The 53,719-nt window shown below is 72.2% G+C and carries 48 protein-coding genes; 39 read left to right on the plus strand and 9 right to left on the minus strand.

Going from position 1 to position 53,719, the window contains the following annotated elements:
• The first annotated feature begins 176 nt into the window (after positions 1-176).
• Together ACFQ6N_RS02670 and ACFQ6N_RS02675 are read left to right on the plus strand one after the other, a co-directional pair.
• Positions 177-404: an AbrB/MazE/SpoVT family DNA-binding domain-containing protein gene (locus ACFQ6N_RS02670; protein WP_380646381.1), complete on the plus strand. Its 228-nt coding sequence runs from the start codon at positions 177-179 to the stop codon at positions 402-404.
• Positions 394-852, plus strand: coding sequence for a type II toxin-antitoxin system VapC family toxin (locus tag ACFQ6N_RS02675; RefSeq protein ID WP_380646382.1), 459 nt, complete (start codon positions 394-396; stop codon positions 850-852). The genes ACFQ6N_RS02670 and ACFQ6N_RS02675 overlap by 11 nt, the downstream gene beginning before the upstream one ends.
• Positions 853-922: 70 nt before the next feature.
• Here ACFQ6N_RS02675 and ACFQ6N_RS02680 read toward each other — a convergent pair whose 3' ends face one another.
• The gene (locus ACFQ6N_RS02680) at positions 923-1,348 is read right to left on the minus strand and encodes a CBS domain-containing protein (protein ID WP_380646383.1); all 426 of its coding nucleotides are present in this window, start codon (positions 1,346-1,348) and stop codon (positions 923-925) included.
• A gap of 265 nt (positions 1,349-1,613) precedes the next feature.
• On the opposite strand from ACFQ6N_RS02680, the gene ACFQ6N_RS02685 reads away from it, so the two are divergent.
• Positions 1,614-2,063, plus strand: a complete 450-nt coding sequence (locus ACFQ6N_RS02685; protein WP_380646384.1) for a DUF5994 family protein — start codon at positions 1,614-1,616, stop codon at positions 2,061-2,063.
• 110 nt (positions 2,064-2,173) lie between these two features.
• Here ACFQ6N_RS02685 and ACFQ6N_RS02690 read toward each other — a convergent pair whose 3' ends face one another.
• Complete coding sequence (locus ACFQ6N_RS02690) at positions 2,174-2,560, minus strand: VOC family protein (RefSeq protein WP_380646387.1); 387 nt, start codon at positions 2,558-2,560, stop codon at positions 2,174-2,176.
• 165 nt (positions 2,561-2,725) lie between these two features.
• Here ACFQ6N_RS02690 and ACFQ6N_RS02695 point away from each other — a divergent pair, with 165 nt between their 5' ends.
• Positions 2,726-3,634, plus strand: coding sequence for a LysR family transcriptional regulator (locus ACFQ6N_RS02695; protein ID WP_380646621.1), 909 nt, complete (start codon positions 2,726-2,728; stop codon positions 3,632-3,634).
• Between the two features lie 45 nt (positions 3,635-3,679).
• On the opposite strand, the gene ACFQ6N_RS02700 is transcribed toward ACFQ6N_RS02695, so the two are convergent.
• The 3 genes from ACFQ6N_RS02700 to ACFQ6N_RS02710 all read right to left on the minus strand — a co-directional run bounded on the left by ACFQ6N_RS02700 (position 3,680) and on the right by ACFQ6N_RS02710 (position 7,578).
• The gene (locus ACFQ6N_RS02700; protein WP_380646388.1) at positions 3,680-4,594 is read right to left on the minus strand and encodes a hypothetical protein; all 915 of its coding nucleotides are present in this window, start codon (positions 4,592-4,594) and stop codon (positions 3,680-3,682) included.
• A 228-nt stretch (positions 4,595-4,822) separates the two neighbouring features.
• Positions 4,823-6,226 (minus strand): metallophosphoesterase, encoded by a 1,404-nt coding sequence (locus ACFQ6N_RS02705; RefSeq protein WP_380646389.1) that lies wholly within the window; start codon positions 6,224-6,226, stop codon positions 4,823-4,825.
• Between the two features lie 194 nt (positions 6,227-6,420).
• A complete protein-coding gene (locus tag ACFQ6N_RS02710) occupies positions 6,421-7,578 on the minus strand; it encodes a LacI family DNA-binding transcriptional regulator (RefSeq protein WP_380646390.1) in 1,158 nt (385 codons plus the stop codon).
• Positions 7,579-7,924: 346 nt separating this feature from the next.
• On the opposite strand from ACFQ6N_RS02710, the gene hisC reads away from it, so the two are divergent.
• The 5 genes from hisC to ACFQ6N_RS02735 all read left to right on the plus strand — a co-directional run bounded on the left by hisC (position 7,925) and on the right by ACFQ6N_RS02735 (position 13,541).
• Positions 7,925-9,004: a histidinol-phosphate transaminase gene (hisC, locus tag ACFQ6N_RS02715; protein ID WP_380646391.1), complete on the plus strand. Its 1,080-nt coding sequence runs from the start codon at positions 7,925-7,927 to the stop codon at positions 9,002-9,004.
• Positions 9,005-9,353: 349 nt separating this feature from the next.
• Complete coding sequence (locus ACFQ6N_RS02720) at positions 9,354-10,793, plus strand: efflux RND transporter periplasmic adaptor subunit (protein WP_380646392.1); 1,440 nt, start codon at positions 9,354-9,356, stop codon at positions 10,791-10,793.
• A gap of 2 nt (positions 10,794-10,795) precedes the next feature.
• A complete protein-coding gene (locus ACFQ6N_RS02725; RefSeq protein ID WP_380646393.1) occupies positions 10,796-11,614 on the plus strand; it encodes an ABC transporter ATP-binding protein in 819 nt (272 codons plus the stop codon).
• Positions 11,611-12,825, plus strand: coding sequence for an ABC transporter permease (locus ACFQ6N_RS02730; protein WP_380646394.1), 1,215 nt, complete (start codon positions 11,611-11,613; stop codon positions 12,823-12,825). Before ACFQ6N_RS02725 ends, ACFQ6N_RS02730 begins: the two co-directional genes overlap by 4 nt.
• A gap of 11 nt (positions 12,826-12,836) precedes the next feature.
• The gene (locus ACFQ6N_RS02735) at positions 12,837-13,541 is read left to right on the plus strand and encodes a hypothetical protein (RefSeq protein WP_380646396.1); all 705 of its coding nucleotides are present in this window, start codon (positions 12,837-12,839) and stop codon (positions 13,539-13,541) included.
• Between the two features lie 86 nt (positions 13,542-13,627).
• Here ACFQ6N_RS02735 and ACFQ6N_RS02740 read toward each other — a convergent pair whose 3' ends face one another.
• Entirely contained in the window at positions 13,628-13,879 is a 252-nt protein-coding gene (locus ACFQ6N_RS02740) for a hypothetical protein (RefSeq protein WP_380646397.1), read from the minus strand.
• A complete protein-coding gene (locus ACFQ6N_RS02745; RefSeq protein WP_380646398.1) occupies positions 13,876-14,238 on the minus strand; it encodes an ATP-binding protein in 363 nt (120 codons plus the stop codon). The genes ACFQ6N_RS02740 and ACFQ6N_RS02745 overlap by 4 nt, the downstream gene beginning before the upstream one ends.
• Before the next feature lie 229 nt (positions 14,239-14,467).
• Between ACFQ6N_RS02745 and ACFQ6N_RS02750 the strand changes: the two genes are divergently transcribed.
• The 29 genes from ACFQ6N_RS02750 to ACFQ6N_RS02890 all read left to right on the plus strand — a co-directional run bounded on the left by ACFQ6N_RS02750 (position 14,468) and on the right by ACFQ6N_RS02890 (position 51,897).
• Entirely contained in the window at positions 14,468-15,328 is an 861-nt protein-coding gene (locus ACFQ6N_RS02750; protein WP_380646399.1) for a helix-turn-helix domain-containing protein, read from the plus strand.
• Complete coding sequence (locus ACFQ6N_RS02755) at positions 15,321-15,521, plus strand: DUF397 domain-containing protein (RefSeq protein WP_380646400.1); 201 nt, start codon at positions 15,321-15,323, stop codon at positions 15,519-15,521. Before ACFQ6N_RS02750 ends, ACFQ6N_RS02755 begins: the two co-directional genes overlap by 8 nt.
• A 67-nt stretch (positions 15,522-15,588) precedes the next feature.
• Positions 15,589-16,545: an aldo/keto reductase gene (locus tag ACFQ6N_RS02760; protein ID WP_380646401.1), complete on the plus strand. Its 957-nt coding sequence runs from the start codon at positions 15,589-15,591 to the stop codon at positions 16,543-16,545.
• Positions 16,546-16,928: 383 nt separating this feature from the next.
• Positions 16,929-17,999, plus strand: a complete 1,071-nt coding sequence (locus ACFQ6N_RS02765) for a serine hydrolase domain-containing protein (RefSeq protein ID WP_380646402.1) — start codon at positions 16,929-16,931, stop codon at positions 17,997-17,999.
• Between the two features lie 415 nt (positions 18,000-18,414).
• Positions 18,415-18,942 carry a DUF6879 family protein gene (locus ACFQ6N_RS02770; protein ID WP_380646622.1) on the plus strand — a complete coding sequence of 176 codons (528 nt, stop codon included), beginning with the start codon at positions 18,415-18,417 and terminating at the stop codon, positions 18,940-18,942.
• Entirely contained in the window at positions 18,939-19,787 is an 849-nt protein-coding gene (locus ACFQ6N_RS02775) for a helix-turn-helix domain-containing protein (protein ID WP_380646403.1), read from the plus strand. The genes ACFQ6N_RS02770 and ACFQ6N_RS02775 overlap by 4 nt, the downstream gene beginning before the upstream one ends.
• Before the next feature lie 144 nt (positions 19,788-19,931).
• On the plus strand, positions 19,932-20,270 hold the full coding sequence (locus tag ACFQ6N_RS02780; RefSeq protein ID WP_380646404.1) for a hypothetical protein: 339 nt from the start codon (positions 19,932-19,934) through the stop codon (positions 20,268-20,270).
• A gap of 1 nt (position 20,271) precedes the next feature.
• Positions 20,272-21,246 carry an ATP-grasp ribosomal peptide maturase gene (gene tgmB, locus ACFQ6N_RS02785; protein WP_380646405.1) on the plus strand — a complete coding sequence of 325 codons (975 nt, stop codon included), beginning with the start codon at positions 20,272-20,274 and terminating at the stop codon, positions 21,244-21,246.
• Entirely contained in the window at positions 21,243-22,349 is a 1,107-nt protein-coding gene (locus ACFQ6N_RS02790; RefSeq protein WP_380646408.1) for a methyltransferase domain-containing protein, read from the plus strand. Before tgmB ends, ACFQ6N_RS02790 begins: the two co-directional genes overlap by 4 nt.
• A gap of 539 nt (positions 22,350-22,888) precedes the next feature.
• A complete protein-coding gene (locus ACFQ6N_RS02795) occupies positions 22,889-25,054 on the plus strand; it encodes a transglycosylase domain-containing protein (protein ID WP_380646409.1) in 2,166 nt (721 codons plus the stop codon).
• A 338-nt stretch (positions 25,055-25,392) separates the two neighbouring features.
• Positions 25,393-26,181, plus strand: coding sequence for a response regulator transcription factor (locus tag ACFQ6N_RS02800; protein ID WP_380646410.1), 789 nt, complete (start codon positions 25,393-25,395; stop codon positions 26,179-26,181).
• A 15-nt stretch (positions 26,182-26,196) separates the two neighbouring features.
• Entirely contained in the window at positions 26,197-27,708 is a 1,512-nt protein-coding gene (locus tag ACFQ6N_RS02805) for a sensor histidine kinase (protein WP_380646411.1), read from the plus strand.
• 203 nt (positions 27,709-27,911) lie between these two features.
• A complete protein-coding gene (locus tag ACFQ6N_RS02810; RefSeq protein ID WP_380646413.1) occupies positions 27,912-28,826 on the plus strand; it encodes an LAETG motif-containing sortase-dependent surface protein in 915 nt (304 codons plus the stop codon).
• 205 nt (positions 28,827-29,031) lie between these two features.
• Positions 29,032-29,610: a Uma2 family endonuclease gene (locus tag ACFQ6N_RS02815; protein ID WP_380646414.1), complete on the plus strand. Its 579-nt coding sequence runs from the start codon at positions 29,032-29,034 to the stop codon at positions 29,608-29,610.
• Positions 29,594-30,964, plus strand: coding sequence for an oxygenase MpaB family protein (locus ACFQ6N_RS02820; RefSeq protein WP_380646415.1), 1,371 nt, complete (start codon positions 29,594-29,596; stop codon positions 30,962-30,964). Before ACFQ6N_RS02815 ends, ACFQ6N_RS02820 begins: the two co-directional genes overlap by 17 nt.
• A gap of 449 nt (positions 30,965-31,413) precedes the next feature.
• The gene (locus ACFQ6N_RS02825) at positions 31,414-32,958 is read left to right on the plus strand and encodes a cytochrome ubiquinol oxidase subunit I (RefSeq protein ID WP_380646416.1); all 1,545 of its coding nucleotides are present in this window, start codon (positions 31,414-31,416) and stop codon (positions 32,956-32,958) included.
• A 34-nt stretch (positions 32,959-32,992) separates the two neighbouring features.
• Positions 32,993-34,018: a cytochrome d ubiquinol oxidase subunit II gene (gene cydB, locus ACFQ6N_RS02830; protein WP_380646418.1), complete on the plus strand. Its 1,026-nt coding sequence runs from the start codon at positions 32,993-32,995 to the stop codon at positions 34,016-34,018.
• A 4-nt stretch (positions 34,019-34,022) separates the two neighbouring features.
• Positions 34,023-37,538 (plus strand): thiol reductant ABC exporter subunit CydD, encoded by a 3,516-nt coding sequence (cydD, locus tag ACFQ6N_RS02835; RefSeq protein WP_380646419.1) that lies wholly within the window; start codon positions 34,023-34,025, stop codon positions 37,536-37,538.
• A 70-nt stretch (positions 37,539-37,608) separates the two neighbouring features.
• Positions 37,609-39,477, plus strand: coding sequence for a GAF domain-containing protein (locus ACFQ6N_RS02840; RefSeq protein ID WP_380646420.1), 1,869 nt, complete (start codon positions 37,609-37,611; stop codon positions 39,475-39,477).
• 166 nt (positions 39,478-39,643) lie between these two features.
• Complete coding sequence (locus ACFQ6N_RS02845) at positions 39,644-40,057, plus strand: hypothetical protein (RefSeq protein ID WP_380646422.1); 414 nt, start codon at positions 39,644-39,646, stop codon at positions 40,055-40,057.
• On the plus strand, positions 40,047-40,451 hold the full coding sequence (locus tag ACFQ6N_RS02850; RefSeq protein ID WP_380646423.1) for a hypothetical protein: 405 nt from the start codon (positions 40,047-40,049) through the stop codon (positions 40,449-40,451). The genes ACFQ6N_RS02845 and ACFQ6N_RS02850 overlap by 11 nt, the downstream gene beginning before the upstream one ends.
• A gap of 427 nt (positions 40,452-40,878) precedes the next feature.
• Positions 40,879-41,913 (plus strand): PstS family phosphate ABC transporter substrate-binding protein, encoded by a 1,035-nt coding sequence (locus tag ACFQ6N_RS02855; protein ID WP_380646424.1) that lies wholly within the window; start codon positions 40,879-40,881, stop codon positions 41,911-41,913.
• A 324-nt stretch (positions 41,914-42,237) separates the two neighbouring features.
• A complete protein-coding gene (locus tag ACFQ6N_RS02860; protein ID WP_380646425.1) occupies positions 42,238-42,834 on the plus strand; it encodes a hypothetical protein in 597 nt (198 codons plus the stop codon).
• Between the two features lie 236 nt (positions 42,835-43,070).
• Complete coding sequence (locus ACFQ6N_RS02865; RefSeq protein ID WP_380646427.1) at positions 43,071-45,710, plus strand: hypothetical protein; 2,640 nt, start codon at positions 43,071-43,073, stop codon at positions 45,708-45,710.
• 117 nt (positions 45,711-45,827) lie between these two features.
• Positions 45,828-46,859, plus strand: a complete 1,032-nt coding sequence (pstC, locus tag ACFQ6N_RS02870) for a phosphate ABC transporter permease subunit PstC (RefSeq protein ID WP_380646428.1) — start codon at positions 45,828-45,830, stop codon at positions 46,857-46,859.
• A 64-nt stretch (positions 46,860-46,923) separates the two neighbouring features.
• Positions 46,924-48,162, plus strand: coding sequence for a phosphate ABC transporter permease PstA (pstA, locus tag ACFQ6N_RS02875; protein WP_380646429.1), 1,239 nt, complete (start codon positions 46,924-46,926; stop codon positions 48,160-48,162).
• Between the two features lie 38 nt (positions 48,163-48,200).
• Positions 48,201-50,027 (plus strand): substrate-binding domain-containing protein, encoded by a 1,827-nt coding sequence (locus ACFQ6N_RS02880; protein ID WP_380646430.1) that lies wholly within the window; start codon positions 48,201-48,203, stop codon positions 50,025-50,027.
• The gene (locus tag ACFQ6N_RS02885) at positions 50,024-50,947 is read left to right on the plus strand and encodes a sortase (RefSeq protein WP_380646431.1); all 924 of its coding nucleotides are present in this window, start codon (positions 50,024-50,026) and stop codon (positions 50,945-50,947) included. Before ACFQ6N_RS02880 ends, ACFQ6N_RS02885 begins: the two co-directional genes overlap by 4 nt.
• Positions 50,948-50,970: 23 nt before the next feature.
• Entirely contained in the window at positions 50,971-51,897 is a 927-nt protein-coding gene (locus tag ACFQ6N_RS02890; RefSeq protein WP_380646432.1) for a phosphate ABC transporter ATP-binding protein, read from the plus strand.
• A 40-nt stretch (positions 51,898-51,937) separates the two neighbouring features.
• On the opposite strand, the gene ACFQ6N_RS02895 is transcribed toward ACFQ6N_RS02890, so the two are convergent.
• Positions 51,938-52,804, minus strand: a complete 867-nt coding sequence (locus ACFQ6N_RS02895; protein ID WP_380646433.1) for an HAD family hydrolase — start codon at positions 52,802-52,804, stop codon at positions 51,938-51,940.
• A 265-nt stretch (positions 52,805-53,069) separates the two neighbouring features.
• On the opposite strand from ACFQ6N_RS02895, the gene ACFQ6N_RS02900 reads away from it, so the two are divergent.
• Positions 53,070-53,258 (plus strand): hypothetical protein, encoded by a 189-nt coding sequence (locus tag ACFQ6N_RS02900; RefSeq protein WP_380646435.1) that lies wholly within the window; start codon positions 53,070-53,072, stop codon positions 53,256-53,258.
• Between the two features lie 162 nt (positions 53,259-53,420).
• On the opposite strand, the gene ACFQ6N_RS02905 is transcribed toward ACFQ6N_RS02900, so the two are convergent.
• Positions 53,421-53,719, minus strand: a 299-nt coding sequence (locus ACFQ6N_RS02905) for a hypothetical protein (protein WP_380646436.1), incomplete at its 5' end; no start/stop codon positions are given.

Consider the following 53,719-nt stretch of genomic DNA (forward strand, 5'->3'; position numbering starts at 1 on the left):
GGGCCCCTGCCCGCCGGGGGCGGGGGGGGGCCGGGCGGTCGGGCCGCGCCCCGGGCCCACCGCCGTTTTCCGCACCCGGCGGAGGGCCGGGTGGTGCTTCCTCGACCGCTTCCGGGGGCGAAGGGGCCGGTCTAGTATTACGTGGTAGAGGTATTACGTGGTACAGGAGGTGGGAGATGCGGCTCAACAGCAAGGGGCAGGTCACCATCCCCGCGGACCTTCGCGAGAAGTGCGGTCTGCGACCCGGGGACGAGGTGGACGTCGTCGAGGAGGACGGCGTCCTGCGGATAGTGCGCCGGGAGGGGCACGGCTCCAGAGGGCAGCGGGCGGCCCGCCGGATGAGGGGGAGCGCCGCGGGAGGGATGTCCACGGACGAGATCATGGAGCTATTGCGTGGCGAGTAGTCGGCTGAGGCTGGTCGGGCCGGGCCACGACCGGCCGGTGACGCTGGTCGACTCCTGCGTGCTGCTCGACCTGATGACCGATGACGAGAACTGGGCCGACTGGTCGGAGGCCGCACTGGCCAAGGCCCAGGACGAGGGGGAGGTGGTGATCAACCCGATCGTCTACGCGGAGGTCTCGGTGGCGCATGCCGCGATCGAGGACCTGGACGCGGTCCTGCCCGCTGCGGACTTCGCGCGAGAGCCGCTCCCGTACGAGGCGGGCTTCCTGGCGGGCAAGGCCTTTCTGCTGTACCGCAAGCGTGGCGGGCAGAAGACCGCGCCGCTGCCGGACTTCTACATCGGAGCGCACGCGGCCGTGCGCGGCTACCGGCTGCTCACGCGCGACGCCTCGCGCTACCGGACCTACTTTCCGACGGTCGAACTGATCTGTCCCCGGCCGGAGCAGTGAACGCCGGTGGCGGCCGGGCCGGTCTTCCGCCTGATGGCCCGGAGCAGTGCTCCCGACCGGGGGCGGGAGTTCACCCGGGCGGGGTGGTGAGGAGGACGGTGGCGCGGTCCGCCGTGAGGACGCCGAGGATGTAGCCGTCCTCGTCGACGACGGGCCAGACCGCCAGGTGTTTGACCCGCATGGCGATCGCGGCCAGGGCCAGGCCCATGGTCGGCCAGGTGAACGGGCCGCGCTGGTGGGCGGTGGCGCTGATCGCGGTCCGCTCGGTGTACCAGGAGCGGGTGAGGAAGGGGTGGAGCCCGGTGCGGGTGACCAGCCCCTCGCACCGGCCGTCGTGGCCGCGGACGAGCAGGTACTCGATGCCGGCGCCGCGGAGGATGTCGTCGGCCTGGTCGACGGTGTTGTCGTCGGCTATCTGGTAGTCGCAGGGGTCCATGGCGTCGGCGACCGTGAGGCCGCGGCCGCGCCGTTCCGGCTGCGGGGTGTGAGTGGTCACGGCGTCCACCGTTCCCGTCTCCGACTGCCCGCCGGGGGCGGCCGGGCTGTCCTTCACCCAGAACGAAGCCGGAACGGGTACCGGAATACGGGATGCCCTGGATGTCCACGAGCCTACTCCGGTGGCGGGCGGCCCGGGGCGGCCCGGGAAGGACTGCCGCGGAGTACCGTGGGAGACATACCGAGGACATTCCGTACACCGGCATCAGCGCCGACGTCGCCCTGGGTCGTGACGGGTCCCTCTCGGACCGGACGGGCGGCTCCGCATGATGCCGATCCCCCTCCCCAGCTCTTCCGCCCCCGGGCCGTGGACGGTGCCGGGCTCCCCGCTGCTGCCGCGGCTGGAACTCGAGCCGACGATGTCGCGGGAGGGTGTCTTCGACGGCGCGTGGTGGCCGCGCTCGAACCACGTCCTCGCCGAACTCCCGGACCTGATCACCGCCTTGGGCGCTCACGTCGGGCGCATCGTCCGGGTCGGCCTCGACACCTCCGCCTGGGACGGCGTGCCCCGGTCCGTCATGGCGGACGGCCTGCCGATCAGGATCAACTGGTTCACCGGCAGCGACGCGACGATCAGCGTCACCCGGGGTTTCCAGGACCACTTCCTGCTGCTGGTGGTGCCGCCCGGCACTGCCCCGGCCACGGCCGCGTCGGCGATGGCCGGCGCCTCGGAGACCGGAAACCACACCCCGGCGGTCGAACTCCTGCTCGGCTGAGGGCATTCCGGCAAGGCTCGGCATCGAGGTCGTCGCTTCCCCGGCCGCAAGGGGTTCCGTGGTGGTGTGCCGCCCCGGCCCACCCCCGTGGGGCCGGGGCGGCAGGTTCGTCAGCCGGTGGTGTCCCGGGGGTACCAGCGGAGTTCGACGGTGTTGCCGTCGGGGTCGCGGACGTAGAGGGAGGTCGCGGAGCCGCGGGCGCCGTAGCGGGGGACGGGGCCTTCGAGGACGGTGAAGGCTCCGGAGTCGATGACCTCCTGCCAGTCGAGGGGTTCGACGGTGAGGCAGATGTGGTCGACGTTGGACTCCTGCCGGGGCCGGCCGACCAGGTCGATGATGGTGTCGGCGGTGACGCGGACGGACGGGAAGGGGGCCCGGCCGGCGCGCCATTCGTCGACGCGGACGGGTGCCAGGCCGAGGAGGCCGGAGTAGAACGCGAGGGAGCGTTCGACGTCGGCGACGTTGAGGACCAGGTGGTCGAGGGCTACTACGCGCATGGCGGGTCCTTGGGCGGTGGCGGTCGCGGTGCGGCGGGCTGCCGGCCGGCGGGCGGGTCGGCGCGGTCGGTGACGGGTTCCACGATCCTCCGGGCCGGGGCGGTCATCAACGCGTGATCGCCGTACGATCGTTGAGCCGGATTCAATGATCGAGGGGTGGGCGGCATGCTGGAGCGGCTGGAGACCGAGGTCTTCCTCGCGCTCGCGGAGGAACTGCACTTCGGCCGGACCGCGGAGCGGCTGCACCTGACCACCGGGCGGGTCAGCCAGGTGGTGAAGAAGCTGGAGCGCCGGATCGGCGGACCGCTGTTCGAGCGCACCAGCCGGTCGGTCCGGATCACCGCCGTGGGGCGGCGGTTGGCGGACGACCTGGTGCCGGCGGTGGAGGCGATGACGGCGGCCCTGCGCCGGGCGGAGGACGCCAGTCGGGGGACGGCCGGGGAGCTCCGGGTGGCGTTCCTCGGGGAGTGGACGGCCCCGGTGCTGCTCAGGGCGGTGGCGCTGTTCGGCGAGCGGCATCCGGACTGCCGGGTGGACGTACGGGAGGTGCAGCTCTCCAACTCGCGGGCGAGCCTGGTGGACGGCTCGGTCGACGTCCTGATCGCCTCCTACCCGTTCGACGGGATGGCCCGGGGGCCGGTGCTGCTGACCGAGCGGCGGGTGCTCGCGGTGGCGGCCGGGCATCCGCTGGCGGCGGAGCGGTCGGTGTCGGTCGAGGTGCTCGCCGACCACCCGGTGGTGCAGTACCCGGCGGTGACCTCGGCGGGGTTCAAGCGGGACCGCACCCCGGACCGCACGCCGTCCGGCCGCCCGGTGCCCAAGGGCCCGTCCGGCGGGACGTTCTCCGAGATGCTGAGCCTGGTCGCGCTGGGCCGTGGCGTCCTCCCGGTGGGCGAGCACTCCCGCCGCTACTACCCCCGCCCGGACGTCGCCTATGTGCCGATCCACGACGCGCCCCCGATCGAACGCGGGCCGGTCTGGCGGGAGGGGAACTCGACGGCGCGGGTGCTGGCGTTCGTCCGGGCGGCGGCGGATGCGGCGGATGCGGCGGGGGCCGCAGGGGCTCCCGGGTGACGCCGTCGCGCGGGCGGGCCCGGGGCGGGGGCCGGCGGGCCCGGTTCAGCCGACGTCGTCGGGGCTGGTGAAGGCGGGCGGGGTGTAGCCGGGGCCGGTGAAGTCGGGGGTGGTGAAGGCTCCGGGGTGGGTGCCGTGGCCGTCGGGGCCGGTCGGGCCGTCGGGGCTGGTGAAGGCGGGGGAGCTGTAGCCGGGGCTGCTGAAGTCGGGGCTGCTGAAGTCGGGCCGTTCGGAAGCGCCGCTCCCACCGTCGGCCCCGGTAGCCGCTCCGGCCCCGGCCCCGGCCCCGGGCGCGGGCGCGGGCACCGGTGGCGCGGGCACCGGCGGGAGCGCGGCGTGCAGATAGGGGAGCAGGCCGCGTTCGCGCAGGGTGGTGCGCCATTCGGTGCGGGCGTCGGCGAGTTCGGCGGCGAGTTCCGGGTCGGTGCCGGTCGGGGCGGCGGCGGTGCCGTCGCGTATGGCGGTGAGGAGCAGCCCGACGATGCCGATGGCCATGGCGGCGACTCCGGCGGCGAGCGCGACCCAGCCGGCGGTGATCAGGGAGCGGCCGAGGAGGAGGCCCTGGTCGGTGGCGTGCAGCAGGTAGCCGATCAGCAGCAGGAACAGGGCGGCGGCCCAGGCCAGGATCGGGGTGAGCACGGTGAGGACGGGGAAGAGCCCGGCGCCGCCGTTGGCGGAGCGCAGCTGGGTGAGCAGGCCGGGGGCGGCGGGTTCGGCTCCGGGGGCCGGTGGGGGTGTGGTGCGCAGGCTGTCGCGCAGCCGGGTGTAGTGCGCGTACTCCGTGGCGGCCGCGGCGTTGATGCCGTCGGCGTCGCGCAGTGCGCGGCCGCGCAGCTGGTCGGCGGGCAGTGCGCCGGGTGCGCGCAGGGCGGTGAGGACGGTGCGGTCGCGCAGGGCTTCGGTGAGGAGGCGCTCGTACTCCGGGCGGTCCTCGGCGAGCAGCGGCGGGGGGTTGGACATGGGGACCCCGTTCGTGCGGACCCCGGTTCGTTCCGTCACGGGGGCGCGGGCGCCCTCGGGGCGCCGAACCGGGCGCGGAGGCGGGCCGCCGGACGGGCGGCCGGGTGTGGTGTGCCTCATGGTAGGGGCGGGGGTGCCCGGGCTGACAGTCGGTTTCCGGAATTTCGCGCCCCGGGCCGCGCGCGTGCGACGGCCCGGGCGCCGGGAACAACTGTTCTATACGGAGCTTCAGTTGATGGGCAGTCGGGCGACCAGCAGGCGCCCCTCCATGGTGACGCCGCCGTCCATCGCCACCGCGAGGTCGTCCGCGTACACGTACGGTCCGTCGATGCGCGGCGGCTGGCCGTCGTCCGCGTGGACCGCGCCGGTGAGGTACGGGATCGGGCTGTGCCCGTGCACGATCCGGCGGCCGCCGTAGGTGTCCAGCAGCTCGTGGACGGCCGTCGGCCCGGCGTCGCCGCGGAAGGCGAAGCGCTTGGTGAAGCGGCGGAAGGCGTCCCACCACTCGTCCACGGTGCCGTCGGCGAGCAGTCCGTGCACGGAGTCGTTGACGTCGGTGATGGACTCGCCGTACTCCAGGTACGCCGTGGTGTCGGAGTGCAGCAGCAGGTGGTCGTCCTCCAGCGCGATGGCGGGGAGCCGGGACAGCCAGCTGATGTGGTGCGTCTCCAGGCGGTCCAGGTCGCTCTGCTGGCCGCCGTTGAGCCGCCAGGCGGCCAGGAAGGAGGCGGTGCCGGCGGTGGACTGGACCGGTTCGTCGCCGTACCGGGAGGCGCCGAGGAAGAGCAGTTCGTGATTGCCCATCAGGGCGCGGCAGTAGCCGCCGGCCGCGGCGGCCTCGGCGGCGAGCTGCATGACCAGGTCGATGACGCCGATCCCGTCGGGGCCCCGGTCGGTGAAGTCGCCGAGGAACCAGATCCGGGCGCGGCCGGCCGACCAGTGGCCGTCGGCGTCGATCAGGCCCTGGTGGTGCAGCTCGGCGCGCAGCTCCTCCAGGTAGCCGTGGACGTCGCCGACGACGTAGACCGGGCCGGGGGGCTCGCCGGGGCCGGGGGCCGGGTACGGGTAGGTCGGGGCGGCGGGGTCGGGCAGCGGCGGGCCGAGTTCGATGGTCGGCGGGTCGTCGCGGCCGTCGCCGCCGTCGAGCCGGAGGGCCGGGGAGGGCTGGTCGGGGAGGGTCGGCTCGTAGCCGGCGCGGTCGTCGTAGCCGCTGGTGTCCTCGTAGCCGGCGTGGTCCTGGCCTTCGTACCCCCCGCGCTCCTGGCCTTCGTACCCCCCGTGGTCCTGCCCGTCGTACCCCCCGCGCTCCTGCCCCTCGTACCCCCCGTGGTCCTGCCCGTCGTAACTCCCGTGGTCCTGCTGGGAGAAGGCCGCCGCCTGGTCCTGGGCGCCGCCGGTGCCGTGGCCCTGGGCGTGGACGGTGTGGCCCTGGCCGTCGGTGTGCCAGTGCTGTTCGAGGTAGCGGGCGCCGCCGTAGCCGCTGTACGTCTCGGCGTCGTACGGGGTGCCGGGGTAGTCCTGGACGGGCTCGGGTTCGTAATAGGTGCCGTACGGCAGCACGTCGAGGTCCGGCTGGTGGCGGGGGCCCGAGTGGGGGTGCTCGGGCCCGGGGAAGCGGTCCTCGGGTGTCATTCGCCCATCATAGGAAGACCACTCTCCCGCCGTCGTCACCTGGTGGGTATCCAATCCTCCGGAGCGTCAGCCGGGCGGCCCCTGAGGGTCCGTTTTGTCCTGGCTCGTTATGGTCTCGTCAGCTCTGGCCGGGCTCCCTTCGTGTTCGCCCGGTTCCGGTCGGTGCCCGCCGCCGCCGGTTCGGCGGCGGCGGTCTAGACCTCGCCGGGGGAGCGCGGCGGGCTGACGGTGGTGCGCGGACTCCGGCGCTGGGAGGACGCGCGGACGATCAGCTCGGTCGGCATCAGGGTGCCCGGCGGCGGGCCGGTCCCGGCGGTGCGGTACCGGGGCGGGAAGAGCCGCGCGATGTCGACTCCCGTCCCGGAGTCCACGCCCTCGATGGCGTCGATGAGCAGGTTGACCACGGTGGTGCCGATCTTGCGGGGCTTGAGCGAGAGGGTGGTGATCGGCGGCTCGGTGGTGGCGTAGACGTCGCTCTCGCTGCAGCAGACCAGCAGCAGGTCGTCGGGCACCCGCAGGCCGTACCGGCGGGCGGCGGCGAGCAGGTCGGTGCCGTTGGGGTCGAACAGTCCGTAGACGGCGTCGGGCCGGTCGGGGCGGGCGAGCAGCCGGTCGGCGGCGACGGCGCCGGCGGCCGGGTCGTGGGCGGGGTAGGTCTCGTACACCGGTTCCTGGCCGACCTTGGCGCACCAGCCGAGGTAGGCCTCGGTGGAGAGCCGGGTGTAGGTGTCGGTGCTGGTGCCGGTGAGCAGGCCGATCCGGCGGGCGCCGGCTTCGGAGAGGTGGTCGAGGATGCCGAGCACGGCGGCCTCGTGGTCGTTGTCGACCCAGGCGGTGACCGGGCAGTTGCCCGGCTTGCCGTCGCTGACCACCGGGACGCCGGACCGGTACAGCTCGCTGACCAGGGGGTCCTGGTCGGGCGGGTCGATCACCACGGTGCCGTCCAGGGCGATGTTGCCCCAGACGTCGTGGCGGGAGGAGGCGGGCAGGACGACCAGCGCGTAGCCGCGTCCGAGCGCGGCGCTGGTCGCGGCCCGGGCCATCTCGGCGAAGTACGCGAACTCGGTGAAGGTGAAGGGTTCTTCGCCGTACGTCGTGACGGTCAGGCCGATCAGGCCGGACCGTCCGGTGCGCAGGGTGCGGGCTGCGGCCGAGGGGCGGTAGCCGAGGCGCTCGGCGACTTCGCGCACCCGGCTGCGGGTCTCGTCGGGCAGGCGCCCCTTACCGTTCAGCGCGTCGGAGACGGTGGTGATCGACACTCCGGCGGCTGCCGCCACATCCCGGATGCCGGCCCGTTCCAGGCGCCGTGAGGTGGTGGGGCGCCTACCGCTCTGGTTGGCTGCTGCTGTCATGGCGGACCGATCGTATGGCTCCTGACAAGGGTCTGTGACCGGCGCATCGGGAGCCCGTGGGGATACGTTTCTCCAAGAGTGAGCCGGGGTGCGCCCCTTCGATACCCGCCTGAAACCAGGCCTCTTACCTCTGACATGTGCCAAAGGAACCGGGCAGAATGGCTGATCTGCGCCTGTAACCCGTCCGGGCATCTCACTCCTACGGGTGAGGGCGGTCGGTATCGTGCATGGCACCCGACCGGGGTGGTCCGGGCGCGTCAGGAGATCCTGGGCACGGGGGGCGAACCCGTCCGTGGCGGGCGAGCGCACCGGAGAGTTCCGCAACTTCTGGAAACGGAGTACGACCGTGAGCAGTGGTACGTCAGCGCAGGGCCCGCGGCTTCGGCCGACCCTCGACGGCATCCCCACCTACAAGCCCGGCAAGCCGGCCGGCGCCGACGCCTACAAGCTGTCCTCGAACGAGAACCCCTTCGAGCCGCTGCCCGGCGTCCTGGAGGCGGCGGTCAAGGCGGCCGGCTCACTCAACCGCTACCCCGACATGGGCGTCACCGAGCTGACCGAGGTGCTCGCCGAGCGCTTCGGCGTGCCCGTCGAGCACATCGCCACCGGCACCGGCTCGGTCGGCGTCGCCCAGTCGCTGATCCTCGCCGCGGCCGGCCCCGGCGACGAGGTGATCTTCGCCTGGCGTTCCTTCGAGGCGTACCCGATCATCACCCAGGTCGCCGGTGCCACGCCCGTCCCGGTGCCGATCACCGAGGCCGGTGACCACGACCTGGACGCGATGCTCGCCGCGATCACCCCGAACACCCGGCTGATCTTCGTCTGCAACCCCAACAACCCCACCGGCAACGTGATCCACCGCGCCGAGCTGGAGCGCTTCCTGGACGCCGTGCCCGGCGACGTCCTGGTGGTCGTGGACGAGGCCTACATCGAGTTCATCCGCGACGCCGAGGTGCCCAACGGCATCGACCTCTACCGCGACCGCCCGAACGTCTGCGTGCTGCGCACCTTCTCCAAGGCGTACGGCCTGGCGGGCATGCGGGTCGGCTTCGCGATCGCGCACGAGCCGGTCGCGTCCGCGCTGCGCAAGACCGCCGTCCCGTTCGGCGTGAACCAGCTCGCCCAGAACGCCGCGGTCGCCTCGCTGCGCGCCGAGGAGGCGCTGATGGAGCGGGTGGACGCGCTGGTCGAGGAGCGCACCCGGGTGGTGGCCGGGCTGCGCGCCCAGGGCTGGGAGATCCCGGACTCGCAGGCCAACTTCGTCTGGCTGGGGCTCGGCGAGCGCTCGGCGGACTTCGCCGCGGCCTGTGCCGCGGCCGGTGTGATCGTCCGGCCGTTCCCGGAGGGCGTGCGGGTGTCGATCGGGGAGGCCGAGGGCAACTCGATCCTCCTGTCGGTGGCTGAGGCCTTCCGCAAGTCGCTCTGACCCTCCCGGGCCGCGCGGGCACCCGGTAGCGGGGGCGCGGCGCGGGCGCGGGGCCGCAGGGGTGTGCCGCTCGCCGGCGCGCCCCTGCGGCGTTCCCGCGCGCTGTCCCGACGCGCTGTCCCGACGTGCTGTCCCGACGCGCTGTCCCGGCCCGGCCGTTCCCGGCTCGCTCCCGGATGGCTGGGGATCGCTGGGAGCCTGCTGGGAGTTCGGCCAACGACTGGCCACGGAGCGGCCAAGCCGGACGCACAGGGCAGCCGTTACGTCCGCAATGCCCGGATCCGGCCGGTCAGTCTTCTCCCAGCCCGCGTCCAGGGCTCCGCAAGAGCTCCCCGCGAAGCTGTCCGGCATGAAGGTGCTCCCACGGCGGCGCGGTGCCGTCCTCGTCAACTCCGCGCTCGGCGTGGCCCTGCTGGGCGGCGCGGCCCTGGTGTACACCACGGTCAGCGGCAGCTCCGGCCCGGCCTCGGCCAAGCCCGTGGCCCGTACCGCGACGGTGGCCAAGGGCACGGTCCTGGCCACCGTGTCCGGGACCGGCACCCTGGTGTCCCCCACCGACGCGGCCCAGGACTTCACCACCGGCGGCCGGCTCACCGCCGTCAAGGTCGCGGTCGGGGACGCCGTCAAGAAGGGCCAAGTACTCGCCACCGTCGACACCACGGCGGCCCAACAGCAGGTGGACGCGGCCCAGGGGGCCCTCACCACGGCCCAAGCCAACCTCGCGAAGGCGCAGGCCGGGGTCACCACCACGACCACCGAGCAGCTCCCGGCGCCGGCCGCCGGGGGGTCCGGCACCGGGACCGGCAGCGGATCCGGGACCGGGTCGGGCAGCGGGGCCGCGGGCGGTGGCGGACGCGGGGCGGGCGGGAGCAGTACGCCCGCCCCGCAGACCACCACCATCACCACCACCAAGGTCGACGACGCGGCCGTGGCCCAGGCCCAGCAGCAGGTCGCCACCGCGCAGACCAACCTCTCCAACGCCCAGGCGGCGCTGGCCGGGACCACCCTGACCGCCTCGGTGGACGGGACGGTCGCCTCGGTCTCCGGCAAGGTCGGCGACACGGTCGGGGCGAGCGCCTCCGGCTCCTCCGGTTCCTCGGGCTCCTCCGGCTCCGCCAAGTCGACCGGTACGAGCACGGGTTCGGGTACGCCCAGCGGCTTCATCGTGCTCACCAACCCGACCGGGATGCAGGTCACCGCCAACTTCTCCGAGCTCGACTCGCTCAAGCTGAAGAAGGGCGAGGCGGCCACCGTCGCCCTGAACGCGCAGTCCGACACCAAGCTCAACGCGACCGTCCTGTCGGTCAGTTCGCTGCCCAGCGGCAGCGGATCCGGCGGCGCGGCCGGCTCCTCCGCCGTCCAGTACGCGGCCACGCTGCAGCTGACCGGCGACACCAGCACGCTGCGCACCGGCCTCAGCGCCACCGTCCAGGTGATCACCGGTGAGGCCGACGCCGCGCTCTCGCTGCCCACCTCCGCCCTGTCCGGCACCGGCACCTCCCGCACCGCGACCGTGGTGCACACGGACGGCAGCACCGAGCGGGTCACCGTCGGGGTCGGCGTCGAGGGCGACAGCACGGTGCAGGTGGTCTCCGGGCTGAAGGAGGGCGACAAGGTCGAACTCCCCACCACCAGCGGCAGCAACGGCTTCCCGAACGGCTCCTTCCCGGGCGCCAACGGCGGCGGCCGGGCCGGCGGCGGCGGCGGGTCCGGGGTCTTCCCGGGCGGCATCACCGGCGGCGCGGGCGGTACGGGCGGCGCGGGCGGCGGCCGGGGCGGTCGGGGCTGAGCATGCGTCACGTCATCGACAAGCGCGTCCCCGCGACACCGGTGCCGGTGATCCGGATCCGCCGGCTCACCAAGGCGTACGGGCACGGCGACGCCACCGTGCACGCGCTGCGCGGCCCGTCCGACCCGGAGACCGGCGAACCCCAGGGCGTCAGCCTGGACATCGAACAGGGCGACTTCGTCGCCGTGATGGGCAGCTCCGGCTCCGGCAAGTCCACCCTGATGAACATCCTCGGCTGCCTCGACGTGCCGACCGCCGGCCGCTACCTGCTGGACGGCGTCGACGTCGGCCACCTGGACGAGCAGCAGCTCTCCCTGGTGCGCAACCGCAAGATCGGCTTCGTCTTCCAGTCCTTCAACCTGATCCCGCGCACCACGGCCCTCGCCCAGGTCGAGCTGCCGCTCGCCTACGCGGGCGTCCGGGCCGCCGAGCGGCGCCGCCGGGCGATGGCCGCGCTCTCCCTGGTCGGCCTCGGCGAGCGGGCCGGGCACAAGCCCAACGAGCTGTCCGGCGGCCAGCAGCAGCGCGTCGCGGTGGCGCGGGCACTGGTCACCGCGCCCGCGATGCTGCTCGCCGACGAGCCCACCGGCAACCTCGACAGCAGGTCGACGGAGGAGGTGCTGGCCCTGATCGACGGGCTCAACGCCACCGGCCGCACCGTCGTGCTGATCACCCACGAGGACGAGGTCGCCCGGCACGCCAAGCGGGTGCTGCGGCTGGTCGACGGCCAGATCGTGAGCGACGTCCGGCAGGCCCCCGTCGAGGGGCCGCCGCCGGCGGTGTTCGCGGACGTGGCGGACCCGGCGGGGGTGTCCGCATGATCCTCTGGCAGACGCTCCGCTTCGCGGTCGGCGGCCTGGCCGCCAACAAGGTGCGCTCGGCGCTCACCATGCTCGGGGTGCTGATCGGTGTCGCCTCGGTCATCCTGCTGCTGGCGGTCGGCAACGGCTCGTCGGTGGCGGTCAAGGACTCGATCACCTCGCTCGGCACCAACTCGCTCACCGTCAGCGCCGGTTCGGCGACCGGCGGGGCCCGGTCCGCCGCCGCCGGCAAGAAGCTGACGATCGCGGACGCCAAGGCGCTGGCGGGCGACGCCGACGCCTCCGCCGCGATCAAGTCGGTCGCGCCGGTGGTCACCACCAGCGGGACGGCGCTGTACGGGGACATCTCGTACAGCCCCGGCTCGATCGTGGGCACCTACCCGGCGTACTTCGAGACCGCCAACCAGAAGGTCGCCCGCGGCGAGTACTTCACCGCCGACGACGTGCTCGGCTCGCGCAAGGTCGCGGTGCTCGGCGCCACCACGGCGAAGCAGCTGTTCGCCGCCGAGGACCCGGTCGGGAAGCAGGTCGTCCTCGGCGGGACGCCGTTCACCGTGGTCGGCGTGCTCCAGGCCAAGGGCGGCACCGGTTTCACCGACCCGGACGACGTCGTGATCGCCCCGCTGCCGACCGTCCAGAACGCCTTCACCGGCTTCGGCCCGGTCAACCAGATCCTGGTGCAGGCCGTCTCGGCCGACACCACCACCGCCGCCCAGGCGGAGATCACCAGGGTGCTGCTCGGCACCCACGCGATCGCCGACCCCACGAAGGCGGACTTCCGGATCACCAACCAGGCCTCGCTGCTCACGGCGAGGGAGAGCACGACGAAGACCTTCACGGTGCTGCTCGGCGCGGTGGCGGCGATCTCGCTGCTGGTCGGCGGGATCGGGATCACCAACATCATGCTGGTGACGGTCACCGAGCGGACCCGGGAGATCGGCATCCGCAAGGCGCTCGGAGCGCCGCGCGCGGTGATCCTCGGGCAGTTCCTGACCGAGTCGACGCTGCTGTCGGTGATCGGCGCGGGGCTGGGGGTGGCGGCCGGGATGGCCGGCTCGCACTTCAGCATCGTCGGCATCAAGCCGGTGGTGATCCCCGCGTCGGTGCTCGGCGCGTTCGGCATCGCCGTCGCCATCGGGCTCTTCTTCGGCAGCTACCCCGCCAACCGGGCCGCCTCGCTGCGGCCGATCGACGCCCTCCGGCACGAGTAGGACTCCACTCCATGAGCAAAGAGCTCGCCACGGTCAGCAGCACCCCGGCCGAGCAGGTCGCCCTGCTCTCCACCCCGCCGGACGCCCGTGATGTCTCCGCCGAACTGTCCGCCCCGCCCCGGCGCAGACTGCCCTGGCTCAGCCTGGTGCTGGCCGGGGGCGTGATCGCCACCGGGGCGTTCGCCGGGGGCGTGTGGTACCAGCAGAACAACGGCTCCTCGGACGGCAAGACGGCGCGGACCGCCTCGGCGGCCGGTGGCCAGCGGGCCGGTTCCGGGGCTGGTTCCGGGGCTGGTTCCGGGGCTGGTTCCGGCTATGGCGCCGGCGCCGGACAGAACGCCGGCGGGCAGAACGGCTCCCGCCGTGGCGGCCAGGGCACCGGGCAGGTGGGCGGCCAGGGCGGCCAGACCGGTCTCACCCGGGGCACGGTCAAGGCCGTCGACGGCACCACCGTCTACCTGACCGACGCCAACGGCAACACCGTCAAGGTGACCACCGGCGACGCGACGAAGGTCCAGCTCGACAAGGAGGGCAAGGTCGCCGACCTGCTGCCCGGCCAGAGCGTGACCGTCGTCGGCACCCCCGACGCCAACGGTGGCTACACCGCCAGCCAGCTCGTCGAAGGCAGCGCCGCCGGAGGTTTCGGCGGCGGCTTCGGCGGCGGTGCGGGCGGCGGTGCCGGTGGAGGCGGTACCCGGAACCCGTCCGGCGGCTGACCCGAGACCTCCGCCGGACGACCGCGAGGCCCCCGCCCCTTCCCTGGGCGGGGGCCTTCGCGTGTGCTCAGCGCGGTCCGGGGCCGTCAGCGCTCCCACGCCTCGTTCCGTTCGGCATCGCGGAGGAGGTGGAGGAGGTTGAGGAGTGTGCTCACGGGCGCATTGCCGAAGTCGACGAGGAGGCGGCCGTCGAGCGTGCTCTCGCCCGCCGAGGCGGAGCCCCAGAGGAGACCGCGCTCCAGGCCCCGGCGCTGCAGCTCGCCGAGGAGCGTCGTGATCTGCCGCGCGGTGTAGTCGAGCATCCGGGGGTCGTCCGGGGCGATGGGCGGGCGGGTCATGCGGCGGAGTCCAGTTCATACCAGATCGTTTTGCCACGCTGCTGGGGGTCGACGCCCCAGCGGTGGGTCAGGCCCTCCACGAGCTGGAGGCCCCGGCCGTGCTCGGCGAGGCGGCCGGGGGCCTGCTCATGGGGGAGGGTGTCGCTCTCGTCCGCGACGCAGACCCGGAGGGCGCAGCCGAGCAGGGAGAAGTAGACGACGGGCGCGGCGGTGTCGGCGTGCCGCCAGGCGTTGACGATCAGCTCGGCGAGGGCGAGTTCGGCGTTGAAGATCGTCTCGGCGTCCCAGCTGTTGCGGGTCAGGACGTCCCGGAGGGCCTGCCGGCTGAGGGTGAGCGAGGGGGTGTTGCGGGTGCACACGGGAACCTCCGCGAGGCTGTGGTGTGGGGAGGGGAAGCCGTGAGCCAGACCGGGGACCGGTTGCTCTTCGGCAGGAGGGCAGCAGGCGCCTACTGCCCTGGTTGGAGCTGTTGCTGACGATCCGTAGGATCTCTCGGAGGATGACCATAGCGGGGTACGCCACAGATTTGTGGCGAACCGCGAGAAGTTCCCCCGAACGTGGCTACAGCTCTGAGGCAGACTGGTCCCCATGGCTCTTCGATCGAACCCAACTCTCCGCCAACTGCGGTTGGGTGCCGAACTGCGCAGGATGCGGGAGCAGGCCGGCCTCGGCGGTAGTCAGCTCGCCCGCGCGCTGGGCATCAACCCCGCCCATGTGACGCAGATGGAGAGCGGGAAGACCGGCATCAGCGTCGAACGCCTGCGGACGATCGCCGCACTGTGCATGTGCGTCAACGAGCCCCTGATCGACGCGTTGGCGGACATCGTCACCGATCGCGACAAGGGCGGTTGGTGGGAGGAGTATCGAGGACGCCTCTCGCAGGACTTCCTCGAAGTCGCCGAGATCGAAGGTCACGCACGAGGACTCTCGGCCTACACGATGGCCTTCATCCATGGGTTGCTTCAGACGAACGCCTATGCCTCCGCCATCTTCGCTCGCTCCTGTCCACCTCTTCCGGCTCATGAGGTGGATCAGAGGGTGGCCTTTCGCCTGGGGCGTCAGCACATCATCCGGTCCGCTCCATTCGCCGTCTTCATCCATGAAGCGGCACTGCGCATGCAGTTCAGTGGAGCCAAGGTCCAAGCCGAGCAGCTTGGTGCCCTACTCGATGCCTCGGAACAGCCCAACATCTCAATCCGAGTCGTGCTGTTCGACGTCGATACGATTCCGCTCGCCAACGAGAACTTCACGTACGTCGAAGGACCGATCCAGGAGCTGGACACGGTGCAAGCGGACTCTGGCGTCGGCAACCTGATCTTCGATGCGCCAGCGCACACAGCCCGATTCCGGTCGCTGCTTGCCCAGATCGGTTCGGCTGCCCTCTCGGAAGGGGAGTCCCGAGAGTTCATTCGATCCATCAAGAAAGACATGGAAAGCAAATATGCGTAACTCTACCTGGCAGAAGTCAAGTTACTCCGGCTCGAATTCTGACTGTGTCGAGGTTCGTGCTGCGGACGGGGCGATCGAAGTCCGCGAGTCCGACGAGTGCGATGTCATTGTCCGCACCACCGCTGCCAAGTTCGCCGGCTTTCTCCAAGGCGCGAAGGCCGGCGAGTTCGACCACCTGACCGTCACCGCCTGACACATCGTTCCGGCGACCCCTTGCTTCCCGCAAGGAGCCGCCGGCGAACTCTGGGGAGGGAACACCGATGCTCTACCGCGAAATCGGCACCGCCAGGCAACGGGTGAGCGCACTGTGCCTCGGTGCGATGACCTTCGGCACCACCGTGGACGAGGAGACGTCGACGGCGATCCTCGACCGCTTCACCGCCGCCGGCGGCACCTTCGTCGACACGTCGAACAACTACGCCTTCTGGGCTCCCGGAGCGAACGGCCACGAGAGCGAGGAGGCGCTCGGCCGCTGGATGGCCCGCCGCCGCAACCGCGACGACCTGGTCATCGCGACCAAGGCGGGAGCCCGTCCGGTGCCGGGGCTGCCGTTCCCCGAGCACATCGAGGGACTCTCCGCGCCCGCGCTGCACCGGGCCGCGGAGGGCAGCCTGAGCCGCCTCGGCACCGACCGCATCGATCTCTACTACGCCCATGTGACCGACCCGGCGACGCCCGTGGAGGAGACCATGGGCGCCTTCGCCGAGCTGGTCTCGACCGGCCTGGTCACCACCCTCGGGTGCAGCAACCACAGCGCCGCCGAGCTCGCCACCGCCAACGGCCTCGCCGCCGAACGGGGTTGGCCCGGCTACCACTGCGTCCAGCAGCGCCACACCTACCTGCGGCCCCGGCCGGACGCGGACTTCGGCATCCAGAGGCACGCCGACGAATCGCTGCTCTCCGATCTCGCCCGGCAGCCGGACCTGACCCTGCTCGCCTACTCCCCGCTCCTCGGCGGCGCGTACGTCCGGCCCGACCGTCCCCTCCCCGAGCAGTACGACGGGCCGGGCGGGAGGGCCCGCCTGGCGGTGCTCGCCGAGGTGGCGCGGGAGGCCGGCGCTACCGTCAACCAGGTCGTCCTCGCCTGGCTGCTCCGCCACCCCGTGCCGACCGTCCCCGTCATCGGCGTCAGCTCCGTGGCCCAGCTCGAGGAAAGCCTCGCGGCTCTCGACCTCACCCTCGACGAGCAGCAACTCCACCGCCTCGACACCGCCTGACGTCCCCTTCCCCCCTGCGGAGCGAGCCCTGTCCCGTGGCGACCCCGGGATAGCGTTCACGTTCATTCCATTGCAACGAGTCACGTGGGGATCGTTGCATTCTTGTCAAGATCAGTGCAACGATTTCCCTGCATCTACCTGCACTGATCGTGTTTTGACGCAGCGAAGTCATTGCCTGCTTCTTGAACGCAACGTAGCGTTTCCCATGTCAGAAACACGGGCCGCAAAGCCCCTCGCCGCAGTGCGAGGAGTAGCTCCCGCGTCGAGACCGAGGCCGCCGGCGCCGAACTCCGCAACGTCGGACAGCTCGGCGACGTCACCGTCTGACCCGCAGTCAACCAAGCTCCCACCCGCCCAGCCCACGTGAAGACGAGGAACCGACCGTGAACGACCGCCCCGAACTGCAGAACGCCATCCAGGCCTTCGTCGACGCCGGCTTCGCCGGGATACAGATGCGCGTGAACGACGCGCAGGGCGAATGGACCGGCAGCGCCGGCGTCCGCAAGCTCGGCGAGACCGCCAAGCCCGACACCGACGGCCGGTTCTGGATCGGCAGCAGCACCAAGACCTTCGTCGCCGCCCTGGTCCTGCGCCTGGTCGCCGAGGACACCATCACACTCGACACCCCGGTCGCCGACCACCTGCCGCAGTTCGGACTCGACCAGCGGATCACCGTACGGATGCTGCTCCAGCACACCAGCGGCGTCTACAACTGCACCGGCGAACTCGACCCCGACGGCACCTTCGTCCCGGGCCTCCCCTCGATCGGCAAGGACTGGGTGGACAACCGCCTGCACACCTACCGGCCGGAGGAGATCGTCCGCTTCGCCCTCGGCAAGCCCGCCCGCTTCGAGCCGGGAACCGACCAGAGCTACTCCAACACCAACTACACCCTCGCCGTGCTCCTGATCGAGCAGGTCACCGGCCACTCCTATGCCGAGGAGATGCAGCGCCGGATCCTGGCACCGCTCGGCATGCGGGACACCTTCGTGCCGGGCGACTCGCCCGAGCTCCCCGAGCCGCACGCCCACGGCTACTACCGCTACCAGGACGAGGACCAGTGGAAGGTCGTCGACGTCAGCCGCCAGAACCTCTCCCTGCTCGTCGGCGCGGGCGACCTGATCTCGTCCACCCGGGACCTCCACACCTTCTTCGCCGCGCTACTCGGCGGCAAGCTCCTGCCCGCCCCCCTGCTCGACGAGATGCGCACCCCGCACGGCATGCTCGGCTACGGCCTCGGCCTGTTCATCCAGGACCTCGGCGCCGACGGCGGCGGCATCACCATCGTCCACCACAACGGCGGCGCCCCCGGCGGCTACGGCGCACTGATGATCAGCAGCCCCGACGGCTCCAGGACCCTCACCGCCGGACTCACCACCGGCGACTCCGACTTCAACCCGGCCGAGACCTTCCCCCAGGCCCTCGACACCCTCATCAAGGCCGTCTTCTGCTGACCGCCCGCCACCACGCTCCGGGAAGCCGGCCATACATGCAGAACGCGGGCAGGCGGTCGAAGGGGCTGCTCGTGCAGTCGGGGGTGTGTGTGCGGCCGCACCAGTGACGTCCGGCCATCCTGTCCTGGAGCAAGCGTTCGAGGCCGGGCCGGTTTCCAGTCATGGCAACAAGACGTCCTTGCCTCACCGGAGCTGCCTCGGGAGCATCGTTCCAAGACCCGGACGAGCAAGGGGACGACTGTGAAGCTGACACGGCTTGTAGGTTCCTGCGATGAGGGCGAGTGTCCGACGCTGTACCTGACGGATCGGGGCACGCTCGCGGTGCAGGGCGAGCAGGTGGTCGGGCATGATCTCCGGCTCCCGGGTCGCGAGGCGTTGGTCGAGATTCCCGTCGAACTCCTCCGAAAGGCCTTCCGTGACAACCTCATCTAGAACCCTCGGGGACTGGTTCTCGGTGTTCGAGCGGGAGGCGTTCCGGTTGGAGACACTGGACGACTACAGCCGGTCCGGCGGTGTCGACGCCTACCATGCGTTCCTCGCGGGTGAGGAGCAGCCGGAGGACTTCAAGAGCGCGGGCTGGGTCAGGACTGTGGCTTCAGCCAGGTCGGCCGGCAAGCGCATGTACCGGGTGCACATCCTCTCGCGGCCGCTCACGGATTACCTCCGGTTCGAGTTGGCATGGGGATACCACCGCAACATGGCGGCCGGTGAGGAGTTCTTCATCCTCGACGTCACCGGCCGGGAGAACCCGGTTCCCGAGGCACCGGATTTCTGGCTTTTCGATGACGAGACTGCTGCCTCGATGAGCTACGACGAGAACGGCCGGTACCTCGGGGTCGAATTCCTCGAACACAGCCGGGCCGCCGACTACAGGAAGTTCCGGGACGCCGCGATGGCGCAGGCGGTGCCGTTCCCGGAATGGTGGGCCGAGTACGGCGAGTGAACAGGATGCAGCTGGGCGCGGCGCTGCGGGAGCTTCGGCAGGCTGCCGGAAAGGAAGCCAAGGCCGTGGCCCGCAGCGCGGTCATGTCCCGGAGCAAGCTGAGCAAGATCGAAACAGGCAAGGTCTCACCCACGGTCGTGGATGTGGAACGCATTCTCACGGCCATAGGGGTGTCCGAGGAGGTCAAGTCCCCGTACATGGTGGCCGCACGGGCTCAGGCCACCGAAGCGACGGCATGGCGCTTGGTCCGACGGCTGGGGCACCACCGCAAGCAGCAGCAGATCAAAGCCCTGGATGACTCGACCAGGCTGCTTCGCGTGTTCCAACCATCTCTGGTACCAGGTCTGTTGCAGACGCCGGAGTACGTGCGGGCAGTCTTCGGGAGGAGGAGTCTCGGTGAGGAGCAGCTGTCACGGACGGTTGCCGCGCGACTGGCGAGGCAGGAATCCCTCTACGACGCCACCAAGACCCTCCGGTTCGTCATGACCGAGCCTGTTCTTCATTGGCGACTCGTTCCGCCCGCGATGATGGCCGGGCAGTTGGACCGTATCCTCTCCGCATCTCGTCTCCCGCATGTCGACATCCGGATCGTCCCGCTGGCAGCACGGCAATCGGATGTGCCTGCGCATTCCTTCGTCATCCGGGACGATCGCATGGTCACGGTCGAGACGGTGCACGCGGAGTTGACGGTAACCGATCCGCGAGACGTCGAGGTGTATGCCCGAAAGTTCGACGGTTTCGCGGTCACGGCGGCATGCGGGGACGAGATGCGCCGGATGCTCGAAGCAATTCGGGACGGGTACTTGGGAGAGCAGGGCTTTCCGAGTGGTTCCGCGCCCGAGTAGCCGCGCAGTGGCGTCGGGTGCTCTCCTTCCTTGGAGGTCAGGCGGTTTTTTGATCGAGCAGGAAATCGGTGCCCGGTGGCCGCGTATTGCCCCTACGTTGTTCGTGCTCGCCATTCGATGAGGCGCGACCACACGGAGGTACACATGTCCACCACCGTTTTGCCCCGGCCGGGGGGTGTCCCGGTGTTCGACCGGGTGGAGTCCCGGTTGCCGTTGGGTGTGGGCGGGGCGACGCCCATGCCCGTGCTGGACGGGGAGTGCGGGCCGGGGAGCCTGTTCGCCTTCCGGTTCCTCGCCCCGGTCACCGGGGCCGGGGGGATCCTGCCCGCTGACATCGGATACGACGACGAGACGCAGACCTGTACCTATGAGGGTCTCCCGCCCGGCGTCTACATGACCAGCAGCCCGCCCAAGACCTTCGGCCCGACGGAGCCCTCCGGGCAGATGGACGCGCCGGACGACCCGGGAAGCAGCAACGACTGAGATGCCGACTGCCGATGCCGTCCTCGTACTGACGGGGACGTTCGATCCCACCGCCGATCTCGTGATCGAGGAGTTGAACCGGCGTGGGACTCCCGTCTTCCGGGCGGACACGGCGTGGTTCCCGTCGAGGCTGGCCGTCACGGCCGGCCTCGACGGGGCGAGCGGTTGGGGCGGGACGCTGGCCACCGGGCGGCGTGCGCTCGACCTCGCGGCGGTGCGGTCCGTCTACTTCCGGCGGCCGACCGCACCGGAGTTCCCGGGGTCGATGTCTGCCGAGGCCCGCCGTGTGGCATCCGCCGAGGCGCGGCGAGGGTTGGGCGGACTGCTGTCGGCCCTGCCCTGCCGTTGGCTGCCACCGCCGGGCCGTGCCGCCGATGCCGAGTACAAGCCGTTCCAGCTCCGGGTGGCGGCCGAATCGGGATTACGAGTCCCACGGACGCTGATCACCAACAATCCGGAAGCCGTACGGGAGTTCGCGAGCGGTCTTGGCACGCCGGTGGTCTACAAGCCGTTCACGCCGATCCGCGGGACGCTTGATGGCCGGTCGGTCGCTGTGTACGCGAGTGTGCTGGAGCCAGGTGACATCGACCAGCCTTCGATCTCCACTACGGCGCACTTGTTCCAGGAATGGGTGCCAAAGGCGCACGAGGTGCGGCTCACGGCTGTCGACGGGACGCTGTTCGCTGCGGAGATCCACGCGAACTCGACCGCCGCGAAAGTGGATTGGCGGAGCGATTACGACAGCCTCACCTACCGGGTGTGTGATCCGCCGGACGACGTGGCGCGGGGTGTCCGGCGGATGCTCGACACGCTCGGCCTCCCGTACGGCGCATTCGACTTCGTCGTATCGCCCTCGGGCGACTGGACGTTCCTTGAGGTGAACCCCAACGGACAGTACGGGTTCGTCGAACAGGCGACCGGGCTGCCGATCACCGCCGCGATCTGTGACTACCTGGAAGGGAGCGCCCGGGCATGACGACGGTCGTCCATGACGAAGAGCAACTCCTACGGGCGAGGCTCGCCTTGGCCTCGGAGGTCGAGGCGAGGTGTGTGGTGCTGTCTTCGCGGGTGGTCGAGGCGTTCCTGCGGGTGCCTCGGCATCCGTTCGTTCCCGGCTTCTACCGGGAGGAGGACGGTGTGCACCGGCCCGTGCGGGCCGGGGAGGCCGGGTGGCTGCGGGAGGTGTACGCGGACCGGGTGCTGGTGACCGAGGTCGAGGGTGTGCACGCCGAAAGCGCCGGGGCGGAGGGGGTGGTCGGGGCGCCGACATCCTCCTCGACGCTGCCGAGCCTGATGGCGGACATGCTGGACGCGCTGGATGTCAGGCCAGGGGACCGGGTGCTGGAGGTCGGGACGGGTACGGGCTACAACGCGGCGCTGCTCTGCGAGCTCGCGGGCGCGGCCGAGGTGACGACGGTCGACCGCACCGGGCCCCTGGTCGCCGTTGCCCGTACCCGCCTGCACGAAGCCGGCTTCGAGCCGACCGTCATCCGGGCCGATGGCGTCGAGGGGTACCCGGCCGGTGGGCCGTACGACCGGATCATCGCCACGTGTGGTGTCCGCCGGATCCCCCGGGCGTGGCTGGAGCAGTGCGCGCCGGACGGTCTGATCGTCGCGCCGGTCCTCGGGGCGATCGCCCGGTTGACCAAGCTGCCGAACGGTCGGGCCGCAGGCCGGTTCCTCGCCCGCCCGGCAGGCTTCATGCCGTTGCGCTCCGGGGGCGAAGCCGGGACGGAGACCCCGGCGCCGACGCGCAGTCGGACCACCGCGACCGGTCCCCGGGTCTTGGACGACCCCGGGTTCTCCTTCTGGGCGGACCTGCATCTCGCCCCGACCGTCACCCGGCACGGCCACACCCTCCATGACGTCGCCGACGGTTCCGTCGCCCGCTCCGAGGGCCCGGCCACCGTCGCCCTCGGCGGCCCCCGCGACCTCTGGCACACCGTCGAGGCCGCCCGCCAGAGCTGGCTCGCCCACCACCGCCCCCGTCGTGAATGGCTCACCGTCGAAGCCGGCCCGGAAGCCCAGTCCGTGCGCTACACCGCCCCCGCCGGCACCACCGTCAGGTGGGTCCTCTGACAGTGCGGCGGCGTCGGGGTGCCGATGCGGAAAGCCAGGGCGGGAACTCCGCAGAACGGAAACAAAGGGCCCATAACGCACTGTGAGGGGGCGTCGGATATCCGAGCCGCAGGTGTGCCGGTGTCCGTTGCGCGCGGGTCGCGCGGTGCGGCTTTCGGCGGCGGCCGACGGTGGGCGGCCGGACGCGTGCAACCTTTTCGCCGCCCGGGGCATCCAAGTAGGGGCGGGGCCATGGCAGGGGAGGACGGGGGGAGTGTGCCGCGCAGGGGGGTCGGCCGGATCCGGTGCGGACTTGTCCCATTCCGCCGCGCCCACTCAGTGCGTATACGATTTGACTTGCCCGGGTCGACTTCCGGCATCTGTTGCACAGCCGTGACAGCCGTGCACGAAAAACCGTTCGACCCGCGGGGGCCGAGGGTTAGCATTTCGGAATGGAATCGACTCCCTCCCCGATACGGAATTCCGCCGATGGCGAGGAGCCTCGGCCGGCCCGCAAAGCGCCGCTCAGGCTGGCCCGCTTCGCTGCGACCTTCCTGGGAGTGAGTGTCGTGTCCGGCGTGCTGCTGGCGGGCCTCGTCCTGCCCCTCGCCGGTGGCATCGGGCTGACCGCCAAGAGCACGGCGGAAGGCTTCGAGGACGTTCCCTCCGACTTCAAGACGCCGCCGCTCACCCAGGCGACGCAGATCTTCGACGCCAAGGGCGGGCTGATCGCCAAGGTCTACGAGCGCGACCGCACGGTCATCACCGCCGACCAGATGTCGCCGTTCATGCGGCAGGCCCAGGTGGACATCGAGGACGCGCGGTTCTACGAGCACGGCGCCGTCGACCTCAAGGGCGTCCTCCGGGCCCTGAGCAAGAACGCGGAGAGCGGCACCGCCTCCCAGGGCGCCTCGACGCTGACGCAGCAGTACGTGAAGAACGTCAACGTGGAGAAGGCCGGCGACGACAAGGACGCGGTCCTGGAGGCCCAGCGCAAGACCCTGGGCCGCAAGATCCAGGAGCTCAAGGTCGCGATCAAGCTGGAGGAGGACCTGCCGAAGGACCAGATCCTCACCAACTACCTGAACATCACGTACTACGGGAACGGCGCCTACGGGGTCGAGGCCGCGTCCCAGCGCTACTTCAGCAAGAGCAACAAGGACCTGACCGTCGCCGAGGCCGCCACGCTGGCCGGGCTGGTGCAGAACCCGTCCCAGTACGACCCGAAGCTGCACCCGCAGGCCGCGCAGAACCGCCGCGACACCGTCATCGCCAAGATGCTGGAGAACAAGCACATCACGGCCGACCAGGCCAAGGAGGCGAAGGCCGCCCCGCTGGGCCTGAACTACAAGGAGCCGCAGAACGGCTGCATCACGGCCCAGGCCGGCATGGGCTTCTTCTGCGACTACGTGCGCCACGTGGTCAAGCAGGACCCGGCGTTCGGCAAGAGCGCCGAGGACCGCAAGAAGTTCTGGAACCAGGGCGGTCTGAACATCTACACCACCCTGGACACGGACAAGCAGGCCGCCGCCCAGAACGCGGTGAGCAGCAACGTGCGGGTCACCGACACCGTCTCCGCCGCCGCCACCATGATGGAGCCGGGCACCGGCAAGATCCTCGCGATGGCCCAGACCCGCCCGTACGGCCTGGACACCACCAAGAACCAGACCGTCGTCAACCTCAACGTGGACGCGGCGATGGGCGGCGGCAACGGCTTCCAGCCCGGCTCCACGTTCAAGCCGGTCGTCGCGGCGGCGGCACTGGAGGCGGGCCTGTCGCCGACCCAGGAGTACCCGTCCCCGAACAAGCTCGAGTACCCGTCGATGAAGACCTGCGACGGGACCTGGCGCAACGACGCCCGGCCCAAGGCCGTGGTGCCCAACGAGTCCGCGAACGAGAAGGGCCCGTACCAGCTGAAGATGGCGATGGCCCTCTCGGTCAACACCTACTTCGTGCAGATGGAGCAGGAGATCGGCCTCTGCCCGGTGAAGCAGATGGCGAACAAGCTCGGCATCGCGACCAAGGCGAGCGGCAAGCCGCTCGAGGAGGTCCCCTCGATGGGCCTCGGCGTGCAGGAGATGTCCCCGCTGACGATGGCGAACGTCTACGCGACCTTCGCCGCGCGGGGCACCTACTGCACCCCGATCGCCATCAACAAGATCACCACGGTGGACGGCAAGGACGTGCCGGTCCCGCAGTCCGCGTGCAGCCAGGCCTTCTCCGAGTCCACCGCCGACGCCCTGAACACCGTGCTGAACGGTGTGACCGAGAGCGGCGGCACCGGTTCGGCGCTCAGCCTGGACGGCAACCGGCAGATCGCCGGTAAGACCGGTACCTCGGACCGCAAGCGGGCCGCCTGGTTCAGCGGCTACACCCCGCAGCTGGCCACCTCGGTCTGGCTCGGCGGCCCCGCCGGCGGCGTCGAGATGCGCAACCTCTCCATCAACGGGAAGTACCGCGCCGAGGTGTTCGGCGCCGACGGCCCCGGCCCGATCTGGCGGGACGCCATGAACCAGGCCCTGCGCGGCGCGCCCAAGCAGTCCCTGCCGATGGCCAACATCCCCGACCCGGCACCCAAGTCCGACCCGAGCAGCACCGGGACCGGGACCGGGACCGGGACCGGGACGGGCAACAGCACCGGCAACGGGAACGGCAACGGCAACGGGAACGGCAACGGCAACGGCAACGGCAACAACGCGGACGCGCCCACCGACGCGGAGCACTGAGCGGAGTCACCCGGCGGCCCTCGCGCCGGTGCACGGAACGTCGGCCCGTCCGACGTCCGGTGCACCGGAGCGGGGGCCCGTCGCATGGAGGGCCCGGCGGCACCCGCCCCCGTGGAAGTGACGCAGCTCATATCCGCTACCGTGCGGAGCGGGCAGAGTCTCCAGGGGGCGCGCTCGATGCGCCCACGCCCGTACGCACACCACCGAGCGCCTGCCCAAGGGCTTGTCGTGGCAAAACCGACCGATAAGGTGTTAATCCAACATTCATCCATGCCGCGTAGCCTCCGAGGGCTAGCCTCATGCTGAACGTCCCCGTCCGACCAGGAGGCGAAAGCCCCGTGCAAGGCACTGTCACCACCCCAGGCGGCTCCGCGGTGGCCGGGGGCCAGGGCGAGGCGTTCCTGCTCGTCGTGGACGACGAACCCAACATCCGCGAGCTGCTCGCCGCCTCGCTGCGCTTCTCCGGCTTCCGGGTCGCCTCCGCCGCCAGTGGCGCCGAGGCCCTCGACCTGGTCGCCGCCGAGCGCCCGGACCTGGTCGTGCTCGACGTGATGCTCCCCGACCTCGACGGCTTCACCGTCATCGAGAAGCTGCGCGAGCGCACCAGCCGCGGCCAGATAGCCGGGCCCGCGCACGGACACCCCGGCGACCACCTCCCGGTGCTCTTCCTCACCGCCAAGGACGGCGTCGGCGACAAGGTGCAGGGCCTCGCCGCGGGCGCGGACGACTACGTCACCAAGCCGTTCAGCCTGGAGGAGCTCATCGCTCGGATCCGCGCCATCCTGCGCCGGGCCGGCGGCCCCGCCGAGGACGGCCGGCTGATCGTCGCCGACCTCAGCCTCGACCCGGTCGCCCACGAGGTCACCCGGGCCGGCACCCCCGTCTCGCTCTCCCCGACCGAGTTCAAGCTGCTCCACTACCTGATGGCCAACGTCGGCCGGGTGGTCTCCAAGGCGCAGATCCTCGACCACGTCTGGGCCTACGACTTCGGCGGCGACCTCTCCATCGTCGAGTCGTACATCTCCTACCTCCGCCGCAAGCTCGACTCCGGCCCGGCGCACGGCCCCAAGCTGATCCACACCGTGCGCGGCATCGGCTACGCGCTGCGCCGCCCCCCGCAGGGCTGACCGGGTACCACGCAGGTGTTCGCCCGCTTCTCCGCCCGGCTGTCGCTGCGCGCCCGGCTGCTGGTCCTCGCCCTCGTGCTCGTCACCACCGGGCTCGTGGTCAGCGACGCCTTCGTGCTCGGCGCCGTCCGCGCGCAGCTGGTCGAGCAGCTCGACGAGCAGCTCCAGCGGTACGGGCTGCCGCTGTCCCGCAAGCCCCCGGCCCAGGTGGCCGCGCCGGCCCCCGGCCGCCCCGCCCTCACCGGACGGCGGGTCAGCCTGCCCAGCCAGTACCTGGTGCAGTTCCTGTCCTCGGACGGCAAGGTCCAGGCAGTGATGCGCCAGCCCGTCTCCGACAGCGACCCGGCGCCCCAGCTGGCCGGCCTGGACCCGACCCGGACCGCCGCCGACGTCCCCTTCGACCTGCCCGACCAGCGCGGCCACCACAGCTGGCGGGTCCTGGTGCTGCCGCTCCAGCAGCCCCGCGGACAGGTCGCCAACCCCAGCGCGTTCGCCTCGCCGGCGGTCACCCCGACCCACGTCATGGTGGCCGTCTCCCGCGAGGACATCGACACCACCCTCGGGCGGCTGAGCACCTCCTTCCTGGCCATCGGCGGCGCCGTCCTGGTGCTGATCGCCGCGCTCGGCTTCTTCGCGGTACGGGCCGGGCTGCGCCCGCTGCGGCGGATCGAGGAGGGCGCCGAGCGGATCGCGGCCGGTGAACTGTCCCACCGGATGCCCGAACTCTCCGGGGGCACCGAGGTCGGGCGGCTGTCCATCGCGCTGAACGGGATGCTCACCCAGATCGAGGCGGCCTTCGCGTCCCGCGCCGAGTCCGAGGCCCGGATGCGGCGCTTCGTCGCCGACGCCTCGCACGAGCTGCGCACCCCGCTCGCCGGGATCCGCGGCTTCGCCGAGCTGTACCGGATGGGCGCGCTGCCCACCGAGTCCGACGTCAAGCGCACCATGACCCGGATCGAGAGCGAGGCCGACCGGATGGGCGCGCTGGTCGAGGACCTGCTGGTGCTCGCCCGGCTCGACGAGGAGCGCCCGCTCGACCTCGCCCCGATGGACCTGCGCACCCTCGCCGCCGACGCCCTGCACGACCTCACCGCGCTCGACCCGAGCCGCCCCGTCGCGCTCACCGGGCCCGCCGGCACGGGCGCGCCCGGCGCGGCGCCCGTCATCGGCGACGAGGCACGACTGCGGCAGGTGGTCACCAACCTGGTGGGCAACGCGGTCAAGCACACCCCGGCCGGCACCCCGGTGCGGATCGGGGTCGGCGCCGGGGCCGACGGCACCTGCCTGCTGGAGGTCGCCGACACCGGGCCGGGCCTCACCGAGGAGCAGGCCCAGCGGGTCTTCGACCGGTTCTTCCGGGTCGACGCCTCCCGCAGCCGGGACAACGGCGGCGGCGCCGGACTCGGCCTCGCCATCGCCACCGCCCTCACCCGCGCGCACGGCGGGACCCTCAGCCTGGAAACCGCGCCGGGCCGGGGCGCGACATTCCGGGTCGAACTCCCCAGCAACGGCGACCGGATCTCCTGAGCGGTCCCGGAACCGTCGGGCTTTTCCCGTTCTTTTGTCGACTCGTCAATTCTCCTGGGAACCAGGCAATTCGGGGGCCGACTCATTGCCGGAATCCGGCATGGAGCGTAAAGAATGCGTGTGCCTATGATCGGCACTGCCTGGCCGTCACAACCCGTACGGACCAAGGCGTTTGCATTCTTTCCGACCCGAAAGGGGTCATCGTGAAACTCCGCCGTTCGCTGGTCTCGGCCGCCCTCGTCGCCGCCGTGGTCTCGCCCGCAGTCGTGTTCTCCGCGGCACCCGCCTTCGCGGCGCCGGTCGCGGCGACGCGGACCGGCAGCGAGAACGGCTCGATCGCCGAGCTGGAGAAGGCCGCCGCCGACGCGGACAAGGCCTACCAGGCCGCCAAGGCCCACCAGGCCGACCTCACCGCCAAGTTCAACGCCTACACGTTCCCGGCGGCGCTGCGCGCCAAGCTCGAGCAGGCCAAGGCCGAGCTGGCGAAGGCGACCGCGACCAGGCAGGCCCTGGACACGGCCGCCGGGGAGGCCTCCGCCGCGTACGGCAGAGCAAAGGAGGAGGACCGGGAGAAGGCCCTGGAGAAGATGCTGAAGGCCTTCGACGAGGCCAACACCTCGCACGTCGCCGAGGACCGGGCCAAGGCAGCCGTCGAGGCGGCCAACCGGGCCATGGACGACGACCGGATCGCCGAACTCCTCAAGGTCGTCGCCGCGCAGGACGCCACCGAGGCCGCGTCGGTGGCGAAGGCCGCCGCGGACAAGGCGCTCGCCGACGCCCGGGCGGCCGCCGAGAAGCCGGTCGAGAAGCCGGTCGAGAAGCCCGTCGAGAAGCCCGTGGAACAGCCGGTGGAGAAGCCCGCCGAGCAGCCGACCACCGTCACCCCGGCCTCGGACACCACCAAGGCCTCCTCCACCACCACCAAGGCCTCGAACAGCGCGACCACCGCGGCCACCACCGCGCAGGCGGCCACCACCGGCTCGACCACCGAACTCGCCGAGACCGGCTCCGACCCCGCCACCGGCTACCTGGCGCTGGGCTCCGGCCTCGCCCTCAGCCTGGGCGCCGCCGCCCTCTACGTCTCCCGCCGCAAGCCGGCCGGCCGCTCCGCCTCCTGACCCACCGGTTCGCGCCCACTCGGGAGGAGGCCGCGAACCCACCGCACCCCACCCGGAACCGCAGGACAGGCCCCGGCCCGTCCTGCGGTTCCGGCGTTTCCGGGCCCGAAACTCCCCGATCGGGTGAACCGCAAGCCGTTCCCCCGGTCGGCCTCCCGGCCGTGTGCGATGGTCCAGGAGCCCACTCGGCAACCGGGAGATCATCGTGAACTCTGATCAGCGGCTCTGGGAGGCCTGGAAGGCCATGACCGTCCCGAAGCACGTGCGTGCCGAGATCGATGAGGACAGCATCACCATCTCGGTCATCGGTGACGCCCGTCATGCCGCTGTGAGCAGGAGGCTCAGGAGGATGTTGAAGAACCACCTGGGCGGGACGGGGCACAAGCCGACGCAGGGCCGGCACGTCATCGCCGGTTCTAAGGCGATGATGCCCGACTTCGCGGTGGCTCCGAGTGGCACCCGGAGGATCGAACACCCGGACGGCGTGGGGTTGCTCGCCTGTGGGATCCCCCTCGTCGGCGAGATCGTGTGGCCCGACTGCTGCATCGGCCGTGAGCGCGACCTCAAGCAACGTGCCTACGCCTCTGCGGGGATTCCCGTGTACGTGATCATCGACGACTACGACCATGGTGGCACCGTGACCGTTCTGACCTGCCCGGATTCCGAGCGCGGGGCGTACGCCTCTTCGACCCGCACCCCCTACGGCAAGGAGGCGGTGATTCCCGAAGGGCCCGCGAAGGGCTTCGTGATCGGCCCGGGGATCACCGGTGAGCGCCGTGACTGAGCCGGGTGTGTCGTTCAAGCGGGACCTGTCCGAGTGGCGGATCGCGCTGGTCGCGTGGCGGCTGCTGGTGCTGCAGGCGGCCGATCCGGTGGTGGCCGCCGGGATGACGGAGCACTCGACGTACCGGGCGCACCCGTGGCGGCGGGTGGAGCACACGCTGGGCAGCGGGCGGCGGCTGTTCTACCAGGACGCGGAGGTCCTGGAGCGGGAGATCGCGCGGCTGGACCGGGCGCACAAGCGGATCCGGGGGACGGCGCCGGACGGGCGTCCGTACGACGCCCGGGACGCGGCGACCAGGGCCTGGGTGCTGCTGACGCTCTTCGAGTGCGTGGCCGCGATGCGCCGGCTGGGCGGGGACCCGTACGACGAGGGGCAGTCGGAGGAGGCGTACGGGGAGTTCCGGGAGGCGGTCGCCGCGTTCGGCCTGCCCGAGGGCGAACTGCCCGCCACGGCCAAGGACCTGCCCGGCTACTTCGCCCGGTACGCCCGGGAGCGGCTGGAGTGCACCGACGCGGTGCGGTACCTGATGGGGGATCTGCTGCGGGAGGCGCCCCGGCCGCGGCGGCTGTGGTTCCTCGGGGACGCCGGCTGGCGGGTGGTGCGGCGGGTGGTGGCCCGGGTGGTCACCGAGCTGACGGTGGCGGACCTGCCGCCGGCGGTTCGGGAGCGGTTCGGGATGGCAGTCACCTGGCGGGCCGCGCTGCTCTCCGTCGTGCTGCACCGGGGAGCCGGGGCGCTCGTCCGGTGGCTGCCGGACCGGTTGCGCTACCGGTCCCCGGACGAGGAGCGCCCGCCGCGCCGCTACCGTCCGCGCCGCGACGCCCGCGGGCCCCGGCTGGACCGGTTCTTCCGGGAGGTGCTGGACCAGACCGGCGACGGCTTCATCACCGTGCACGACCTGCGGGCGATGGCGCACAACGTGTGCTGGCAGCTGGAGTTGGACGAGGCCGCGGAGGCCCGGGTGTACGAGGCCTTCGAGGGCTGGTGGGAGCAGCTGCGCGCGGCGATGGACGCCGACGGCGACGGGCAGGTGAGCCGGGAGGAGTTCGTGGCGGCCACCGTGGCCGGCTGCGACCGGGACGGGGCGTACCTGGAGCAGGGGCTGCTGCCCGCGCTGCGGGCGGTGTTCACCGCGGCCGACACGGACGGCAGCGGGTTCCTGGAGTTCGACGAGTACCGCGCGGTGTTCGGCGGCCCGCGGGTGCATCCGGTCGAGCTGTCGCAGGGTTTCCGCCAGCTGGACACGGACGGGGACGGGCGGATCACCCGGGAGGAGTTCCTGCACGGCTTCACCGAGTTCTTCACGGCCAGGGGTGACTCGACCTCGGGCACCCAGCTCCTCGGCCGGGCCTGACCACGGCCGACCGCGCCGACCGCGCCGACTGCGTCGCCCGCGTCGCACGCCCCGAGCGCGCCCGACCGCAGGCCCGACCGCTAGCACGCCCCGCTCGCCCCCGCGAGCGGGGCGTCGGCCTGTCAAGCGCCGCTTCGGCCAAGAACGGCGCGCCGTCCGCCCGCTCGTTCGTTGCCCGGGCCCCGTCGGATCCGCAGACTGTGCCCACCGCACTCGCACCGCCGGCGTCCACTCCCGTACCGTGCCGCAAACCGTGACGCATCGCACAGGAATGTCAACCCCACCCCACCTGCAATTCCGTCGTAAGGATGGTGGATACTGACCCTTGTGAACGTGTTCACGTTCACAAGCGGACAAGCTTGCGTGGCTTGGCGGCGGTCTACGGCTATAGAAGATGTTTGTCCGGAATGCGCCCGTCGTCTCACGGGCAGGTTGGGAGAGAGGGCGACGTGGAACTGGCAATCGCTCACGAGACCATCGCGCGGTGGCAATTCGGTGTCACCACCGTCTACCACTTCCTCTTCGTTCCGCTCACGATCAGCCTGGCCGCGGTCGTGGCCGGTCTGGAGACCGCCTGGGTGCGGACGAACAAGGAGAAGTACTTCCACGCCACGAAGTTCTGGGGAAAGCTCTTCCTCATCAACATCGCGATGGGCGTGGTCACCGGGATCGTCCAGGAATTCCAGTTCGGCATGAACTGGTCCGACTACTCACGCTTCGTCGGCGACGTCTTCGGCGCCCCGCTCGCGATGGAGGCGCTGATCGCCTTCTTCTTCGAGTCCACCTTCATCGGCCTGTGGATCTTCGGCTGGGACAAGCTGCCGAAGAAGATCCACGCCGCCTGCATGTGGATGGTCGCGCTGGGCACCGTGCTCTCCGCCTACTTCATCCTGGCCGCCAACTCCTGGATGCAGCACCCGGTCGGCTACTCGATCGACCCGGTCAGCGGCAAGGCCCAGCTGACCGACATCGCCAAGGTGCTGTTCCAGAACACCACCCTGGTCGTCGTCTTCCACACCCTGACCGCCGCGTTCCTCACCGGCGCCGCCTTCATGGTCGGCATCGCCTCCTTCCACCTCTGGAAGGCCAAGCGCAAGCCTGAGACCGCGGACCCGAAGAAGACCGCCGCGATGCGCACCTCGCTGCGGCTCGGCCTGGTGCTCGCGGTGGTCTTCGGCGCCGGCACCGCGCTCAGCGGCGACTCGCTCGCCAAGGTCATGTTCGAGCAGCAGCCGATGAAGATGGCCGCCGCCGAGGCGCTGTGGGACACCCAGGCGCCCGCACCGTTCTCGATCTTCGCGGTCGGCGACGTCAGCAAGGGCCACAACTCGGTCGAGCTGGAGATCCCCGGGATACTGTCCTTCCTCGCCCACAGCGACTTCAGCTCCTCCGTCCCCGGCATCAACGACACCGCGGCCGCCGAGGCCGCCCAGCACGGCGGCGACCCCAAGGACTACATCCCGAGCATCTTCGTCACCTACTGGGGCTTCCGCCTCATGATCGGCTTCGGGATGACCTCCTTCGTGGCCGCCCTGATCGGCCTCTGGACCACCAGGAAGAAGCTCTTCCTGCGGCCGGAGTTCCGCACCGGGGAGACCGAGGTGCCCCGGCTGATGCTCACCCCCAAGCGCGAACTCGGCCCGACGCTGACCAAGTGGAGCTGGCGGATCGGCATCCTGACCATGGGCTTCCCGCTGATCGCCAACAGCTTCGGCTGGATCTTCACCGAGATGGGCCGTCAGCCCTGGGCGGTCTTCGGCCTGATGACCACGGCCAGCGCCGTTTCCCCCAACGTCGGCGTCGGCACCCAGATCGGGGCCCTGGCCACCTTCACCACGCTGTACGCGATCCTCGCGGTCGTCGAGGTCCGGCTGCTGGTCAAGTACGCCAAGGCCGGCCCGGTGGTGACCGAGCAGCCGCCCACCAAGGACCCGTCGCTGCGCGGACCCTCCTCGGACGAGGACGCCGACAAGCCGCTCGCCTTCGCGTACTGAGCCGCCAGGACCACTGGGGAACTGAGGATCTGACATGCAACTCCACGACGTCTGGTTCGTGCTGATCGCGGTCCTGTGGATCGGCTACTTCTTCCTGGAGGGCTTCGACTTCGGGATCGGCATCCTGACCAAGCCGCTGGCCCGCAACACCGCCGAGCGGCGGGTCCTGATCAACACCATCGGCCCGGTCTGGGACGGCAACGAGGTCTGGCTGCTGACCGCCGGCGGCGCCACCTTCGCCGCCTTCCCGGACTGGTACGCGACGCTCTTCAGCGGCTTCTACATCCCGCTGCTGGTGATCCTGGTCTGCCTGATCGTCCGCGGCGTGGCCTTCGAGTACCGGGCCAAGCGCGACGGCGCCCGCTGGCAGCGGAACTGGGAGGAGGCCATCTTCTGGACCTCCCTCCTGCCGGCCTTCCTCTGGGGCGTGGCCTTCGCCAACATCGTCCGCGGCGTGGACATCGACGCGCAGAAGAACTACGTCGGCACCCTCTGGGACCTGCTGAACCCGTACGCGCTGCTCGGCGGCCTGGTGACGCTCAGCCTGTTCACCTTCCACGGCGCGGTGTTCGCCGCGCTCAAGACGGTCGGCGACATCCGCGAGCGGGCCCGCCGGGCCGCCCTGCGGGCCGGGCTGGCGACCGCCGTGCTGGCGCTGGCCTTCCTGACCTGGACCCAGGCGGACAGCGGCAACGGCCGCAGCCTGGTCGCGCTGGTCGTCGCGGTCCTGGCCCTGGTCGGCGCCCTGGCCGCCAACCAGCTCGGCCGCGAGGGGTGGGCGTTCGTCCTCTCCGGGGCGACCATCGTGGCCGCCGTCGCGATGCTCTTCCTGGCGCTCTTCCCGGACGTCATGCCCTCCACCCTGAACCCGGAGTGGAGCCTGACCGTCGAGAACGCGGCCTCCTCGCCGTACACGCTGAAGCTGATGACCATCGTGGCCGCGGTGTTCACCCCGCTGGTGCTGCTCTACCAGGGCTGGACGTACTGGGTGTTCCGCAAGCGGATCGGCGTCCAGCACATCCCCGGGCACAACCCGGCCGCCCCGCTCGACCAGGCCTGACGCCGTGAAGCCCGTCGACCCCCGACTCCTCGGGTACGCCCGCACCACCCGGGTCTTCCTCGCCGGATCCGTGCTCCTCGGCGCGGTCGGCGCGGCCCTGGTGGTCGCCCAGGCGAGTCTGATCGCCGAGATCGTCGTCCGCGCCTTCCAGCGCGGGGCGACGCTCGGCGAACTGACCACGCCGCTGCTGCTGCTCGCCCTGACGGCCGTCGGGCGCGGGCTGGTCGGCTGGCTCACCGAACTCACCGCGCACCGGTCTGTCGCCCGGGTGAAGTCCACCCTGCGGCGCCGGCTGCTCGACCACGCCACCGCGCTCGGCCCGTCCTACCTGGCGGGCCGGCGCACCGGCGAACTCACCACCCTCGCCACCCGCGGCATCGACGCGCTGGACGACTACTTCGCCCGGTACCTGCCGCAGCTGGCCCTGGCCGTCGTCGTCCCGGTGATCGTGCTGCTGCGGATCGTCGGGGCCGACTTCACGTCGGCCGCGGTCATCGCCGGGACGCTGCCGCTGATCCCGCTGTTCATGGTGCTGATCGGGATGGCCACCCAGTCCCGGATGGACCGGCAGTGGGACACCCTGGCCCGGCTCTCGCACCACTTCCTCGACGTGGTCGCCGGGCTGCCCACCCTCAAGGTGTTCAACCGGGCCCGAAGCCAGGCCGCCACCATCGCCCGGATCACCGCCGACTACCGGCGCGCCACCCTGCGCACGCTGCGGATCGCCTTCGTCTCCTCCTTCACCCTGGAACTGCTCTCCACCCTCTCGGTCGCGCTGGTCGCCGTCACCGTCGGCTTCCGGCTGGTGGACGGCACCCTCGACCTGGAGACCGGACTGCTGATCCTGGTCCTCGCCCCCGAGGTCTACGTCCCGATCCGCCAGGTCGGCGCGCTCTACCACTCCAGCGTCGAGGGGCTGACCGCCGCCGACGAGCTGTTCCGGGTGCTGGAGACCCCGCTGCCCGCCGCCGGGACGGTCCCCGCGCCCGCCCTCGCCGGGGCCGTGATCGAGGCCGGGGGCCTGGTCGTCCGGCACCCCGGGCGCACCGAGCCCGCCCTGGACGGCGCCGCGCTGACCCTGCGTCCGGGCACCACCACCGCGCTGACCGGCCCGAGCGGCGCCGGCAAGTCCACCCTGCTGGCCGTCCTGCTCGGCCTCACCGCCCCCACGGCCGGCACCGTCCGGATCACCGCCGCCGACGGCCGGTCCCACGACCTGGCCGAGCTGGAGCCGGCGAGCTGGCGGCGGCAGATCGCCTGGGTGCCGCAGCACCCGCACCTGTTCGCCGGGACGGTCGCCGACAACCTGCGGCTCTACCGGCCCGAGGCCACCGACGAGCAGCTGTGGACGGCGCTGCGGGCCGCGCACGCCCTCGACTTCGTGACCGACCTGGCCGCCGGGCTCGGCGAGGACGGCGCCGGGCTCTCCGCCGGGCAGCGCCAGCGCCTCGCGCTCGCCCGGGTGCTGCTCGCCGACGACCGCCCGCTGGTCCTGCTGGACGAGCCCACCGCCCACCTGGACGGCGCCTCCGAGGCGGCCGTGGTGGACGCCGTCCGGGCCCTCACCGAGGACCCGGCCCGCACCGTGCTGGTCGTCGCGCACCGGCCGGCCCTGCTGGCCGCCGCCGACCACCGGGTCCGGCTGGCCCCGCCCCGGGCCGAAGGGCCGCAGCGGCCGGAGGCGGGCGGGCGGGTCAGCTCCGCGCGGCTCGTCCACTCCGGCCGGCCGACGCCCGCCCCCGCCGTCCCCGAGGAGCCGCGGACCGAGAGCGGCGCCACGCCCCGGCTGGCCCTGTCCGTCCTGCTCGGCGCCCTCGCCCTCGGCTGCGCGGTCGCGCTGATGGCCACCTCCGGCTACCTCATCTCCCGGGCCTCCGAGATGCCGCCGGTGCTCTACCTGATGATGGCCGTCACCTCCGTCCGGGCGTTCGGCATCGGCCGCAGCGTCTTCCGGTACGCCGAGCGGCTGGTCTCGCACGACGCGGTGCTGCGCACCCTCGGCACCCTGCGGACCGCCGTCTACCGGCGGCTGAGCGTGCTCGCCCCGGCCGGGCTGCCCGCCTTCCGGCGCGGTGACCTGCTGTCCCGCCTGGTCGCCGACGTGGACGCGGTCCAGGACCACTACCTGCGCTGGCGGCTGCCCGCCGCCATCGCGGGCGTGGTCGGGCTGGCTTCGACGGTGGCGCTGGGCGCCTTCCTGCCCGCCGCCGGGGTGGTGCTCGGCCTCGGGCTGCTGCTCGCGGGTGTGCTGGTGCCCGCGCTGGCCGCCCGCTGGTCGGCCGGCGCCGAGCGGCGGCAGGCCCCGGCGCGCGGGCGACTGGCCACCGCGGTGGTCGACGCCTTCACCGGCACCGCCGAACTCACCGTGGCCGGCGCGCTGCCCGGCCGGCTGGCCGCCGTCCGCACCGCCGACGCCGCGCTGACCCGGCTGGCCGCCCGCTCGGCGGCCACCACGGCGCTCGGCACCGGGCTGATCGCGCTGCTCACCGGGCTGACCGTGACCGCCGCGGCGGCCGTCGGCATCCAGGGGGTGCGCGGCGGGGCGCTGGCGCCGGTCTGCCTGGCCCTGGTGGTGCTGACCCCGCTGGCCGCCTTCGAGGCGGTCACCGGGATGCCGCTCGCCGTCCAGGCCCGGCAGCGCAGCCGCGCCGCCCGGGCCCGGCTGGACGAACTGCTGGACGCCCCGGCCCCGGTCGTCGAGCCCTCGGCGCCGGTGGAGCTGCCCGGGCAGCCGCTGCCGGTCGCGGTGCGCGGGCTGACCGTACGGCACCCCGGGCAGGAGGCGGACGCGCTCGCCGGGGTGGACCTCGACCTCGCGCCCGGCCGCCGGATCGCCGTGGTCGGCCCGTCCGGCTCCGGCAAGACCACCCTCGCCCAGGCGCTGCTGCGCTTCCTGGAGCCGAGCGCCGGGAGCGTCACCTTCGCCGACGGTCGTCCACAGGCTGTGGACAGCCGCGCGCTCGCGGGCGAGGACGTCCGCCGGGTGATCGGGCTCTGCGCGCAGGACGCGCACGTCTTCGACAGCTCGCTGCGGGAGAACCTGCGCCTGGCCCGGCCCGGCGCCGGGGAGGACGAGCTGCGCGCCGCCCTGGCCGCCGCCCGGCTGCTGGACTGGACGGAGGGCCTGCCGGATGGCCTGGACACCATGGTCGGCGAGCACGGCGCCCGGCTCTCCGGCGGGCAGCGCCAGCGCCTCGCGCTCGCCCGGGCGCTGCTCGCGGACTTCCCCGTCCTGGTCCTGGACGAGCCCGCCGAGCACCTCGACCTGCCCACCGCCGACGCCCTCACCGCCGACCTGCTGGCCGCCACCGAGGGCCGTGCCACCGTGCTGATCACCCACCGGCTGGCCGGGCTGGACGACACCACGGTGGACGAGGTGCTGGTGCTGGACGGCGGCCGGGTGGCCGAGCGGGGCCGCTGGTCGCGGCTGGTGGCCGACCCGGACGGGCGGCTGCACGCGATGCTGCGGGTGGAGCGGGAGGCGGACGGGCTGCTGGAGCCGGTGGGCGCGGCGGGGTAGCGGGGCTGCCGTCCGGCGTTCCCCGTCGCGTCATGCTTTGTCTGAAAAGCGTACAAACTAGGCTTTCGTCATGGACCCCACGCCGGACCCCACGCCGGACCTCCCCGAGGCCGCCCCCGAGCCGACCCCCCACCGGGTGCCCGAGATCGCCTCGCTCGGCCTGGACACCCTGGTCACCGAGGTCGCCGAACGCCTCCAGTCGGCCGCCGCCGTCACCGACCGGATGCAGCGGCTGCTGGAAGCGGTGGTCTCCATCGGCGCCGGCCTGGACCTGCACGCCACCCTGCACCGGATCGCCACCGGCGCCGCCGAACTGGTCGACGCCCGGTACGCGGCGCTCGGCGTGATCGCCCCCGGCGGCAGCGGCCTGGCCGACTTCATCCACGTCGGCGTGGACGACGGCACCGCCGCCGAGATCGGCGAGCTCCCCGCCGGCCGCGGCATCCTCGGCGCGCTCATCGACCGCCCCGAACCGCTGCGGCTGACCGACCTCGGCGCCGACCCGCGCTCCTCCGGCTTCCCGCCGCACCACCCGCAGATGAGGACCTTCCTGGGCGTGCCGATCCGGGTCCGCGAGGCGGTGTTCGGCAACCTCTACCTCACCGAGAAGAAGGGCGGCGGGGCCTTCACCCCCGAGGACGAGCAGGTGGTCCACGCCCTCGCCGCGGCCGCCGGCGTGGCCATCGAGAACTCCCGGCTGTACGAGGAGGGCCGCCGCCGCGAGCGCTGGATCGCCGGCGCCGCCGCCGTCACCACCGCGCTGCTCTCCGGCGAGCACGCCGAGACGGCGCTGACCGTCGCGGCCGAACAGGTGCGGGAGCTGGCGGGCGCCGCCCTCGGCATGATCCTGCTGCCCACCGGGCCGGTGGACGGAAGCGGAAGCGGGGGCTGGGGCGGGGGCGGGGGCAGGGGCGAGGGCGAGGGTGACGGGCAGATGCGGGTCGCCCACGCCTCCGGCGAGGTGGCCGAGTTCGTCCGCGGCGAGCTGCTGCCCAAGGAGAGCTTCGCGGCCCGGCTGCTCGCGGGGGAGAGCGTCTACCTGGACGACATGTCCAGCGACCCGACCGTGGTGATGCGCCTCGCCCGCCGCTTCGGCCCGTCCATGGCCGTGCCGATGGTCGCCGCCGGGCGGGTGCTCGGCGGGCTCTGCGTCTGGCGCCCCTGCGGCGCGCTGCCGTTCACCGACAGCGAGAAGCAGCTCGCCGAGACCTTCGCCTCCCAGGCCGCGCTCGCCCTGCGGCTCGCCGAGGGCCAGCGCGACCAGCAGCGCCTGGCCGTCTTCCAGGACCGCGACCGGATCGCCCGCGACCTGCACGACCTGGTGATCCAGCGGCTGTTCGCCACCGGGATGATGCTGGAGAGCGCGGCCCGGCGGGCCGTCGTCCCCGAGGTGCGGACCGGCATCGGCAAGGCGGTGGACGAGCTGGACGCCACCATCCAGGAGGTCCGCACCACCATCTACGCCCTCCAGCACGACAACCACGGCGACGCGCCGGACACCCTGCGCACCCGGGTGCTGCGGGAGGCCAGCCAGGCCGCGGCGGCGCTCGGCTTCAAGCCCTCGGTGAGCTTCGTCGGGCCGGTGGAGAGCCTGGTCGGCGACAAGACCGGCCGTCAACTCCTGGCCGCGTTGAGGGAGATGCTCTCCAACACGGCCCGGCACGCCCGGGCCTCCCGGGTCGGCGTGGAGATCGACGCCACCGTCCACCTGGGCGACGACGGACGACCGGTCGGCGGCGACCCGGACTCGCTGGACCGGACCGGGCGGCCCGGCGTGCTGCTCACCGTGACCGACGACGGCGTGGGCATCCCCAAGGGCGGCCGGCGCAGCGGGCTGCTCAACCTCACCCGGCGCGCCGAGGCGCTCGGCGGCGACGCCTGGCACGAGAGGGGCCCGTACCGCAAGGGCGCCATGGTGCGCTGGACGGCCCGGCTCTGAACGGACCGCGAGGCCCCCGGCCTGGACGAGTGAAAGTTAAACGAGAGAGAACTTCCCGACCAACAGCGCAAGTTGTGAACGTTCTGGGCTTTCGGGGGCTCTGTGTGCACACATAGCTTTGCTCCGCTCGGAGGGGAAACCGGAGGGTAACCGGACGGAGGGGGCAGTGGACGCTTCCGGCCGCGGTCACACCGCAGCAGGGGCAAGTCGAGGGGGGTTCCGCACCGAACGGGCCGCGGACGGACGGTACCGCTGGCAGCTCAAGGCGCCCAACGGCCGGGTCGTCGCCATCACACCGGCCGCGTTCGAGACGGCCGGCGAGGCCGAGCGGGGCTTCGACGGCCTGCGCATCGGAGCGGCCGAACTGACCGCAAGGATCACCCATGTCCGGGACGGCATCGGCTGGGTCTGGGTGATCCCCGGGTCGCGCAACCTCCCGGAGGTGCGCTCCAGTCGCGCGTACGAACGCTACGCGACCTGTCAGAACGCCTTCCGGCGGTTCGTGGTGCTGCTCGCCAAGCAGCCGCCGCGCGAACTGCCCGAGCGCGTCGTGCCATTGAGACGCGGCGATGGCCGCTGAACCGCGCGGCCCCCGGCTGCTGATCGTGCCGGCGGCCGACCGCTGCCTCGGCTGGGCGCTGCGCGCCGCCAACGGGAGACCGCTCGGCGTCGGCGTACGGACCTATCGAACCGAGGAGGAACTGGCCGAAGCCGTGAGGGAACTGCTGATCGAGCGCGCCGCACTGAGGTGTTCGGTCGGCCAGTCCGAGGGGCGCCAATGGGTCTGGGCCGCCCACCTGCCGGTGCGCAGCACCCGGCCGGGGGCGGCCTCCGCCGTTCCGGTCGCCCGCAGCGCGCGCGGCTACCTGCGGCGCGACCAGTGCCAGGCGGGGATCGACGGGTTCCTGGCCGGACTGCAGCGGGTGGGGCAGGAGTTGCGCCGCTCCGGCCGGGACGGCCGCTGGCCGCTGTAGTCCGGCCGGGATCTTGGAGGAACCCGGAGAAGTGCGAAGGAGTGCGACGGAGGGCGGTCCGCCGAACGGCGGGCCGCCCTCCGGTCTGTCCGGACCCGGTGGTTCCACGGGGCCCTCGGACTGTGCAGTTCCGGTGAAGCGCAGGTTTCCGGCAACACCCCGAGCAGCCTCCTGGAGAAGAACGTCCGCGCTGCTCAGAGGCCCTGTCGCCACCCTGTCGCGTCCACGCTGACCAGTGCCTAAACCTCGTCGAACCGATGAGTCGACATTACCCGGCCGACCATGACCTCCCTTCCGGCGGAACCGGCCCGCCGGACAGGATCTGCACTGCCGGAAGGGCCGCAGCGGACGCGGTCACCGGCCCCCGGACTCCCGACCGGAGTACGGGTTCACGCGATGGACGTCTCTCCCCCGGAGGAAGAGAAACATGCGTAAGACCGCTGCCAAGCTGCTCACCGTCGCCGCGCTGGCGACCTCCGTCGCCACCGTCTTCGCCGGCACCGCCGTCGCCGACCCGGCGAGCCTGCCGAACTCCCAGGACATCGTGGGCGTCGGCTCGGACACCACCCAGGCCGTGCTGAACCAGCTCGCCGCCGACTACAACGCGAGCCTGACCAACCCGAGCGCCCCGCGCCTCTACAGCTGGGACGCGATCCCCTCCGGCACCATCACCACCAAGTCGGGTGCCACCCCGATCAACCGCCCGAACGGCTCCGGCGCCGGCATCACCGCGCTGAACGCCAACACCAGCGCCACGGTGGACTTCGCCCGCTCCTCGCGCTCCCCGCAGGCGTCCGACCCGACCACCGACGACTTCGTCGCGCTGGCCAAGGACGCTGTCGCCTGGGCCGCCCCGGCCGGCGGCAACGCCCCGGCGAACCTCACCACGCAGAACCTGAAGGACATCTACACCTGCGCGGTCAGCACCTGGGACCAGATCGACCCGTCGCTGCCGAACGCCACCATCAAGCCGTTCCTGCCGCAGACCAGCTCCGGCACCCGGTCGTTCTTCCTGACCACGATCGGCAGCGGCGTCGCGGTCACCCCCGGTGCCTGCGTCACCAGCGGCACCCAGGAGAACCAGGGCAGCGACACCGCCCTGAGCGACGTCAACGCGCTGGTCCCCTACTCCGTCGCCCACTACGTCGGCCAGGTCTACTTCGGCCAGGGCACCGGCGCCGACGTCCAGGGCCCGCTGACCATCCGTTCCGTCAACTCGGTCGCCCCGGTCGACACCGTGAACAAGACCATCGCCCCCGCCTTCGCGACCACCGCCTACTCCCGCGTGGTCTACAACGTCTTCCGTGACGCCGAGTGGACCGCGACCGACGCCCACGGCACCACCCTGCGCGCCATCTTCGGCAAGGGTGGCTGGATCTGCACCAACGGTGCCGCCGACCTGAAGAGCTTCGGCTTCCTGCCGCTGTCCTCCTTCGCCTGCGGCAGCGTCACCCACTCCTGATCGACCCCGCACCACACCGGCGGCCGCGGGGCCTCGCCCCGCGGCCGCCGGGCCACCTCGGGCCCCACGGCCCGAGCGGCGTCGGCGGCGATTCTCCCGGGCGCCGTCAGCCTCGGCAGCCGACTCGCTCCGGGCATGTGCGTCAACCGGACGGCGAGGCCGAACCAGGGCTCCGGATCCGGAACTCGGCGACCCGGACGTGCTGATCCCCCTCCGACGGGCTGCTTCGTCGGCCAGGTGTACCAGGGGGCTCCAGCAGCCACTCCTGAGCTTCCTCTCCCCGTACTACCAGTCACCACCTCTCCCTCTCCCAAGGAGTTCAGCATGTCCCGCATCAGTGCCCGCCTGGCCTCGACCGGTGCCGCCGTCGTCCTCGCCGTGACCGCCGCGGGCGGTGCGGCCGTCGCCGACGCCCCGGCCGCCACGCCGGCCGCCGGCCAGGCCGTGATCACCACCGACGTCAACTTCCTGACGAACGCCGCGCTCAACGGCATCGTGATCATCCCGCTGCAGCCCGCGAGCCCGGCGTACGACCAGGCCACGGGGCTCACCCTGAACCTCCCGGTGAGCGGTGGCGCGGCGAACATCCCGGCCTTCTACGGCGATGTGCAGTTCGGTGGCGGCCTGCTCTTCCTGAACCTCACCACCGGCAAGAGCGTGACCTTCAAGCAGTTCGACTTCTCGGTGACCAACGGCTACTTCACCGCCGTGCCGAACGGCTCGACCACCCCGGTCCCGCTGCTGGACCCGGCCGGCGACAACGTGATCAGCCGCTCCGGCCTCACCCAGAACCTGACCTCCTCCAGCTTCCAGGTGGACGCGGCGGGCGCGCAGTACCTGGACACCAAGCTCGGCACCGGCTACTTCACCGCCGGCCAGCAGATCGGCAAGCTCGCGCTGTCCTACACCCCGGCGCACTGACCCGGGCAGTAGTGCTTGACCGCAGGTCGGCGGGCCCGCGCCTCGGCGCGGGCCCTTCGCTTGCGGAGTTCCCAACTCCGGTACGGAGTCGCCGCGTTGTGGTCTCGTACATCTGGCCGACCGGATCCCGCCATGTCCGGCTGGCCGAATAGTACGCACGGAATCGTCCGTCCCCAGCGCGATCGACCCCCTCGCGCCGCCTCCCCCGGCGGCCCGCATCTCCCGGAGGCCACGCCATGAGAAACCGCGTACCCGACCCGAGAGGCCGAGGGCGGTGGCGCCGTCGACTACCGGCCCTGGTGCTCGCCAAGGCCGTAGTGGCGGCGCTCGCTGTCATTCCGATCGGGTTGGGCGCGGCGCCGGCGGCGCACGCCGACTCGGCCGTCACCGTGCCCGGCCCGAAGGTCTGGATTCCGGCCACCAAGAAGTACGGCGCTCCCGGCAGTGTGACCGTCTCCCAGACGACCAACCTGACCAACCAGGTCCTCCAGGTCTCCTGGCGCGGTTTCACCCCGACCGTCGAGATCGGCACCAAGGCCCCGGTCCCGGTGCCGCAGAAGGAATCGAACGTCATCCTCTACGCGGTGCGGATCTACCAGTGCCGCGGCACCAACCCGGTAGTGACGGACTGTTACGGCAGCACGCTGTACGGCGGCGACCCGTCGAAGGGCTTCGAGCAGCCGCCCCGTCCGATCCGGTTGGAGACGCCGGAGTGGCCCACCAACCAGGTGCTCGCCGCGACCGGTCCGGACGGCTCGGGAACCGCCGCGATCGAGGTGTGGAGCTCCAAGGAGAGCGCCACGCTCGGCTGTGACGCGACCCACCCCTGCTCCCTGGTGGTCGAGCCGAACTACGGCGGTGACCCGCTGGACCTCTTCCAGGTCCACGACGGCGGCGCCGACTGCGAGTTCCACGACCTGGACGACGACCCGGACGGCTACACCGCCGCCGACGGCATCATGAAGCCGGGTTTCCAGAACTGGAAGACGGGCAACCGGACCAGCGAGCAGTGCGCCTGGCAGCACAAGACCGTGGTGCCGCTGTCCTTCGCCCCCGCGTCGGACTCCTGCGCCGCGAGCGCCCAGGCCTTCGGCGCCGCCGGGCTGGAGATGGCCAACCGGGCCATGCAGCAGTGGCGTTCCGGTCTGTGCCTGGGCGACTCGCCGATGACTGTGGGCTACGTCCCGGCCGGCGGGGAGCCGCAGGCCCGAGCGGCGTTCCTGGGCGGCAGCAGCAGCACGGAGGTCGCGCTGACGGCACGGCCGGACCGGTCACCACCGCCGCGCCCGTACGTCTACGCCCCGCTCGCCACGACCGGGATCTCGGTCACGTACCTGATCGACGACCAGAGCACCGGCCGTCAGATCCGCGACATGAAGCTGAATGCCCGACTGCTGGCCAAACTGCTGACCCAGTCCTACGCCTCACCCGGCTCGCCCATCCCCTCGGTGGCGGGCAACCCGGTCTGCCTCTTCACCGACCCCGAGTTCAAGCAACTGAACCCGGAGACGGCGGCCAACGGGATCCACTGGCCCACGAGCTGCGGTGGCGTCCTGACGGTGTACCCCGGCGTTCCCGGTGGCACCACCGACTTCACCTACCTGCTGACCTCGTGGGTGGCCGCCGATCCGGACGCGGCCCGCTTCCTCGACGGTGAGCCGGACCCGTGGGGCATGCGGGTCGACAGCTTCTACCTGAAGCCGAAGTTCGCCGGCTACCCGGCGGAGGCCTTCCAGGTCCAGGACTTCACCGGCCCCGACAAGGGCAGCCCGGGTGTGGATTTCCACCACTGGAAGCAGTACGAGTGGAACCCCTCCCTCGACGGCCTCTCCCGGGTGCTCCGCAACATGATGCAGCTGCAGCCCAACTGCCAGCAGCCGAACGCGGACGCCAACGGCGTCCACGCGGCCTGCCCCGCGCAGCTCCCCGGCCAACGCCTGATGCTCGCCATCATGGACACCGCCCAGGCCAAGGCGTTCTCGCTGCCCGAGGCCGCGCTGCTCAACCCGGCCGGCTCCTACGTGTCGCCCTCCACGGCCGGCTTCCAGGCCGCCGTGGCCGACATGCCGACCGACGCCGCCACCGGCGTCCAGCAGCTGCCGTACGGCACGCCCGACACCGCGTTCTCGCGTGACCAGCGGGCGTACCCGCTGACCGCCGTGCAGTACGCGATGGTGCCGACCGGCGGGCTGTCCGCCGCGAAGGCCGCCTCCATCTCGCAGTTCCTCAAGACCGTCACCACCGACGGCCAGACCTACGGCCTGGCACCCGGGCAGCTCACCCAGGGCTACCTGGCCCTGACCGCCGCCCAGCGGCAGCAGGCCCAGGACGCCGTGCAGCACGTCGCCGCCCAGGACAACAAGCTGCCCGGCAACCAGACCGCGCCGCCGGCCGGCGGTACCGACGGCGGTACCGACGGGGGCACCCCCGCGGGCGGCACGGACAACGGCGGCTCCGGCGGCACGACCGGCGGGACCAGCCCGGTGAGCGACTCCGGCACCGGTGGCACCGGCGGCACCGGCACGAGCGGCGGCTCCGGCAGCACCGGCTCCGGGCTCTCCGACGGCCTGTCCGGCACCGGCTCCACCGGGACGGGTGCGGCCGGCGGCGCCGCGGCGCCCGGCACCCCGGCCGCGGCCGGCGCCAAGCCCGGCACGACCGCGAGCCCCACCGGCGCCGCGCTCGCCGCGGCCCCGGTCGGCACCCCGGTGCCCGACCGGTCCGGCACCGCCCGGCTGCTGCTGCCGATCGCGCTGATCGCCGGCCTGGTGCTGCTGGTCGGCGGACCGGCCGCGCTGTTCCTCGGCGGCACCCCGGCCGGCGCCAAGGTGCTGTCGCAAGCCCGCACCCAGTGGTCGCGGCTGCGCCGCAAGTAGGGATCCGTGCTCGGCGGGGCCGCCGTTTCCGGCCCCGCCGAGCGCTTTCCCCTCCCACCGAGGCAGCGCCCCGGACCCTCACCGAGCACGCCCGTTCCCGAGCACGGAGAGCACACCATGACATCCGCCGCTGAGCCCGCGGCACCGTACGCCGGGGTGCCGCACCAACCCGACCACGGGCCCGACCAGGACGTCCCGCGCGCCATCACCGCCCCAGCGACCCCCGGCGACCGGGTGTTCCGGGGCGGGCTGAGGGTGGCCGGCTTCTCGGTCTTCGCGATCATGGGACTGATCGCCTTCTTCCTGGTCCTGCGCGGCACCGACGCCCTGCGCGAGGTCGGCTGGTCCTTCCTGACCGAGCAGAAGTGGCAGACCGCCGCCCACAACTTCGGCATCGCCGCCGTCCTGCCCAACGGCCTGCTGATCGCGGTGATCGCCCTGGTCATCGCCGTCCCGGTGGCGCTCGGCACCGCGATCTTCATCTCCGAGTACGCGCCGGTGCGGCTGCGCGCCGCGCTGGTCTCGCTGATCGACCTGATGGCGGCGATCCCCAGCATCGTCTACGGCCTGTGGGGCCTGTTCTTCCTCCAGCCGCGGATCATCGGCTTCGTCCGCTGGCTGGCCAACCACCTGGGGGACTACATCCCCTTCCTCAAGGTGCGCATCGGCGACATCGGCACCTCGTACACCTCCTCCACCTTCATCGCGGGCGTGGTGGTCTCGCTGATGATCATCCCGATCATCACCTCGCTCAGCCGGGAGGTGTTCTCCCAGGCCCCGCAGGGCGAGCGGGAGGGCGCGTACGCGCTGGGCTCGACCCGCTGGGGGATGGTGCGCGCGGTCGTCCTGCCGTTCGGCAAGGGCGGCGTGATCGGCGCGGTGATGCTGGGCTTCGGCCGCGCGATGGGCGAGACCATCGCCGTCGCGCTGATCATCTCGCCGAACTTCAAGGCCATCACGCACATCCTGGAGAACGGCGCCAACTCGATCTCCGCGCTGATCGCGCTGCGCTTCGGCGAGTCGGACGCGCTGTCGCTCTCCGCGCTGATGGCCGCCGGTCTGGTGCTGTTCGCGCTCACCCTGCTGGTCAACGTGCTGGCCGGGATCGTCATCAACCGCTCGCGCTCCGGCGCCGCGACGGCGGACTGAGCATGACGAACCGTCAGACCGCTTGCGGGGCAAGCCGCCACCCGAACCGTGAAGGGACCATCCGATGACCACGCTCGACCTGCCACCGGTCGCGGCGCCCGGGCCCGCCGGCGGGCCGGCGCCCGTCGGGTCCGCCGAGGCCGAGGCCCCGCGCCCCGAGAAGAAGCTCCGGATCGGCGGCGTCACCCGTGACGACGTGTTCACCGTGCTGGGCACGGTGGTCGGATCGCTCGCGCTGGACTGGGTGCTGTACGAGCGGGTGCTGCCGTTCAGCGGCGCGTTCGGCTTCCTGGTCTGCTGGTACCTGCTCTTCCTGGCGGGCTACTACCTGGTCGGCCGGCTCCAGTGGCACCCGATGATGGTGCGCGACCGGCTGGTCTCCGTGGTCGCCTGGAGCTCCGGGGTACTGGTGGTCGCGCTGATCGCCGACCAGATCGGCTACGTCGCCAGCCGGGGCTACGACGCGGCCCAGCACCTCAACTTCTTCACCGAGTCGATGGAGCACACCGGCCCGCTCGACCCGCTCACCTCCGGCGGCGCGCTCAACGCCGTCGTCGGCTCGCTCGAACAGCTCGGCCTGGCCACGCTGTTCGCCGTCCCGCTGGGCATCGCCGCGGCCGTCTTCATGTCCGAGGTCGGCGGCCGGATGGCCCGCCCGGTCCGCACCCTGGTCGAGGCGATGACGGCGCTGCCGTCCATCGTGGCCGGCCTGTTCATCCTCGGCATCGTGATCATCACCTTCGGCTTCGAGAAGAGCGGCTTCGCGGCCTCGCTCGCGCTCACCGTGATGATGATGCCGATCGTCACCCGGGCCGCCGAGGTGGTCATCCGGCTGGTGCCCGGCACGCTGCGCGAGGCCTCCTACGCGCTCGGCGGCAGCCAGTGGCGCACGGTGTGGAACGTGGTGCTGCCGACCGCCCGGCCCGGTCTGGTGACCGCCGTGGTGCTCGGCATGGCGCGCGGCGTCGGCGAGACCTCGCCGGTGCTGCTCACCTCCGGCTTCACCTCGCAGTTCAACGGCAACCCGTTCGGCGAGCACCAGGTCTCGCTGCCGCTGTACATCTGGAACTACGTCAAGCAGCCGTACGACGGCATGATCGCGCGCGGTTTCGCGGCCGGCCTGACCCTGATGGCCGTCGTCCTGATCCTCTTCGTCACCGCGCGCGTGCTCGGCGGCCGTCGCCCCGGGCAGCTGACCCGGGCCCAGAAGCGACGGATCGACCGGGACGCCCGCCGGCTGAGGGCCGCCGCCGTCGGCGCCGTCGCCCGCCCGTACGCCCTGCACCCGCAGGAAGAGCAGTGATGTCCCGTCCGACCACCCTCCGTCCCAGAGGAGTCCCCATGTTCCGGGAGGCCGCAAGGCGCTCCATGGCCCGGCTGCTGGCAGGGGCGATGTCCCTGTCGCTCGCCACGGCCTCCCTGCTGCTCGGGCAGACCCCGGCCCACGCGGCCTCCGTCTCGCTGAGCGCCGACGGCTCCAGCTGGGCCGGCCCCGCCATCGACCAGTGGCGCCAGGACGTGTCCCCGCAGGGCATCCAGATCAACTTCAACCCGGTCGGCTCGGCGGCCGGCCGCACCCAGTGGTCGATCGGACAGGACGACTTCACCGCCTCCGACGTGCCGTTCCGCTCCGCGCCGGACACCGGCGTGGGCCAGGGCGGCAAGGACACCGGCGCCGGCAGCAAGGAGAACCCGGTCTTCGGCTTCTCCTACGTGCCGATCACCGCGGGCGGCACCACCTTCATGTACAACCTGGTGGTCGGCGGCAAGCAGGTCCGCGACCTGCGGCTGTCCCCGCAGACCGTCGTGGACATCTTCACCAACAAGATCACCAACTGGAACGACCCGAAGATCACCGCCGACTACGGCAAGCCGCTGCCCAGCCTCCAGATCACCCCGGTGATCCGCTCCGACGGCTCCGGCGCCACCGCCCAGTTCACCCGCTGGATGGAGCACACCCACAAGGACCAGTGGGACGCCTACTGCAAGTCCGTCAACGGCGTGACCTGCGGCGACTACACCGAGTTCTTCCCGCAGTCCGGCCGGATGACTGCGCAGAACGGCTCCGACGTGGTGGCCGGGTACATCAAGTCCCCGACCAACCAGGGAACCATCGGCTACGACGAGTACGCCTTCGCCAAGCGCAGCAACTGGCCGGTCGTGAAGGTGCTCAACTCGGCCGGGTACTACTCGCTGCCGACCGCCTCCAACGTCGCCGTCGCGCTCACCGCCGCCAAGGTCCGCGGCGTGGACGACAGCACCCCGGCGAACGACCCGAACTACCTGCAGCAGAACCTCGACGGCGTCTACACCATGAACGACCCGCGCGCCTACCCGATCTCCAGCTACAGCTACCTGATCGTGCCGCGCGCCGGAGCCGCCCAGCCCCCGCCGCCGCGCTTCAACAACGACAAGGGCTCCGCGCTCAGCCGCTTCCTCTCCTACGTGCTGTGCGAGGGCCAGGGCAAGGCGGACGACCTCGGGTACTCGCCGATCCCGCGCGGCCTGGTCCGCGGCGGCCTGCTGCAGACCAGGGCGATCCCCGGCAACGCCAGCCCGGTCGACCCGGACACCCTCTCCAACTGCGCCAACCCGACCTTCAACTCGGCCGGTGAGCTGACCGTCCTCAAGAACGCCCCGATGCCGAGCGCCTGCGACAAGCTGGGCGCCCCGCTGGACTGCGTCAACGGCCAGCCGGGCAAGACCGGGTCCGGCGGCACGGGCGGCACCGGCGGCGGCTCCGGCTCCGGCGGCGCGGCCGGCGGCACCGGTGGCACCGGCGGCACCTCGGGCGGCGGCAGCGGCGGCGGGAACGGCAGCGGCGGTACGGGCGGCGCCGGAACGGGCGCGGGCGGTACCGGCGGTGCGGCCGGCGGCGACCCCAACGCGCCCGGCGGCGACGCGGCGGCCGGTGACCCCAACGCGCCCGGCGGCGCCGGAGACGGCACCCAGGACGTCGTCGACCCGCAGACCGGCCAGGTCGTCGCCCGCGGCCGCGGCGGCGGCGCCACCGAGGTGGCGGCCAGCGTGGTCGAGGTCAGCGGCAAGCCCGAGGACTGGACGCTGTCCACCCTCACCGCCCTCGAACTGCTCGCCGTGGTGCTCGTCCCGCCGCTGCTCGGCCGCCGCCTGCTGCGCCGTCGCAACGGCTCGGGCGGCACCTCGTGACCGCCCCGGTGCTGGAGAAGGCGGCCGCGCGGCCCGCGCCGGTGCCGGCGGCCGCGCCGCGGCCCGCCGCCGAGGCCGAGGCCGGCCCGGCCCGGCCCGCGGTGTCGCCCGGGCGGCGCCGGTTCCTCCAGGGCGCCTGGGCGGTCAGCCTCGCCGCCGCGCTGGTACTGGGCTTCGTCGGCTACCTGTTCACGCTCTCGCACGTCCAGCAGCGGCACTACCAGTCCACCGCGTACAAGACCTTCCGCGACCAGCTGGCCAAGGCCGTCGCCCCGACCGGCGCGGCCGCCGACGGCGACCCGGTGGCCCTGCTGGACATCCCGGCGATCGGCCTGCACCAGGCCGTGGTGGTCGAGGGCACCACCGGCCGGGACCTGATGCGCGGCCCCGGCCACCGCCGGGACACCGCGCTGCCCGGCCAGAGCGGCGTCGCGGTGGTCTTCGGCCGCGGCGCCACCTTCGGCGCCCCGTTCGCCGACCTGTCCAAGCTGCGGATCGGCGACCGGATCGAAGCCACCACCGGGCAGGGCAAGTTCACCTACACCGTCAACGTGTACGGCGACGGCGACCACCCGGTCAGCGACCCGGCCCGCAACCGGCTGGTCCTGGTCACCGGGGACTCCGACTGGATCCCCGGCTCCACCGTGCTGATCGGCGCCCGGCTGGAGGGCGACCCCCAGCAGAACCCCGGCGGCCGTCCCGCCACCGTCCCGTACGACAAGGCGCTGGCCGCGGACAAGGGCGCGCTGGCCACCCTGCAGCTGTGGTCGCTCGGCCTGCTGGGCACGGTGCTCGGCGCGCTGGTGCTGGCCCGGTACTGGCGGCGCTCGGCCGCCTACCTGAGCCTCGCGCCGGTGGCCGGCGCGCTGCTCTGGGCGGTCTACGAGAACGCCGCCGCCCTGCTCCCCAACCTGTACTGACGCGCGCCCGGAGGACCGTACCGATGACCGACGCACCACTGAGCGACACCCCGGGGCCCGACCCGGCCGCCGACACCCTGACCCTCCCGCCGGTCGCCCCCTACCCCGACCAGCCGGGCGCCGAGCAGCCGTATGCCGACCGGCAGTACCCCGGCGGCCCGGCCGACGGCGAGCCGCTCGCCGGGCTGGAGACCCGCGACGTCTCCGCCTGGTTCGGCAGCCGCAAGGTGCTGGAGCGGGTCTCGCTGGCCATGCCGGCCGGCGGCGTCACCGCGCTGATCGGCCCGTCCGGCTGCGGCAAGTCCACCTACCTGCGGATCCTCAACCGGATGCACGAGATGGTGCGCGGCGCCGCCCTCGCCGGCGAGGTGCTGCTGGACGGGGACGACGTCTACCGGCCCGGCCGGCGCCCCGCCGAGGTGCGGCGCCGGATCGGCATGGTGTTCCAGCGGCCCAACCCGTTCCCGGCGATGTCCATCCAGGACAACGTCGCCAGCGGGCTCAAGCTCGCCGGGATCAAGGTCTCCAAGGAGGAGCGCCAGCACCTCGTGGAGACCAGCCTGCGCCGCGCCGGGCTCTGGGACGAGGTGGCCACCCGGCTGCACACCCCGGGCGGCGCGCTCTCCGGCGGGCAGCAGCAACGCCTGTGCATCGCACGGTCGTTGGCGGTCTCGCCGGACATCCTGCTGATGGACGAGCCCTGCTCCGCGCTCGACCCGACCTCCACCCGGCGGGTCGAGGAGACCATCGCCGAGCTCCAGGGCCGGCTCACCATCGTGATCGTCACCCACAACATGCAGCAGGCCCAGCGGGTCTCGCAGAACTGCGCGTTCTTCCTGGCCACCCACGACACCCCGGGCCGGATCGTCGAGGCCGGGCCGACCGGGCAGATCTTCGGCAGCCCGCGCGACCAGCGGACCTCGGACTACGTCAACGGGCGCTTCGGGTAGGAGCGCGGCCCGGCCGGCCCGTGTCGTACGGGCCGGCCGGTCACTGCCCGGGGCCGCCCGGCCGGTCGAGGCCGAGCAGCCCCTCCAGCACGGCCGCCACGCCGTCCTGCTCGTTGCTCACCGTGTGCAGCGGCACCGCCGCGAGCACCTCGGGGTGGGCGTTGGCGACGGCGTAGGCGGTGCCCGCCCAGGCCAGCATCTCCAGGTCGTTCGGCATGTCTCCGAAGGCGACCACCTCGCTGCGGTCGATCCCGTGCCCGGCGCACCAGCGGGCCAGCGTGCTGGCCTTGGTGACGCCCGGCGCGCTGATCTCCAGCAGCGGGATCGGCGCCGAGCGGGTGATCTCGGCCAGGTGCCCGGCCACCGACCGGGCCTCGGCGAGGAAGGTGTCCGGATCGAGCTCCGGGTGCTTCGCCAGCAGCTTGAACAGGCCCCGGACCGGGCCGCCGGCCCCCAGCAGCTCCTCGGCCGAGCCGACCTCGTGCTCCAGCTCGTCGCCCCACATCGGCACCGCGTAGCCGGCTTCACGGGCCCAGCCGCCCGGGTACTCGAAGGCGAACGCGGTGCCGGGCAGCTTGGCCCGCAGCACCTCGACCACCGCCAGCGTGGTCTCCACCGGCAGCGGGAACGACTCCAGCAGCTCGCCGCGCCGCACGTCCACCACCGCGCCGCCGTTCGAGCAGATCGCCACCCCGTGGCCGCCGATGTGCGGGCTCACCTGCTGCATCCAGCGCGGCGGCCGACCGGTCACGAACACCACCTGCACACCGGCCGCCTCGGCCGCCGCCAGCGCCGCGGCGGTGCGGTCGGTGACGGTGCCGCCGGAGCAGAGCAGGGTGCCGTCCAGGTCGGTGGCGACGAGGCGGGGAACGGTACGGGGTTCGGTCACCGGTCCATCTTCGCCCATCGGCGCCGCCGGGTCACCGGCGCGGTCGGGGCCGGTGCCGAAGGCGCTCCGGCCGTGCGGTCGAGCCGCTCAGGTCATGCCGCGGAGCCGCTCCGGTGGTGTCGGGGAGCCGCTCCGGTGGTGTCGGGGAGCCGCTCCGGCGGCCGTGCGGGGCCCGATCCGGCCCTTCGTACGCCGTTTCCGGCCGAACCGCGCCCACCGGCGGTGTCTTGACCGCGTACGGCGGGAAGGACTGCCCACGGCCACCCCGTCGGCAGGAAGAGCCATGCCCACTCGCCAGCTCAGAGACCAGCCGCCCCCGACCGTCCGCCCCGACCCCGTCGCCCCGGACGCGCCAGGCACCTCGCGCGACCCGGTCCTGCTCGGCGACGTGCTGTTCCACACCCTCGCGGACCTCGCCCGCCGCACCGCGGCCCCGAGCCTCCCGGCCCAGCGCACCCGCCCGCACCCGTAAGCGCCCGCGGCGCCCGCAGTCCGCGCTGCCCGCTGTCCGTGGCGCCCGTTGTCCACGGCGCCCGCTGTCCGCACTGCCCGTTGTCCGGAAACGCCGGGGGCCTCCCGGGAGCTCGCGATGCGAACTCCCGGGAGGCCCCTGTCACCGGTTCCCTGCCGCGGCCTAGCGGAGCGCCAGCGACAGGGCCGTCGAGCCGTAGCTCGGGACGGGCACCGTGGCGTCGTACCAGTTGCCGTGGGCGCTGTGCACCTCGTGCAGCTGGCCGCCCTCGACGGCCTCGATCACGCGGTCACCGCCCGCGGTGATCTTGGCCGACAGCGCGGTGATGCCGCCGCCGACACCGGGGATGACGCCGTCGTGCCAGCCGTCGGAGGCGCTGTAGACCTCGTGCAGCTGGTTGTTCTTGACGCCCTCGATGACGCGGTCGCCGGCGGCGTTGAAGTTGAAGCTGAGCGCGGAGA

The organism is Kitasatospora sp. NPDC056446, from assembly GCF_042796115.1.
Taxonomy (GTDB): domain Bacteria; phylum Actinomycetota; class Actinomycetes; order Streptomycetales; family Streptomycetaceae; genus Kitasatospora.

Coding starts and splice junctions, on each gene's coding strand:
- ACFQ6N_RS02700 (WP_380646388.1), bottom strand. CDS start 4,594: ATGTCCAACCCCCCGCCGCTGCTCGCCGAGGACCGCCCGGAGTACGAG.
- ACFQ6N_RS02720 (WP_380646392.1), top strand. CDS start 9,354: ATGAAGGTGCTCCCACGGCGGCGCGGTGCCGTCCTCGTCAACTCCGCG.
- pstC (WP_380646428.1), top strand. CDS start 45,828: ATGACATCCGCCGCTGAGCCCGCGGCACCGTACGCCGGGGTGCCGCAC.
- ACFQ6N_RS02895 (WP_380646433.1), bottom strand. CDS start 52,804: ATGGGCGAAGATGGACCGGTGACCGAACCCCGTACCGTTCCCCGCCTC.
- ACFQ6N_RS02730 (WP_380646394.1), top strand. CDS start 11,611: ATGATCCTCTGGCAGACGCTCCGCTTCGCGGTCGGCGGCCTGGCCGCC.
- ACFQ6N_RS02690 (WP_380646387.1), bottom strand. CDS start 2,560: ATGCGCGTAGTAGCCCTCGACCACCTGGTCCTCAACGTCGCCGACGTC.
- ACFQ6N_RS02725 (WP_380646393.1), top strand. CDS start 10,796: ATGCGTCACGTCATCGACAAGCGCGTCCCCGCGACACCGGTGCCGGTG.
- ACFQ6N_RS02740 (WP_380646397.1), bottom strand. CDS start 13,879: ATGACCCGCCCGCCCATCGCCCCGGACGACCCCCGGATGCTCGACTAC.
- tgmB (WP_380646405.1), top strand. CDS start 20,272: ATGCCGACTGCCGATGCCGTCCTCGTACTGACGGGGACGTTCGATCCC.
- ACFQ6N_RS02755 (WP_380646400.1), top strand. CDS start 15,321: ATGCGTAACTCTACCTGGCAGAAGTCAAGTTACTCCGGCTCGAATTCT.
- ACFQ6N_RS02685 (WP_380646384.1), top strand. CDS start 1,614: ATGATGCCGATCCCCCTCCCCAGCTCTTCCGCCCCCGGGCCGTGGACG.
- ACFQ6N_RS02865 (WP_380646427.1), top strand. CDS start 43,071: ATGAGAAACCGCGTACCCGACCCGAGAGGCCGAGGGCGGTGGCGCCGT.
- ACFQ6N_RS02890 (WP_380646432.1), top strand. CDS start 50,971: ATGACCGACGCACCACTGAGCGACACCCCGGGGCCCGACCCGGCCGCC.
- ACFQ6N_RS02670 (WP_380646381.1), top strand. CDS start 177: ATGCGGCTCAACAGCAAGGGGCAGGTCACCATCCCCGCGGACCTTCGC.
- ACFQ6N_RS02850 (WP_380646423.1), top strand. CDS start 40,047: ATGGCCGCTGAACCGCGCGGCCCCCGGCTGCTGATCGTGCCGGCGGCC.
- pstA (WP_380646429.1), top strand. CDS start 46,924: ATGACCACGCTCGACCTGCCACCGGTCGCGGCGCCCGGGCCCGCCGGC.
- ACFQ6N_RS02710 (WP_380646390.1), bottom strand. CDS start 7,578: ATGACAGCAGCAGCCAACCAGAGCGGTAGGCGCCCCACCACCTCACGG.
- cydB (WP_380646418.1), top strand. CDS start 32,993: ATGCAACTCCACGACGTCTGGTTCGTGCTGATCGCGGTCCTGTGGATC.
- ACFQ6N_RS02780 (WP_380646404.1), top strand. CDS start 19,932: ATGTCCACCACCGTTTTGCCCCGGCCGGGGGGTGTCCCGGTGTTCGAC.
- ACFQ6N_RS02695 (WP_380646621.1), top strand. CDS start 2,726: ATGCTGGAGCGGCTGGAGACCGAGGTCTTCCTCGCGCTCGCGGAGGAA.
- ACFQ6N_RS02855 (WP_380646424.1), top strand. CDS start 40,879: ATGCGTAAGACCGCTGCCAAGCTGCTCACCGTCGCCGCGCTGGCGACC.
- ACFQ6N_RS02750 (WP_380646399.1), top strand. CDS start 14,468: ATGGCTCTTCGATCGAACCCAACTCTCCGCCAACTGCGGTTGGGTGCC.
- ACFQ6N_RS02790 (WP_380646408.1), top strand. CDS start 21,243: ATGACGACGGTCGTCCATGACGAAGAGCAACTCCTACGGGCGAGGCTC.
- ACFQ6N_RS02760 (WP_380646401.1), top strand. CDS start 15,589: ATGCTCTACCGCGAAATCGGCACCGCCAGGCAACGGGTGAGCGCACTG.
- ACFQ6N_RS02840 (WP_380646420.1), top strand. CDS start 37,609: ATGGACCCCACGCCGGACCCCACGCCGGACCTCCCCGAGGCCGCCCCC.
- ACFQ6N_RS02735 (WP_380646396.1), top strand. CDS start 12,837: ATGAGCAAAGAGCTCGCCACGGTCAGCAGCACCCCGGCCGAGCAGGTC.
- ACFQ6N_RS02880 (WP_380646430.1), top strand. CDS start 48,201: ATGTTCCGGGAGGCCGCAAGGCGCTCCATGGCCCGGCTGCTGGCAGGG.
- ACFQ6N_RS02860 (WP_380646425.1), top strand. CDS start 42,238: ATGTCCCGCATCAGTGCCCGCCTGGCCTCGACCGGTGCCGCCGTCGTC.
- ACFQ6N_RS02705 (WP_380646389.1), bottom strand. CDS start 6,226: ATGACACCCGAGGACCGCTTCCCCGGGCCCGAGCACCCCCACTCGGGC.
- ACFQ6N_RS02900 (WP_380646435.1), top strand. CDS start 53,070: ATGCCCACTCGCCAGCTCAGAGACCAGCCGCCCCCGACCGTCCGCCCC.